Here is a 57671-nt window from a genome sequence, read left to right as displayed (position 1 = left end):
CGCGTCGGCAATCGCGCCGAAACCACCCACGCCAGAACCGATAATGGTTGCAGTTCGCTCCTGGGCATTGGCGTCCGCCGCTTGCCAACCGGCCTGCTCCAGCGCCTGACGCGCCGCTTCCATGGCGAACATAATGAAGCGGTCCATCTTCTTCTGCTCTTTAGGCGCCGTCGCCCGATCCGGGTCAAAACCCGCCTCGGGATCGTCCACCAGGGTCGGCACTGCACCGCCGACCTTGGCCGGCAAATCGGCAACCACCTCGTCCGGCAAATTGCGCAACCCGGAACGTCCGGCCAACAGACGCGACCAGACGGCTTCGACGCCAGAACCCAATGGAGACACCAGGCCCATGCCCGTTACAACCACTCGACGATCACTCATACCGCAAATACCTCAAGCCGATTCATGACGCCTCACGTGTAACGTGCGGCGGCCTTACTTTTGGAAAGATTCGGCGCCAAAACATGACGCGCCGCAACGAAGGCATCCCAGTCGGCCGCATCCGGCAACGAAGGAATGGTGATCAACTCACCCTGGTCCAGACCCGACAACGCCGCATCGACCATATCCCCGGCTTCCATAACCATATCCGCCGGAATCTGGGTAGCATCGATACCGGAGCGCTCCCAGATTTCGGTGCGTGTTACGCCTGGCAACACTGCCTGCACCTTGACCCCGGTGCCCTCCAGTTCGGCGTTCAACGACTGCGTCAGACTTAACACATAAGCCTTGCTGGCGCTGTAAGTTGCGTTGAAGCGTTCTGGAAACAACGCAACCACTGATCCGATGTTGATGATCGTCCCCCGGCCCGCCTTGGCAAAACTGGCGGCCGCTGCCGAGGCCAGCCGCGTGACAGTCGTAACGTTCAATTGAATCAAGCGTTCCAGCTGATCCATGTCTGAATTGGCCAACAACCCGTCAGCTGCAACGCCGGCGTTGTTCAGCAACAGGCTGATACTCGAATCGCTGCGAAGACGCTGCTCGAGCTTCAGCACCTCATCCTTTTGAGTCAGATCCGCCTTGAGCACCTCGACCTGAACGCCATGCGCGGCGCGCAACTGGGTTGCCGCCGCTTCCAGCCGCTCTTGATCACGGGCGACCAACAACAAATCAAAACCACGCGCCGCCAACCGCTCGGTGTAAATCGCACCGATACCGGAAGAAGCACCGGTGACGAGAGCCGTACCTTGGGACTGGACAGAATTCATGACTGTGCTCCTGGGAGATGCCTAAAGGAAGACAAGCGCCTGAGGCCGGAACGCTTTGGCGCAAACCTAATTTATTATAGGCATAATCTGAGCCGTATATGATAGACGTAATTTTTCCCTCATCGACGAAAGGCGCACCATCACAGCGTTCGTCAGATCGAGTAGGAGGCGGATTTACATCCGCCGTCCTCTCACACCACCGTACGTACGGATCCGTATACGGCGGTTCAAGTTATGCGGTTAAGCCGGTTTATCGTATCCAGTACCGAGACTAGCCCAAGTTGGTCCAACAGCTTCTTCGGCAACGCCTGATTCATATGAGATGCCCCCGAACTCCACCATGGGCCGCGACCATTGAAGGCTGATTTGTAGGCGCGTGGCTCACTTAGCCCCAAGCGCATCAAGTTGCGCGCCCTCGTTGAGGGCTGCTTCCATTGACGCCATACGGCGCAGCGCAGCTTTCGACGCCCCCAACCATCCAACTCCTCAAGGGGCCGCTTGCTCTGACTCAGCTTGAAGTAGCCTGCCCAGCCACGCAGTACAGGGTTTATTCGCTCAATGACGGTTGCCATCTTGCAACCCCGCGCTCCGCGCAGCAGGTCTCTGAGTCGGTCGCGCAAGCGACCCAGACTCATCATTGCCACTCTCAGTCTCGGCTGTTGATGCGAGCTCATCCCATAACCCAGATAATTACAGACCCAATGCCGCGCCACACGGCTCTTTTCCCGATTCAGCGTCAGTTTCAGACGCTGGTTCAGGAAGCGCTCAACGCTCCCCATCACTCGTTCGCCCGCACGGCGACTGCGCATATAGATGTTCGCATCGTCGGCATACCGCACGAAACGATGGCCCCGTCGCTCCTGCTCGCGGTCGAGTTCGTTGAGCAGAATGTTCGACAGCAACGGCGAGAGCGGGCCGCCTTGCGGCGTCCCCTCCTGCCGTCGGCTGGCGAGTCCCCCTGACATCGTTCCCGCTTCGAGATAACGACGGACCAGCGTGAGTACCCGCTTGCCTTCGATTTGACGCGCCACATGGGCCATCAACACATCGTGATTGACCCAATCAATGAACTTCTCCAGATCGAGTTCTACGCACCAGCGGTGACCCGCCGCCACATGGCTGCGAGCAGTTTCGATGGCTTGGTGAGCGTTTCTGCCCGGACGGAAGCCATAGCTGTAGTCCGAAAACAAAGGGTCGAAGATCGGCGTGAGCTGTTGCAGCAATGCCTGCTGAATCAGGCGATCCACGACGCAGGGAATGCCCAGCTGTCTTGTCCCGCCTTTGGGTTTGGGGATGTCGACGGCGCGCACACCTTGCGGGTGATATTCGCCGGCCAGCAACCGAGCCTTAAGGATCGGCCAATACTGTTTCACGTAGCCCGCCAATTGGTCGACCGTCATGCCATCGGCACCCGATGCGCACTTGTTGCGAACCACGCGTTGATACGCACGCTTGAGGTTGGCGGGTGCAAGCACCCGCTCCATCAGCGTGTCCGGCTCCGCGTTCGTCCACGTCACAGACGCCGCCGATACCTGTGCGCTGTCAGCCGTCATCCTCGGATTCTGTCCGGGACTCGGGGTAACAGTTTTCTCTGGGAGAAATTTCTGCATTTCGGTATTCAACGAGACTCTGACGCCTACTGGCGGCATAACATGTTCAGCCCTTGGTGACGGGGTTATTCGTCACTTACTACGGCCTCGGCTGACTTCTGCACGCTCATCCCGTCGCCTCTCGACGCTCGGTAGCACAATGGCAAACGTGCAGATCTCCCAGGGTAATTCGCGCAACCTTCCTGCTTATGCCTGTCGGATCTACGTCGCAGCGTCCCGTGCAAGTAGGGCTTTGAGGAAACATGCCCCCTTACCCCGCTACGCCGCCTCTATCCGCTTGCTGTTCGTTAGGCCAGCATTTTGCCTCGGGCTTCCTTCAGATTCGCAGTCACCCGCCACACCCTTGCCTCTGGCTAACACTTCCCCTTGCAGGGTGTGTAGAGGACTTTCACCTCCAAGTCACCAGCGTGGCCACCACAGCCAAACTGGTTGCGCTTCGCGCAACGCGCCATGCCTAGCGCACCAAAAAAGCCCGCCTCCGGCGTCCTGCCGAACGAACACAATCAACTATCGAAGTAGTGATCGCCGGGCCCGGCACTGGTATTCTCGCCACCACGTTCGTCGCCCACTAAGGGATGGAGGCGAAAATAAAGCCCCGAAGCCTCGAAGCCCCGAAGCCGCGAACCTTCGGGGCTTTGTTTCTTAACGCAGTCAGTGAAGTGGATTCGCCCGCCGAGTACGCAGAATTGGCTAATGGCTCCAAGCAGCAGATTTCGGCTAAGATTGAATGGCACTTTAATATCAAGGACTGGGTCATGAGCAACCGAGACATTCTCATCGCGAAAATCAAAAAGCATAAGGAGGCAAAGGAAAAAGAGCGCCGCGAGAAAGACGAGCAAAAGTCTCGACTCGAGACACTTGCACCACAGCTTTTTTCCAAGATCGAGTCTCTCCTGGCTGACATCCAAGAAATCACGACGTCGAGGAGCACGCCGATTCTTCCCGAATTCTCCGCCAACGTTGAATCGTTCTCTATAAAAGTGATTGAAAAGACGGTGAAATTCGAGCCATCTGAAAATCAGGGGCACCAAGGTTTAAGCGTTACCAACCTATTCGACCGGCGCATGTTTTTCCGCCCCCTTTCAAGTGGTGACTGGGAGGCTGATGATGATAGGAGCGGCAGAGCGATATATTTAACAGATACAATCCTGTTCGACCGGCTGGCCGCGCTTGTTCCTTCGCTAATGCAGTAAAATCAGTGAAGCGGCGTACTTGCCCCCCCAACACCCGGTGCTGGTACTGCTGAACCGCAGCCATGAGCGACTCAGCCTCAATGCGCAGTCGCTCAACCTGCTCGGCCAACAGGATGCCCTTCGCCTCCTCGTACTCGCTCCACGCCTGCAGGGCTTGCTGCATCAGTGGTTCGCCTGCAGCTATCTCCTCGGCCAAATCCTTCACTCACCAGCTCCTCCCACTATTTGACCAAGGCAGTATAAGCCGACTCGAAGACCAGGCCGGCTATCCAGGCTCGGTCTACGCTTTCGCCAGTTCCCCCGATCGAGCATCAGCCCGTGCGAGCAGGTCGGATAGCGCCATTGTGGAGCGGGCAGCTGCCTTGCTTGTGGCGGCAGTGCAGGTATTGTTGTTGGCTTCACTGGCTGCGAGGCGACGGGCAAAGCCGTCGGCGCCCCCGCGCAGGCCACCAGCGCCAGCGCGGCTATGTAAGGAAGGATGCGCAGCCAAAGTGGTTTCATGGCACATCCTTGAAGAAGATGTGGCGGCCGAGCACCAGAGTTTGCTTTGCTCCCTTAACCCAAACTGGTGGTTTCGGCATGGTGGTCGCGTAATAGTGGGTAGCCCGCCGGTGGGATACGACACCTTACCGGCCACCACCTGGTCAGCGGCGATCTGCGCTTGGGCGAACTCGCGGAATGGGATCGGCTTTGCACCACTCAGGTAGGCATAGTTCGGGTCGTTCTTGTTCCAGCAGCTGAACTGGTACGGCTTTTGGCAGACGCCGGCATAACCCTCCCCCCACCACGACTTCAGCTTGCCGTCGTTCACGCGGTTGCGGATGGTCCAGGCTACGGCGATCTAGCCGGCCAAGGTTTCGCCGCGGGCCTCGCCCCACAACGTGCGTGTGAGGATGTCGCGGTCGTTATCGTTTGCAGTCATCACTTTTCTCCAGGCAAAAAAATACCCGCAATAGGCGGGAATCAATGGTTAAGCTATGCACTCCACGCATGGAGGCACTTATGAAATACATAACGATTATTTTGATTGCCGCTTTGCTCGGCGGCTGTGCCTCATACAGTGAGCGCGGCACCGGTGAAGGCGGAAGGGAATTCAACAATAAGGGCTATACCGTCCGCTGTGATGCGACCCCGGCCAATCAGCCAGGCTGCTACACTCCGCCGCCGTCGTGGTCTTGGTGGCCTTCAAACAACATCAAATTGAAATTGGGTGCGAACTGAAATCAGCTTCATGTCCCGCTCGCTGTGGCACAGCGGGACCTGAAAATCAAGTTTGTTGCCACCAAGAAGACCCGCATATCCAGCGCCTTGCAGATTTGAGGCATGCCCTCGCCACCAATCAGCACGATGTTACGAGCCACCTGCGAAAAACTGTACCTCCGTCAGACTAGGCATCACAGTTCGAACCAAGGAAAATTCATGAAGTTCATGGTTGCAGCTAATGAACACATACACCTAAAGCAGGCAGACTACTTCGGCATAATTTACTTAACGCTGCCGCTTATTTTGTTTTTCATGTTATACACAATCCCCTCCATAGCTATCCCCTCAACATTTTTTCTTATTTACTGCATCACCCGATTAAGAATATCAGACACCGCACACAAAACAGATTGGAAAATCAAAACATACAATGCATGCATTGCAGCCGCAGTTATTATTTTGAGCGGATCTACAGGCCCGCTATTTGCAAACAGCGACTGGTACAAGCATTTCGCTCTATTCAATGAAATCGCAAATCATAGTGCGCTAGGAGAGCCAGAATTCACTTTGCGCTACTACATTGGTGCATACATAGTTCCTGGGATTATCGAGAAATTTGTTTCGCTTTCAAACGGGATCACCATTAGCTTATGGTTGTGGCTAGGGCTCGTTATCTTCTTCAATCAGATTACAACACTGATCCATTCAACAGCGCTCCGATATGCTGCACCACTTATATTCATGTTATCTAGTGGCGCCGATATATTAGGCAGCCAGATCACAGGATTTAAGCGTGGAGACATATTCCATTTTGAGTGGTGGGCAGGCTGGATAGAGTACAGCTCTTCAATGACGTCTATGTTTTGGGCTCCGCAAAGCACCATTCCAGCATGGATCTCCATAGCTTTTCTGGTTCAACGCCCGACCATCGAGCAAAAGCTCTTCGTATCCCCACTGCTTTTCTCAGCATGTCTATTGTGGTCTCCATTTGCAGCGATCGGCATCGCCCCTTTTCTCCTATTAACGTTGGCTCACCAAGATTTCCGCCTCTCCAAAATCAACTTCGGTCACTTGTTCGCACTCGGACTGATAGTTCTACTTCTTTGTTACTACCTCACCTTTGATACAGGTAACATCCCGAAAAATTTAGCGTGGAACAGTCCATGTTTGATCTCAAACTCCGGAGAGCCTTGCTTCACATGGTCCAATTACGCCAAATTCATCCTCATTGAATTTTTCTTATTAGCACTGATCGCGCTGTCATTTAGGCCAACTCGAAACGCAATTACTTATATAGCAATTGGAATACTGCTCATCCTGCCAATGATGCGACTTGGGCTTTACAATGAGCTTGCTATGAATTCATCAAAACCAGCGCTCGGCGCCTTAATCATTGCAATGATTCTATCATTGCAGGACTCAAGTGTCTGGAGAAGATCTTTCGCAGCCTTGCTACTCGCAGCGGGAATAGCTACTCCAGCAGGGGAAATAGCACGCGCATTCAAACTACCAAAATCATTAAGCCCAGATTATGACATTACAACTTTTGTCTCGCAGAACCCAATATTTGCCCAGCAATATGTAACAAATAAAAACATCTGGTTTATAAGATCTGAACAGTAAGCAGCATTAATAGCGCTGGTTGTTGAGGCCAACAATATTGCACCCACATCCAGGATTGGCTGCTCGGTTCTCGATCAGGCTCTTTCAGCACTTGCACACCCGTTTCGTCGCAGTGGATGACGCGACTTTCCAGCAGTCGATCCCGCATCAAGTTGAGCAAGGGTTGCAGGTGGTCGCCGCACTGCATAACCCAGCGCGCCAAGGTTTGCCGTGGAATATCGACGCCGTGGCGACCGAGTACTTTTTCGAAGCGATGCAGTGGCAGGCCATCGACGTATTTGGTCGTCAGCAACATCGCCAAAACGCTGGGGCTGGCCATGCTCTTTTCGATCAGCTGCGCCGGCTTGTCGGCCGTGACCAGCGCGGTTTCACAGCCACGGCAGGCGTAGACCTTGCGCACATGTTTGATCACGCGGATTTGCATCGGCACGATCTCCAGCTGCTCGCTGATTTCCTAGCCAATGTTGTGTTTATGGCAACCGCAGGTGCAGGTCAGCTCGTGATCGGGCAGTTCGTGGATGACTTCGATGCGCGGAAGATCGGCGGGCATAGGCTTGCGTTTGCCCCGTCGCTTGGTCGGCGCTACGACCTCTTCTTCAACCATTTCGTCGACAGACTCGGCCATGCTTTCGGCTTCGTTAAACAAGGCCATTTGTGGGGTCGTGGGATCGGCGGTCTGCTCTGACCTTCGCCCGAAAAGGTGCTGACGCAACAGCTTGATGCGGACGGTTGCGCCACAAATCAAACCGTCCAATAACCAGTTGAGCTCTTGAACCGTCAGCACGATGGCTTCATCCGAACAATCCGTCGATGTTTTGAAGCGCTCGGACTTCAGCCGCTTCAGCCAAAGGCAGAAGCCGTTGCGCTCCCAGTACAAAATCTTCACTCGGTTTCGAGGCTTGTTGAGGAACACGAAAAGCACCGGGTCAAACACCGCGACCTTGATGTCCAGTTCGACCAGGGCGGCGAGGCCGTCGATGGATTTTCGGAAGTCGACGGGTTTGGGGTAGAGATAGACTTTTTCGACTTTTGCGTCGGGACGCATCATGAGGGGCTGGCTCCAGAAAGGAATCGGGAGCACAGCATCGGGGATCAGGTGGTGACGTTGAATGTGGGGTTTATGGAGCGCTTACCCAGCATGGCCACCACAGCCAAGCTGGTTGCGCTTGCGCGCAACGCGCCATGCCTGGCGCACATAGCAAAAAGGCCGGTCAATGACCGGCCCCTGGCGCTGACGTATAAGCTTAGTTCACCTCAAGCTTCTCGCGATTTTTATCCAGAATGGCTTTACCGATTCCCTTCACTTCGAGCAGCTCGTCCACGGACGCAAACGGCCCATTACTCTCACGATAAGCAACAATCGCCTTGGCCTTGGCTTCCCCCACACCGGCCAACTCGCGCTGAAGCGTTGGCGCATCGGCCTGATTCAGATCGACCTTGCCGGTCTGTGCCGCGGGAGAAACTTCGAGCACCAAAGGTGCATTGCCAGCCTCGGGCTTGGCCGTCGGTGCAGCAATGGCCGCGATAGAAGCGCTGGTGAGCAGGGCAAAAACCAGAGAGTAGAAATAGCCAGTACGCATAAATGACGCTCCATGACATCGATTGAGAAAGCAGCTTTTCCGAAGCTGCCTCCCAAACTTAGGCGATGGCTGGAGCTTGTCAAAAATGTGTCCGTTACAGGATGTGAAACAATCAGGGTTCGAGGCGACGTTGCTGGTAGATCCAGTCGACGATATCGCCGTCGGGGGTGTAGCCGCTGACGGTTTCGCGCAGGAGCTGACGAACGCGACTGTAATCGTCATGATCGACAGCAACCAGCAACTCCCTCAAACGACCCTTGAGTACATCCCAAGGCAAATGATCTTCGTTGGCGCTCATGATCATCGGATGTTGCGTCGCTGCCACGTTGTCGCCGATCAGCAACTCCTCGTAAAGCTTCTCGCCGGGACGCAGACCAGTGAATTCGATGGAGATGTCACCTTGCAGATTCTTGTCCGAACGAACACTCAAGCCCGACAGGTGAATCATCTTCTCGGCCAGCTCGACAATCTTCACCGGCTCGCCCATGTCCAGAACAAACACATCACCGCCCTGCCCCATGGAACCCGCCTGGATCACCAGTTGCGCGGCTTCGGGGATGGTCATGAAATAGCGAGTGATTTTCGGGTGGGTGACCGTCAACGGGCCACCGGATTTGATCTGGCTGTGAAACAGCGGGATCACTGAGCCGGAAGACCCCAGCACATTGCCAAAGCGCACCATGGTGAAACGGGTCTTGTTGACCCGGGATACATTGGCCTTGTCGCCGAACAGCACTGGAGCAATCTCACGACTCAACGCTTGAAGCGTCATTTCGGCGAGACGCTTGGTACTCCCCATCACATTCGTGGGGCGAACAGCCTTGTCGGTGGAGATCAACACAAAGTTGGACACACCTGATTGCAACGCAGCCTGAGCCGTGTTGAGCGTGCCAATGACGTTGTTAAGCACGCCTTCGGCAATGTTGTGCTCGACCATTGGGACGTGCTTATAAGCGGCAGCGTGGTAGACGGTGTCCACACCCCAGGTCTTCATTACATCCAGAAGTTTGTCCTGGTGCCGGATCGAGCCGAGGATAGGAAGCAGACGGACAGGAACCGACTCCCGGCAGGCGCGCTGCTCCAATTCCGACAGAATGCTGTAGAGGTTGAATTCACTGTGCTCGAACAACAGAAGCGTCGTCGGCCCAAGCGAGAAAATCTGCCGGCACAGCTCCGCACCGATCGATCCACCGGCGCCAGTGACCATCACTGTCTTGCCTTTGATACAGCGTTCGAGCAGGTCTGGTTGCGCTGGTACCGAGTCGCGACCCAAAAGGTCCGCGATATCCACTTCCTGGATATCTTCGACCTTTACCCGGCCGCTGGCCAGATCGGTGAAGTTGGGTACGCTTCGGATATGAAGCGGGTAACGCTCCAGGATAGTGAGAATTTCCCGACGTCGTGCGCGGGTAGACGACGGCAGAGCCAGGAGGATTTCCTGCGCGCCGGTTACGTCGATCATCTGTTGGATGTGTTTGGGTTTGTAGACCTGTAGTCCTGCAATCGAACGATCCGCAATGCTTGGATCATCATCGATAAACGCCACGGGACGCATGACTCGGCCCATGCGAAGTGCCGCTACAAGCTGGTTGCCGGCCACACCTGCACCGTAGATGGCGACTTTGGTGAGGCGATCGTCGCGACTGGTGAACGGTACGTGCTGGGCGGCCGTGAACCAGTCGCCCATGAAGTATTGACGCATGCACAGGCGCAGACCACCAATGATGACCAGACTGAGCCACCAGTAGTTGAAGACAATAGAACGCGGCACCACCGTTTCGTGGTTGCTGTACCAATAGACCACGACTGCCAGAATCAACGCAGACAAACTGACGGCCTTGATAATTGCAATCAACGCGTCGTTGCCGAAATAGCGCATCACTGCCCGATACATGCCGAAGCGGATAAACAGGGGAATGGCGACGACCGGGGCACTGACAAACAGCCAGAAATGAACCCTGAAAGGGTTGTACATATCATCGATACCCAGACGGACGATAAATGCCAACCACAAGGCAACCCAGACCAGAAAAATGTCTGTGGCAACCTGTATCAATCGCTTCTGACGCCTGGGAAGCCCTACAAGACTCGCCCGGACCCGATCCATGAACTCTTCAAGCACTTCAGCCTTCTCCCTTCAACTGCCGCATCACAGTGGTGAAACTTTACAGGCGCATCTCATGCACTTTAATCCTAAATGACAGAACTGTTACTTAGTTCTTCACCGATGGCCCTTCAAGCTCTCCAGCGTGAAACTTGATCGCCAGCACGACCAGTGGAGCATAGGCCAAAATCACACCCAGACTGGAGTTCAGGCCAAATTGCGTAACGCCTAGTGCGATAGGCAACAACCAAAGCAAATTGATCGCGCCCACCGCTATAGTAACCGGCAAATGGTCGCCAAACCGACGGGAGGCAAACTGATAGGCATGGCTGCGGTGTGCTTCGTAAATCTTGTCGCCCCTGAGTAAACGGCGAAACAGAGTGAAAGTTGCATCGACAATAAATACGCCGAGCAGAATCAGCCAACCCCATAGCAAGTCAGCAGAGACCCAGGCCGCTTGAAGTGAGAGCCCTCCAAGGACAATACCCAGGAATCCGCTCCCGGCATCCCCCATGAAAATTCTGGCAGGGGGGAAATTCCAAAAGAGAAAACCCGCCACGGACACGGCCAACAATAAGGGTGCCCAGACCAAGTCCGTCGCACCACTCACCCAATACAGGAGACAAGCCCCAAGGCAAACGCAAATCGCCTCGACGCTGGCAATGCCGTCGATACCGTCCATGAAGTTGTAAAGGTTAAGTAGCCATACCAGATAAAACGCTGCTAACACATGGCCAAACCACCCGAGGTCGAAAGTCCCCCCGCCGATTTCAACTACAGGTAACCCACCGATCCAGAACAGCAACCACGTCGATGCAGCGAAATGCCCCAACAAGCGCCAACGGGCGGCGATGTGTCCGTGGTCATCCATAAATCCGATAACGGCGATCAGAGCACCTGCTCCGGCGATCGCCAAAAACGCCGAAGAAGGCATTAACCCGGCAAACAAGAGCATCCCCAGTGCCAATGTAAATGCCAGGACAATTGCCACACCGCCCCCTCTAGGAGTGGGAACCGAATGAGAACTTCGGGCATTGGGAATATCCATCAGGCTTCGAGACAGAGCGTAACGACGTAAAGCCCAGGTGAGGGAAAAAGACACAGCAACGATGACAGGGATAAACCAGCCATAACTCATGATTTACGCAAATCCAGAAAATGTTGTGCGGTCAGGCTCAACGCTTTATCGAGGGTGACCGGAGGAGTCCAGCCCAATAGCTGTCGGTTTTTGCTGATATCAACCTGCAAGGACCCGAGAATACGATCCGACAGCGCTCGTCGGCCCAGTAACGCTGCCGCACCGCTCATGAGCCAGGCAGGTATTGGCAACAATATGGCAGGTTTGCCCAGAGCGCCCGCCAACTTGCGTAGTAATTGCGTGATCGACACGTCCTCGCCGTCACTGACCAGGAACACTTGATTGGCGGCCGCTGGGTGCTCGGAACAGGTCACGATAAAATCCACCAGATTGTCTATGGCAACGAGACTGCGGTGATTGTGGACAGCGCCAAAAGGCAAGGGAACGCCACGGTACAACCAGCGCATCATGCTGAGGAAGTTGGCCTTGACGCCAGGCCCGTAGACCAGCACAGGGCGGATGATGACCACTTCCATGCCCGTGTCTGCGGCAAGCACCTTCAAGCCTTGCTCTGCCTCAAGCTTCGAGATCCCATAAGGGTCAATGGGAGCAGGCACATCATCTGCGCTGTACGCAGTGCCAGGCGGAGTCCCCTCCCCGTTTACCTTGATCGAGCTGATGTAGATAAAACGTTTCACTCCGGACGCCGCGGCCGCGCGAGCGAGGTTCAATGTAGCCTCGACATTGACCTCACGAAACGCCGCCAGCGGATCGGAAGAGACTTCTTTCATGACGTGAACGCGAGCAGCCGCATGGACAACAACTTCGACGTCGGTGAGGGCTTCACTCCAATCGTTTGTACCATTGAGACTCGTCAGAGGTAGTTGGCGCACACCCGCCGGGAGCACAGCCGACGTGGCCCGGACCGGCGCCACAACAGAACAGTCAGGCAACTGCACCAATCGTTTAATCAGTGCGCGCCCTACAAAACCACTGCCACCGGTAACCAGGAATGTTTTAGATCTCATCGGTGACCCTTGGGAATACATAGAACATCCATGTTCTGCCAGTCCGCAGAGACGTTTCGAACATAGATGATTTGATGCAAATACTGAAGTCAGGTCAGGAGCAAATACTTCAAAGCAGGGACCGATAAATCTCTGCGTAAGATTTAGCCATCGAATCAGCTGAAAACACCTCTTCGAAACGCCGTGCAGCCGCCTCCCCCATCGAAGCAGCAACCGCGGGTTGATTCCAGAGGTGGTTCATTGCCTCCGCCAGCGCGATAGCATCGCGAGGAGGTACAACCAACCCGGTTTCTCCTGCGATGTTGATGTAAGTCGTGCCGGAGCCAATCTCACAAGAAATCATCGGCTTTCCGTACATCGCACCTTCAAGCAACGAAATACCGAAAGACTCGGATCTCAGGTGCGACGGAAAAACGAACGCGTAGCACAGCGTTAAAAGAGCCGCTTTGTCTTCATCAGGTAAGCCACCGAGAAAATGTACATTCGACAGCCCCAATTGATTTGCCTGAGCCTTGAGCTCCATCTCAAGGTGTCCGCCCCCCAGAATGACGACGGGAAGTTGAGTGGCTTTTGCAGCGTCAAGCAGATAATCCAATCCTTTGTAGTAGCGCAGAGCACCCACAAACAGGAAAAAACGCTCCCCTAGACGCGCTCGCCAGAAATCCAGTTTTTCAGCAGAAGGCGTCGGGTAGGTTTGCCGGTCCAGCCCATAGGGAACAACGCGGACTTTGTCTTTGAAGCGCGTTAATACCGGACTGCTTTCAGCGTAGTTGGGTGATGAGGCAACGATACAGTCGACGCTAGACAGGAAGCGGTTCATCAATGGCTGATAAAGCTTGAGGAGTGTCTTTTGCTTGACGATATCAGAGTGATAACTGACGACGGCAGGCTTGCGAATTCGACTGGCGAAATGCACAAGATCCATGTATGGCCACGGAAAGTGATAGTGAATAATGTCTGCCTTCTGCGCCAGCTCGGCAAAATCCTTGAACGCCGATAGCGAGAAACCGGTGGACGCTACGTGCAGGTCGAGTTTGGAGCGATGAGTCAGGTGGTGTCCCACCTGTTCATTACGTGCTGCGCCTCGCTTGCTGAGATAAAGCACTTCGGATTCAAAGCCGTGCTTTGCGCCACCTTCAGCAATCTGAAAAATGACCTGCTCAATACCGCCCATCGTCTCTGGGTAGTAGGTCTTGAAGAAGTGCAGAACCTTGATCATTGTCCTTTGAGCACCTTCTGATAAACCTGAAGCGTTTCCGTTGCGCAGCGCTCCCACGAAAATCTCGCGGCATGTAGCAAGCCTTGCTCAACGGCGCTGGAGCGCCACATCTCGTCCTCCAGACCTCGCTGGATGAGTCCAGTCAATGTCTCGGTGTCCTTGGCTTCGCACATCAGGGCCGCATCTCCAGCAACCTCTGGGAGTGATGAGCTGTTTGAACAAACGACCGGGACACCAGAACTCATGGCCTCCAGAACCGGCAAACCAAACCCTTCATACAGTGAAGGGAAGGTAAAAAGACGAGCCCCGGCAAACAGCAGGGGTAGGTCTTCACTGGGTACAAAGCCTAGATAAAAGGCCCAGCCCTCACGCCGGGCACTTTCGAGCCGTTGGTGAATGCTTTCGTTGCGCCAGCCGTGATAGCCAGTCAACACCAAAGGCCAGCGCTTGCGTACTTCGATAGGCAGTCGGGAATAGGCATCAAGCAACGTCTCGATATTCTTGCGAGGCTCGATCGTCCCGACAAACAGGCTGTAACCACCAACCGTAAGACCGTGGAGTGAAAGGGTGTTTCTCAGTTCATCCGCGCTACGAGGATGAAACTCGGCAGAACTGGCCAGCGGCACCGTATAGATACGCTCAATGGGCCAGGAAAAGTACTCTGCCAACTCTTTGCGCGTGTACTCAGAGTCCGTAATCAGCGCATCTGCTCTTACCAGTGTGATTTTAAGCTCTTTCTGCAAATAGCGCACAAGTTGGGGCGCATGGCAGTGAGACCAGGTGAACGGAGACAGGTCGTGGAAGGTGGCAACGCTGCGGCCAGCAAAGGGCGGCAGATAATAATTCGGGCTGTGGTAAAGAAAATCACCATGGCCTTTTAATGCGCGCCTCCTGAGCAGCGGCATAAGCAGTCGATACGCTTCAACCGCCAGGAAATTTTTCTGTACTGCTCGTTTCAAGCCATAGCCGTTGCCCGACTCGTCGGCAGCCGTTGGCAGCGCAGGCAAAAACCGCCGACCGGCAAAAAATTGCAGATCGGTGATTTCCGGGTTCTGCTGCAGTCGTAGCGCCAATTCGTAGGTGTAGCGACCAATACCGGTCAGCGGGAAGCGGACCGGTTCAACAGAAAGAATTAACTTCATCTATTCAGCCGTCAGCATCCAGCTAAGGGTTTCGCCCAGAGACGGTGTTGTCCAGCCGGGTACCAGCGCCCGCAACCTCGAGTTGTCCCCGCACAAAGTTTTCACCTCATTGGCTCGCACAAAGGCCGGATTCACTTCGACCTCGATATCATGCCCGGTGAACCCTTTGCACATTTCGATGACTTCACGAAGCGAATGAGTATTGCCAGAGCTGACATTAATAGTCTGCCCGAGTGGCTTCGCCTCGATAAGCCCTCGATAAGCCTTCACCAATGCGCGAACATCGCTGAAATCACGCCAAACATCGAGATTGCCCAATTCGATCTTTGGCGCCTTTCGACGAAAATGTGAAACAATTTTCGGCAAAAGGAAGTTCTCGGCCTGACCGACACCTGTGTAGTTGAAAGGACGAGTAATGACGATAGGCAGACGCTCGTGCCAAAGATTGGCCATGTACTCCATGGCCAACTTGCTAACGGCATAATCGTTGGCCGGCGCCGGAGATGTGGTCTCCGACAATAGGCCACCCGAAGCATTGCCATAGACATTGGCGCTACTGGCGATCAGTACACAATCCAGGGATTTTCCACTGGCCGCGACGGCTTCCAGCAGATTACGAGTGCCTATCAAGTTCACTTGATAGAACGCGTCCGCTGCACCATGCCCGACAAACGCCAATGCTGCGAGATGCACAACAACATCCGGCTGAATATTTGCCAGCAACGCACGCAACCCCGGGCCATCCGCCAGGTCCACCTGATGATAATTGCGCTCATTGGAAGGCTGACTGCCCAACCCAATCACCTCGTAGCCATGAGCCCGAAGTTCATCCGCCATGTAACGACCGGTGAAACCTTGAATACCTGTAATCAGCGCACGTTTGCCGGCAATGGTCATCAGAACGAAAATCCTTGTTCATTACGACGCAAGTCTGCTTCGACCATCATGCGGCACAACTCTTCCAACGACGTTTTAGGCTCCCAACCCAGAACTTCCTTGGCTTTGGCCGGGTCCCCGATCAGCAACTCAACCTCGGTTGGGCGGTAGAATTTCGGATTGATGGTGATCAGCACTTTACCGGTGGCAGCATCAGTACCCTGCTCGGCCTCGGCAGTACCCGCCCAGGAAATAGTGATACCAACAGCCTTGAACGCCATGGAGACGAAATCGCGAACGGTCTCGGTGCGGTTAGTCGCCAACACGAAAGTGTCCGGCTCATCGGCCTGCAGCATGCGCCACATCCCTTCGACGTATTCCTTGGCAAAACCCCAGTCGCGCTTGGCGTCGAGGTTGCCCAGTTCCATCTTGTCCAACAGACCCAGCTTGATCTTGGCAACGGAGTCGGTGATTTTGCGGGTCACAAACTCACGGCCACGCAGTGGGGATTCGTGGTTGAACAAGATACCGCTGGTGGCAAAAATGCCGTACGACTCACGGTAGTTGATAGTCATCCAGTGAGCGTAGAGCTTCGCGACACCGTATGGGCTGCGCGGATAGAAAGGCGTGCTTTCGATCTGCGGGATAGCCTGCACCTTGCCAAACATCTCAGAGGTAGATGCCTGATAGAAACGAACCTTCGGATTAACGATCCGAATCGCTTCAAGCAGGTTAACCGCGCCGAGGCCGGTGATCTCTGCGGTAGTGATCGGCTGCTCGAACGAAACACCCACGAAGCTCTGCGCAGCAAGGTTGTAGACCTCGGTGGCTTCGGTGGACTGCAGCAAACGAATGCTGGCAGACAGATCGGTGAGATCGTATTCGACCAAATGCAGGTTAGGGTTGGACTGGATGCCCAGCTCCTCGATACGCCAGAAATTGACAGAACTGGTACGACGGTAGGTACCGTATACGGTGTACCCCTTCTCCAGCAGCAGTTCCGCCAGGTAGGCGCCGTCTTGACCAGTGATGCCGGTAACGATTGCTTTCATGCGAATCCTCGAAACTCCATTTTGCGCCATGGTTGGCTTGCTCACAAAAATAAGATGCACGGCTAGAGCCGCAGCGACCATTCTGGTTCGCAATGATACCCAAATTGCCTGCCCTGAAGGAACTTTAAAAAGGGAAAGAACCCCTAACCTCCTGTCGCCTCGAGCACCCTAGCCCACCCATAAAAAACAGCTTCCTTATAGTTGTGTAAAAAACCATGAGCCCCATAAAAAAAACCTCGACACAAAAGTGGCGAGGCTTTTGACTCAGCAAAGGTCAGGCTTCGCGACTTTCAATAGCCAAGTCGTTTTGCCACTAATCAAGCGAAAATCAGCACCGTGTCACGCTTGCGTCGAAGTTACCCAGCGCCCTCTTTTCGCACCAGGCCCAGCCTGATCCTGGCCAGAGAGTCAGTGATTTTACAGGTTACGAACTCACGACCACGCAAAGGAGACTCGTGGAAGAAGAGGATGACACTGGCAGCGAATATCTCTACGACGCTCGATAGTTGATAGTAGCGAATTGTTTAGGCCTGCCGCACCAAGGTAGTGTGGCAGGCCGCTCGCGCGCAACCAACGCACGCCCCCCCCCTGCAACAATTGATGCACACAACTCGCACCTAGGTTATCATCCAACCCTTTGAAGGCATGAGGCTCAACCCTCTGGCGGCGCTACTTCATAACCCGACATGGATGTGAGCTTTCAGCATGATGATGGATTTCATGAGAATAATTTGGTGACTGTTGATGTGGCGGCAGTATTGAACCTCCCTGTTACAAGGGCTTGCCAACACCAGCCCTGCGCACAGAACCGCAGTGGTCACGACCATCGCCAGAAGCACTTTCTGAAGCACCGTTGATTTTTCCGTGCCCGCTGTCTGTTCACGCGCTGCCTTTCACCTTCATTCAACGCCCGTCAACTTAAAATCTCCATTTGTTCATAGCCGTCGAATCTTCGATTCTGGAGCAAGCTGACGGCAGCATTGCAGTCCGTACAGAATTTTCAAATCCGGTAACCAATATGGCTTCAGTAAAACTTCATAACGGGAAAACATTCAGCTCCGAGACAGGCACATCAATGCTTGACAGTGCCAGGGCTGAAGGCATCACTCTCGAATACAGTTGCAGGACTGGACGGTGTGGTGTTTGCAAAACCAAAGTTCTCTCCGGTGAAACTGAAGCGTTCAAGGGCGAGACGTCTCTGACACCCGATGAGAGCGCTGCAGGTTTGATCTTGACGTGCTGCCGCCACGCCCTCACCGATGTGGAGATCGATGCCGAAGACCTTGGAGCACTCGGAAACATTGTCGTGAAGACACTCCCCTGCAGAATCGACACGATTAGCAAGCTCGCCGACAATGTCGTGGAAGTCATCCTTAGAGTTCCGCCCAATAGCAAACTCACTTATTTGCCAGGACAGTACCTCGACATCATCGGCGAAGCTGGCCTGCGCCGCAGCTATTCCATTGCCAATGCACAGCGCGCTGACGGAAAACTCGAATTACAGATCCGTGAGGTCGAGCAAGGCATGATGTCGGAGTACTGGTTCGCCCGTGCAAAGACCAACGATCTCTTACGACTGGAAGGCCCGTTAGGCACCTTCTGCCTGCGTGAAAAGGACGCTAGAAACATAGTTTTCCTGGCCACCGGAACTGGCATTGCTCCCGTCAAGGCCATGCTTGAACAATTGCTTGACAACCCCTCGATGACTGCCGGGAAGAAGATCTTCATCTATTGGGGAGGCCGCACGCTCAGCGACATCTATTGGAACCCGCAACTTCAGAGACTGGACGCCACCTTCATACCGGTACTGTCGCGAGCGGACGCTCAGTGGACAGGACGTACTGGCTATGTACAATCGGCGCTAATCAAGGATGCCATCGATCTCACACAATCGGTCGTCTATGCCTGCGGCTCGGAAGACATGATTCATTCCGCACGGGATGCACTGACGACTTCGGGACTGCCCGTCAAACACTTTTATTCAGATGCATTTGTAAGCTCAAACTGATAAGGAGCAATCATGAAAGCGGTCATTTTGGCAGGCGGCTTGGGTACACGCCTGAGCGAAGAAACCAGTATACGTCCAAAGCCTATGGTCGAAGTTGGTGGAAAACCAATCCTCTGGCACATCATGAAGATGTATTCCGCGCACGGCATCAATGATTTCATTATCTGCTGTGGGTACAAAGGCTATCTGATCAAAGAGTACTTCGCCAATTACTTCCTGCATTCGTCGGATGTAACTTTCAACATGCGTGAAAACACCATGGAAGTACACGACAAACGCGCCGAGGACTGGAATGTCACATTGGTCGACACCGGTGATTCTTCGATGACCGGCGGTCGCTTGCGCCGCGTGGCAGATTACGTTCGACATGAAGAAGCTTTCTGCTTCACCTACGGCGATGGCGTCGGTGATGTAGACATCAGCGCCACCATTGCCTTCCACAAACAGCATGGCAAGGCAGCGACACTCACCGCCACCTATCCCCCAGGTCGCTTTGGCGCGCTGGACATCAAGCAACACCAGGTTCTCAACTTCAAGGAAAAGCCCAAAGGCGACGGCGCCATGATCAATGGCGGTTTTTTTGTATTGTCCCCCCGAGTCCTCGAATACTTGATCGACGACAGCACTGTCTGGGAGCAAGAGCCTTTGATGGGGCTGGCAGCGGACGGCCAGTTGATGGCACACGAGCACCAGGGCTTCTGGCAGCCAATGGATACCCTGCACGATAAAAACCTGCTGGAAAAACTTTGGCAAAATGGCAAGGCACCTTGGAAATCCTGGGAATAATATGAAAGCTACCGTCACTGCTGCCTTCTGGAAGGGAAAGAAGGTATTCCTCACAGGGCATACCGGATTCAAGGGCAGCTGGCTGTCCCTGTGGCTACAAGACATGGGTGCGCACGTCAAAGGTTTCGCGCTGGCACCGCCTACAATTCCGTCGCTTTTTGAACAGGCGCGCGTTGAGCAAGGCATGATGGCATCGCAGATTGGCGATATTCGCGACCTGCAAGCCATTACTGAAAGCATGACGGCTTTTGATCCAGATATTCTGATCCACATGGCCGCTCAACCCTTGGTCAGGCTGTCCTACCGAGAACCGGTCGAGACCTATGCCACCAATGTCATGGGCACTATTCATGTGCTGGAGGCAGCACGCAAATGCCCAAGCCTTCGCGCAATCGTCAATGTCACGACTGACAAGTGCTACGAAAACCAGGAGTGGGAGTGGGGCTATCGTGAAAACGAACCAATGGGCGGCCACGACCCTTACAGCAACAGCAAAGGCTGTGTAGAGCTGGTCACCTCCGCCTACCGCAATTCATTCTTTAAAGCTGATGACGCGCCCGCCCTAGCCTCGGCACGTGCCGGCAACGTGATCGGTGGCGGTGACTGGGCAGAAGATCGCCTCATTCCCGACATTCTGCATGCCGTCGAAAAAGGCCTGCCGGTGATCGTTCGCAACCCGAAAGCGACGCGCCCGTGGCAACATGCCCTAGAACCGCTTAGTGGTTACCTTGTCCTAGCCCAACACCTGTGGGAGCATGGACATGCATTCGCGCAAGGCTGGAATTTCGGCCCCCGGGATGAAGATGCTCGTCCCGTCGAATGGATACTCGATCACATGGTGGGAGCGTGGGGCGCCGGTGCAAGCTGGCAACTTGATAGCGAATCTCAGCCCCATGAGGCGCGCTACTTGAAGTTGGATATTTCCAAAGCCAAAACCCACTTGAAGTGGGAGCCTACCTGGAGCCTGGAAGCCACACTAACCCACATCGTCACTTGGCATCGAGCCTGGTTGCGAGGCGAGGATATGCATGCCCATTGCATGAAAGAAATCAACAGTTACATGGCAGCCATGGCCGCTGGCGCCTAACCAACTAAAAGCTTTAAGTAGGAAATACTATGACCCCCGATATGCTCCGTCAGGAAATCAGCCAGCTCGTTGAACGTTACGCCGAGATTGCATTGGCTGCCAAACCTTTTGTTGGGGGCGAGACCGTCATCCCGCCTTCCGGCAAGGTGATTGGCGCGCGCGAACTGCAACTGATGGTCGAAGCATCCCTAGATGGCTGGTTGACTACCGGTCGCTTCAATGCTGAATTCGAAAAAAAACTGGCCGAATTTCTCGGTGTCAATTATCTCATTACCGTCAACTCGGGCTCGTCGGCCAACCTTGTTGCTTTCAGCACATTGACCTCACCCAAGCTAGGTGACCGTGCCATCAAGAAAGGTGACGAAGTCATTGGCGTGGCTGCAGGCTTCCCCACCACCGTCAACCCCATCGTACAGTTCGGGGCGATACCGGTCTTCGTCGATGTCGACATGGCGACCCACAACATTGACCCCGAGCTGATCGAAGCGGCCATCACCCCCAAGACCAAGGCGATCATGCTCGCCCACACCCTTGGTAACCCCTTCAACCTGGACAAAGTCAAAGCCCTGTGCGAAAAGTACAATCTCTGGCTCGTCGAAGATTGCTGCGATGCACTCGGTGCGACCTATGACGGCAAGATGGTTGGCACCTTTGGCGACATCGCCACCCTGAGTTTCTACCCGGCCCACCACATCACCATGGGGGAAGGTGGCGCGGTGTTCACCAATAACGCTCAGCTCAAATTAATTGCCGAATCGTTCCGTGATTGGGGACGCGACTGCTATTGCGCGCCCGGTTGCGATGATACCTGTGGCAACCGTTTCGGCCAGCAATTCGGCAGCCTGCCACAAGGTTATGATCACAAGTACGTGTATGCCCACCTAGGCTACAACCTGAAGATCACCGACATGCAAGCGGCCTGCGGACTGGCACAGCTCGACCGCGCACCCGAGTTCATCGAAACTCGCAAGCGCAATTTCAAGCTGCTCAAGGAACGCCTGGCGAGCTTGAGCGATTTCCTTGAAATCGCCGAACCAACCCCCAATAGCGACCCGTCCTGGTTTGGCTTCCCAGTCACCCTGAAGGAAAGCGCCGGGATCAAGCGTGTCGACCTGCTCAAGTTCCTGGATCAGAACAAGATTGGTACCCGCCTGCTGTTTGCCGGTAACCTGACCCGCCAGCCGTACTTCCATAACATCGAGTACCGCGTCGTGGGCGAACTGACCAACACTGATCGAACCATGAACCAGACCTTCTGGCTGGGCGTTCAGCCCTCCCTGGGCCAAGAGCATTTCGATTACGTCGGTGAAAAACTGGAAGAGTTCTTCGGGATCGGTTTCTAACATATGAAAGCTTCAGATGCAGTAGCAAAAGTACTTGCAGACACTAACGTCCTGTATGGTTTTGAGCTCATCGGTGGAATGATTACCCATCTGGTGGACAGCATTAATTTGCTCGGAAAGACCAAGTTGGTATCAATGCACCATGAGCAAGGCGCTGCCTTTGCTGCATCTGCTGTCGCACGTGCGACCCATCACAAGATCATGGGCGTGGCACTGGGTACAAGTGGACCCGGTGCCACCAACCTGATCACCGGTATTGCAGACTGCTGGCTGGACAGTCACCCTTGCCTGTTCCTGACCGGTCAGGTCAACACGCATGAGCTGAAGGGCGACCGCCCCATTCGCCAGCAGGGTTTCCAGGAGCTCGACAGCGTTGCTCTGGTGAGCAGCATCACCAAGTATGCTCGCCAGGTCACCCATGTCGATGAACTGATCCCCTGCCTTCTCAAAGCGATCCGCATCGCTCGGGAAGGCCGTCCGGGGCCTGTCCTGCTGGACATTCCCATGGACATCCAGCGCGCCGAGATCGATGAGGCGGTGCTGGACCAATTATTGAACGCCTGGACCAATGAAACGACGCCTGCTGCCGAGCAGCACGCCTCGTTCAGCGAAGTCTGGGCTGCACTGGCCAAGGCTCAAAAACCGGTATTCCTGATCGGCGGTGGCGCAGTAAACAGCCCTGCGTTCAGCCAATGGCTTAGCCTGGTCGGCAAATTGGGCATCCCCCATGTCGCCAGCCTGAAAGGCGCTGAAAAAATCACGGCAAGCGAACACTACCTCGGCATGCTCGGTGCCTATGGCACCCGCGCAGCCAACCATGCCGTCCAGCACTGCGATCTGCTGGTGGTGTTCGGTAGCCGCATGGACGTGCGCCAGACCGGGGCCAAAACCGAAACGTTCGCTGCGAATGCGCACATCATCCAGTTCGATCTGGATGCGGCCCAGCTGGACAACAGGGTCAAGGCCCAAGAGTCGATCCATGCCGACCTGGACGCGGTGTTTGTCGACTTCATCGCGCATGCAGCCAAGCTGCAACCCGCTCCGGCGGCCTGGCGCGCTCACCTGGTGCAGGTCTTCAAGCAATCGTTCGTCGATGAGTACACGGCGTGGAACATCAGCCCGTTCGAGCTGCTGAACAACCTCAACAACCTGACCGCCGACCGTGCACTGGACTATGTTGCCGACGTTGGTAACAACCAGATGTGGGCCGCGCATACCTTGCGCCTGAGCCCCGGCCAAGCCATGCACCACTCCGGCGGCCTGGGCACCATGGGCTTTGCCATTCCTGCCGCCGTGGGCGCCAGCATTGCAGGTGACAAACCGGTTGTTGTCATCACCGGCGACGGCGGCGCGCAGCTCAATATCCAGGAGCTCGACATCATTGCCCGCGACCAGTTGCCGATCCTGACTATCGTACTGAACAATCACTCGCTGGGAATGGTCCGCGGCTTCCAGGAAATGTACTTCGAGGGTCGTAACTCTTCGACTTACTGGGACGGCTATACCTCGCAGTTCCAGGCCCTTGGCGCTGCGTATGGCATACATTCGCTAAGCGTTGTCAATCTGGCGGCATTCAAGGCCGCTGTAGCCGAATTTCTTGCCAACGGCAAACCCATGCTCATCGAAGTCATGATGCCAGATGCGCGGGAATGCCGGCCGCGCCTGGAGTTTGGCCGCCCGATCGATGAGCAGTCGCCACCGCTGGATCTGGGTAAATGAAGCTTGCCATCCTTGGGGCGAGCAGTCATATCGCCAAAGACCTGATAGCCAGCATCGCTGAACATACTGCTTATGAATGCAGCCTGTTCGTGCGCGCACCGGGCTCGCTCGATGCCGAACTGCGGGCCATTGCCGAGCGCAAGGAATTTGCCGTGCTCGACTACTCCGGCTTCGATGTCAGTTGCCAGTTCGATGCGATCATCAACTTTGTTGGCGTTGGTGATCCCGCCCGGGCCGTACAGATGGGCAAGGACATCTTCACCGTCACCGAGCTGTATGACAACCTTGCCTTGGAGTACCTGCAAAACCATCCTCAGTGCAGATACATCTACCTGAGCAGCGGTGCTGCATACGGTACCAACTTCGAAACACCTGTAACCGAGGCCTCGAAGGCGATCTTCGCGATCAATGGGCTAAAGCCGCAGGACTGGTACGGCGCGGCCAAATTCCAGGCCGAGTGCCGCCATCGAGCGCTGCCTGAGGCCGCTATTGTCGATGTGAGGGTGTTCAGTTACTTCAGCCATCGCCAGGCTGTAGAGGCTCGCTTTTTCCTCAGCGACATTCTGCGTGCACTGCAAGCGAGCACAGTACTGGAGGTGGCACCCGATGACATGCTCCGGGACTACCTCACCCCCGCCGATTTCCTGCAACTGATTGACCGGATCCTGCAGTCGCCAGCGTGCAACGACGTGGTCGACTGCTACAGCCAGGCCCCCATCGGCAAGTTCGAACTGCTGACGGCCTTGAGCGAGCAGTTCGGCCTGCAATTCACAATTGTGGGTGACCAGGCAAGGGTCAATGCCACAGGCCCCAAGGCCCATTACTATTCGCACAATCGCAAGGCCGGGCAACTGTTTGGCTATGTGCCCAGCGACTCTTCGCTAAGTGGTGTCATGCGTGAAATCAGGCAGCATCTGAATGCAAGAGACTAAAAAGGCACCCCCCATGTTGCGCAGGCTTCTACAAGTAAAACTGTTCAGATTCCTGTTGGTGGGGGTGATGAATGCGGCGTTCGGCTACGGCTGTTTTGCCGGCTTTCTCTACCTCGGGTTGCACTACAGTGCGGCATTGCTGCTCGCCACGATATTAGGCATAGCCTTCAATTTCAAAAGCACCGGTGCCCTTGTATTCGGCTCGAAGAACAACAAGCTGATTTTCAGGTTCATTGCCGGCTATGGCGTCGTCTATGGCGCCAATGTGGCAGGCATTGCGGCGCTCAAATTACTGGGTATCGACCCGTACTTGGCTGGCATGGCCTTGATCGTGCCAATGGCCTTACTTTCATTCGTCATTAATAACAGGTTCGTTTTCAATTATGCGTAAGCTTATCAGCATAGTGACACCCTGCTACAACGAAGAAGCCAACATTGATGAGCTGTACCAGCGCATCGTCGAGGTGATGTCACGCCTTGACTATGACTACGAACACATTTTCATCGACAACTGCTCCACCGATAACAGCCACGCCAAACTGCGCGCCCTGTCTGCGCAAGACAAGCGGGTCAAGGTGATTTTCAATGCCCGCAACTTTGGTCACATCCGCTCGCCATACCATGCCCTACTGCAGGCCCGTGGCGACGCCGCCGTGCTGATCGCCTCCGACCTGCAAGACCCGCCTGAGATGATCGAAGAGTTCGTCAAGAAGTGGGAAGAAGGCTTCAAGACGGTGATGGCGGTCAAGCCGGAGAGCGAGGAATCGCGCCTGATGTTCCTGATGCGTCGCGCTTATTATCGCTTCGTTACGCGTATTTCCGAAGTGCCGCTGGTGCAGAATGCCACCGGTGCCGGCCTATTTGACCGGGTTGTGCTGGATATCCTGAGGAAGATCGACGACCCCTATCCGTATTTCCGCGGCCTGCTGTGTGAAATCGGCTTCCCCATCGCCACGGTGCCGTTCAAGCAACCACGGCGTCAGCGCGGCATCACCAAGAACAACTTCTACACGCTTTATGACATCGCGATGCTGGGCATCACCAACCACTCCAAGGTGCCATTGCGCCTCATGGTCATGGGGGGTGGGCTGCTGGCGGGACTCAGTCTGTTGATCGCATTCGGGTTTCTTGTGGCCAAACTGCTGTTCTGGAACTCGTTCCAAGTGGGCATCGCCCCCATGCTAATTTCTCTGTTCTTCTTCAGTTCGGTACAGATATTGTTTTTGGGCATGCTGGGGGAATACCTGGGTTCGGTTCATACCCAGATGCGCAACATGCCGTTGGTGGTTGAGTCTGAACGTGTAAATTTTGATTGACTTTATGGATGACTGACAATCGTGACATCAAATAGTGCACCACTTGAAAAAGCCATATTAAATTCGGAATTGCCACTAAAATCGTTGCAAGCAGTACTCATGGAAAACTGGAAGCTAGCACTTTCAGGCGCTGTCATATCCTTCTTTCTCGCAAGTATTTTGCTTACTGGCTGGCCGGGGGGGCTATGGCCCGACGTTTCTTACCCGTACTCATATCAAGGTGATAGTCTTTTCCATGCCTGGATGGCCAAAAGCGTTTCAGAAGGATGGCTCTTTAATAACGCCAGAAGTGGATACCCTTTTGGTTCAAACTTTATTGATTTTCCAGGCTCCGACTTCGGTAGCCATTTAATCATCAAAGCATTTTCTCTACTGTCCGGCAGCAGCTTTACTGCAATAAACCTATTTCTCTTGTTTAGCTTCCCAACTGCCTTCATATCCTCTTTCTGCGTAGTCAGGTCCTTTGGCGTCTCGCGAGCGCTTTCATTTGTGGGCGCTTTACTTTTCACATTCATGCCGTTCCACTTTCAGCGTATTTCACACCTCTTCTATACATGGTATTTCGTCGCTCCGATATTTTTCTATCTGGCATTTTCTGTTTTTCGCTCCTCAAGCAATCAAACTTTAAATACCCCAAAAAGAAAACCCTGGGTTAAGTACGCACTTTTTACTCTCGCACTGCTTGTAATTTCTTCTTTTGGTGTGTACTACACGCTATTTGGCGTGATTCTAATTTTTTTGGCAGGCGCCCTCAACCTTATCAAAACTGGAAAGCTCCTTGGATTCAAGCGCGCGCTACTTATAACAGCCATCCTCGCTAGTGGCGTATTACTCAATATAACCCCAAATCTAATTGGAAAGCATGAACAAGGCGAAAACTCGGAAGTAGCAATACGCTCACCCGTAGAATCAGAAATTTACGCCCTCAAATTAATGCAACTCATACTCCCCAGAGCTGATCATCGAGTATCCTACTTTGGGCAATTTACTCAATCTTATAACGCCGGATCTCCGCTGATAAACGAAAACACTACGTCAACCTTGGGCATTATTGCGTCTTTTGGGTTACTGACGTGCTTTTTGTATATCCTGGCTTCTCTTTCCGGAACTAGAGCAGATCACAGATTAGCCTTTTTGGCTGCCTCTACACTTGTATTGTTTTTGTTTGCTACTACTGGTGGTCTGGGTGCACTCTTCTCTTATTCCATCTCACCCTCAATAAGAGGATGGAACAGGGCTAGCATCTTCATTGCTTTTGGCTGTGTTCTTGCCTTCTTTTTGGCGCTCCAATTATTTTTAGAGAAATTTTCTTCGAAGATTCACACCCATTCATTACTCGCAGCGGCAATTATACTTATCGTGGGCATGTATGACCAAACGGCGTCTCCATGCAAAGAATGTAGCACGCCGCAAAAGTTGGCATATGACAACGACAAGAACTTTGTAAGCGATATTGAGCGCTCATTACCTGAAGGCGCTGCCATTTACCAATTACCTTATATGCCATTTCCGGAAACCCCACCCTTAAATCGGCTAGCTGATTATCAATTGGCCACCGGCTTTGTTCATTCAAAAAACCTTCATTGGAGCTTTGGTGGAATGAAGGGCCGGGATGGCGACATGTATTATCGCTCGCTTGCAAATGAATCTATAGAAAAGCAATTGGAGGTCATAAAGCGTTTGGGCTTCAATGGCATCTACATTGATCGTCGTGGTTACTCGGATAATGCGAATGCGCTGATCACAAGCTTAACTACGCTGCTTGGCTCTCCTCCACTTTTAAACAGTTCGAATGGTGAGCTCGCGTTCTTTAAAGTAAACTCGAATGAAGGTACCAACTTGGTAGGCCTGAGCGCTAAGCAAATAATGGAGAAATCGGGTTACTATGCAGACCATTTGGGTCTGCGGTACTCTGCCAGCTTACAAGAAGGGATAGTTTTTACTCGCCCAGGTTGGCCAGCGTTTATTCAAAATGTTTCTGGCTTCTCATCACTAGAGCCATGGGGGCGCTGGTCGGAAGGGAATGCCCGCTTGATTTTTACCTCTCCACTACCCCAAACGTTCACGCTGATTATGACCGCACAAGCCTTCGGACCTAACGCTGACAAGCCTGCAAAAGTATTAATTGGCAGTCGAGAGTACGAGATAAAACTTGGGGGTGCAGCATCAGAGGTTCGCATACAAGTGGATCTAATGGGGCAGACGACTGATACAATTTCATTCTTACCATCAAAGCCAATCTCCCCTAGGGCACTTGGCATCAATAGCGACAAGCGTAAACTTGGAATTGGTTTCGTTTCGCTTCGACTTGAGCTATAACAACTCACCACATGCTCAAACCAAGAGAATCATCTCAATCGACTGGATAGTTGAGACTCGTTATAAAAATAAATGCCCTGACCAAAAACCAGGGCATTTCTATTTAAAACCCGTACCGAGATACTCAGAGGCGAACGAGTGAAGTTCGAATATACTGAGCTCAGTTCTTTATAACAAACCGAACCCAGCCGTCGTTTATAACCCTTCACCGCTCTCCTGCACTTTTTCTTAGCTTGATTGTAACCGCTCCACGAACCCCACATTCAAAGCCGGGATTTGATGCCTGATGCTGTGCTCCCGATCTCTTTCAGAAGCCAGCGGCCATGATGCGTCTCGATGCCATAGTTGAAAAGGTGTACCTCTACCCTAAACCCGTAGACTTTCGAAAATCCATCGACGGCCTAGCCGCACTGGTGGAGCTGGATATCAAAGTGGCGCTGTTCGATCCGGTGCTTTTCGTCTTTCTCAACAAACCCAGCAATCGGGTGAAGATTTTGTATTGGGAACGCAACGCCTTTTGCCTTTGCTCAAACGCCTTGAATCCGAATGCTTCAAAACATCGCCCGATCAACACCGACGAAGCCATCGTGCTGACGGTCCAGGAGCTGAACTGGCTGCTCGATGGTTTTGATCTGTGGCGCAACCGTCCACATCAGGTTTCGATACCTCGATTTGTCGCCTGATTCGCTATAATCCACGGCATGATTTCCATGCACGGCAACCTTCCCGATGACCTGACTGCGCTCAAGCAATTACTTGCTCAGATGCAGTCCAAGGTTGTTCATCTCGAAGAAGAAAATGCGCTGCTCCGTCAGCGTCTCTTCGGGCGTAAATCCGAACAAACCGTCGATCCAGCATCCCCGCAATTGGCTCTTTTTAATGAAGCCGAAAGTGTCGCTGAACCTGCCGCCGAAGAGGTGGAGGAAGAAGTCGTCACGCCGACCAAACGCCGTGGCAAACGCAAGCCTCTGCCCGCCGACTTGCCCCGTATCGAAGCCATCCACGAACTGCCCGAGCGCACGAGCTGACTTGTGCTTGCGGCTGCCGCAAGCACGCCATCGGCGAAGAAACCAGCGAGCAGCTGGAAATCGTGCCGATGCAGATCCGCGTGATCAAACACATCCACAAGGTCTACGCCTGCCGTGGCTGTGAAACCGCGCCGGTCACCGCTGACCAGCCAGCGCAATTGATCGAAAAGAGCATGGCCAGTCCCAGTGTGTTGGCGATGTTGCTGACCACCAAATACGTCGACGGTCTGCCGCTGCATCGCTTCGAAAAAGTACTCGGTCGCCACGGCGTCGATATTCCACGACAAACCTTGGCACGCTGGGTCATCCAGTGCGGCGAACACCTGCAACCGCTGCTCAACTTGATGCGTGACCGGCTGCAGGAAAGTCACGCAATCCACTGCGACGAAACGCGTGTCCAGGTGATGAAAGAGCCTGATCGAGAGCCGACTAGCCAATCCTGGATGTGGGTATAAACCGGCGGACCGCCGAATCAGCCAGTGATCCGTCTTGATTACTCGACCAGCCGAGCGCAAGACGTGCCGTCGCGCCTGCTCGAAGGTTATCGCGGCTATCTGATGACCGACGATTACGTCGCTTATAACTCCTTGGGCGCGCAGGCTGGTGTCGAACGTTTAGGCTGCTGGGCACATGCGCGACGCAAGTTTGTCAAGGCGCAAAAAGTGCAACCCAAGGGCAAAACCGGGCATGCCGATATAGCCCTGAATCTGATCAACAAGCTGTACGGTATCGAGCGATATTTAAAAGTAGTCGGCGATGAACATCGCCATGAAGGTCGACAGCAAAACAGCCTGCCAGTCCTGGCGCAGTTACACACCTGGCTGGAGAAAACGCAGTCTCAGGTGACGGCGCAAAACGCGCTGGGCAAAGCCATCAGTTATCTGGCCAGCAACTGGGACAAGTTAGTGCGCTACACCGAAGCCGGCTATTTGCCGATCGGCAACAACGCGGCAAAGCGCGCGATCAGGTCCTTCGTGATCGGGCGCAAGAACTGGCACTTGAACGGTTGCCGCAAGCCGCCGCAGTAGAAGACTTCGAAGCCTTGCTTCCGTGGAACTGCACGCCGCAAATACCAAGATAGCTATATGCCCCACCTTTAAAATGTGGGATTCATGGATCACATACCGTTGCTCTGGCGTTAATGGTCGGTTTTTCTCGGGCATAGACCCCATCCTCGGCGAACCAATGTATGAGCCGGGGCTCCAATCTTGCCGACCATGCTTGCGTAACCACGTCAGTACGGTCGTCTTGCCTTGAATCCCGTAACGCTCCTGAGCCTCTTTATAACTCAACTCGCCTTTTTCGATCTGGTCGACGACCGACAATTTAAAAGTCAGCGTGTAGTCTCGCTGACTACGCCTTTTTCCTGCTTCCATTACGCCCTCCTGAAAACAGATCAGAAGGTGCTCGGCCAAGCGAGCGAACGCACTAGCCCTCTAGGTATCGAATGATTGTTTTTGCGTTGTCTTCCACAGAAAGCCTAGAGTTGTCGACAATTAAAGCCGGTGCCAACGGTGGCTCATAAGGCGAGGATATCCCTGTGAAATTTTCTAACGAGTCACAGCGCGCTTTCCGATAAAGTCCTTTGGAGTCTCTTTCTTCACAAACACTGAGAGGAGTACTTACAAAAACCTCATGAAAGCAAACGGAGCCAATTATCTCGGCCGCTAAAGTGCGGTCCTCAATCATCGGAGAAATTATCGCTACGATGACTATCAGACCAGCGTCATTCATGAGCTTTGCAACCTCAGCTATTCTTCTTATATTCTCCGACCTTTCGGACAAACTAAATCCTAAGTCTTTATTAAGACCGTGCCTAACGTTATCACCATCAAGAACAAAACAACTTTTACCTTGGGCTGCTAATTTTTTTTCTAATGCACAAGCTAAGGATGATTTTCCAGACCCACTAAGCCCCGTGAGCCAAAGGGTAATGGCTAACTGCCCCAACTGGAGCTCCCGATCTTCACGGGTCAAGGTTCCGTAATGCCAAGTGAGGTCATCCCCGCTTGTTTTCATTTTACAAGAACCTCACTATCAGAAAAAATCGCACTCTGCGGTTCATCAAACCATGCCACGCCTTCCTGAACAAAAGTAATTCGCAGGATTGATAATCCCGACAGTTCAGGAGCGATGACTTCTACATTAAGTTTCAGGATTTCCCCTGGAAGCAAAGTCGGCTCGATCTTGGTCCTAACCCCATCAAAGATAATGAGCTCATCTGTGACCGGATTTATCCAGTGGTAGCAAATATTGACTGGATAGCGACCATTACTCTGAATACGGTATTTCGAGTTGTTGGTTACCTCGACTTGAGCCTCAAAGGTAGCGCCCTGCTCAATAGCATCCGGCAAGGATATTGTATTGATTTGCAGAGTTCTCCTTTCCTCCGAAGGTAGTTGAATATTACAAGCCTTGTCCGCGTGCTTCGGGCTAGAGATATAATTATTTATGAGTAGTGAATTCACCAATTCGTCATACCTTGACTCAAACGTCTTCACCGCCCAATCGTAAAGCTCCTGATCCAATGAGGTGATTTCTCTTATGGCATGAATTGTATCACTTGATATCTCATCATCCATCGGTCGATTTTCTGACACATTCAATTTTTGACGGGAAAATTGAGGGTAAACGTCTAAAACATGTGACAACAAATGCAATGAGTGATTCATTCGCTCCGTGATACCAAAGAACATGAACCTTTCAAGCCGAGATTTAGCTAAGTCCAGCAACTCTCGATCTTTGTTGCGCGCAGCATAACTCTTGATAACAGCCCTGCCATAACCGACAGGATCTTTAGAAAGCTTCTCAAAATCTAAATCTGCGGCAAGAAATATAGTTTGAGCGTTCACCATATCCCACTGAGTTTCTTTATCCGCAACAAAGTCAAATAATGACCAATTTTCTTTCACAACGCGATCATGGCGATAAGCATTTACGTCACGTTTGACATGTGAATACCATGAAATCGTACGCTGTACAGGATCTCGCAACATCGTTATATAGTTTAAATCCCTCCCCACATAACTATTCAAGCCGAACCATAGATGCCCCCGAAAAAAATCATATTTCGAAATAGAATCACTATCCAACTTAAAAAGTTCGGGAAGCAATTGGGCAAGACATATCTGAGAAGGGTCATATTGCGCATCTAAAAATGAAGTCAGTGATGTGCCGGCAGTCTTTGGAATATGAAGATAATAAAGTGGCTTGTTCATTGTTAACCAAATCTAAAAATCGAATTAAAATTAAGTGATCGACCAATCAAAATCTCGATAGAAAATTAAAAATTTAGCACGTATCACAGATACTGCCAAACCCTCGTAAATTTCCAACTTCATGCTATTTTCCCTTAAATATTGTATTAGTCCTCCTCGGCGTACTGCCGACTACCCCCCCATCCCTTCATTACCTGGCAGCCTTGATTTGGTGGAATCTCGCACCTGAATTGTTGTACATAGAGATCGTTTGATCGAGGTTTCTCAATGGCTTCCTACGAAATCGAAAGACCAGCGCTCGGCTTGGCTGCCCGACACCGCTCGAAGCCTATCGGCATCAGCTCCGAATACTTGAGAACGAAGTAGAGGAATTGACCCTGCAACTGCGCCTGGCTCGGCAAAACATCTTCAAGCTGGTGGAGATGCACGCTGAGGTCACCCAGGAATGCGGGACACTGCGGACTGCATTGCAGAAGACGAAGGCCGATCTGGTAGAGTTCAACCGCCGCGCCACTGATATAGAGATGAAAAGCAACTGGGAGCTGATGGTCAGCAAGCATATCAGCGAGCTTCCCAGGAGGCTCATAGATGCTACGGGTAAAGACCCGCGCACCGGGTTACCTACCAAACTATCGAGGTAGTGATCCCGGGGGCGGCACTGGTATTCTCGCCGCCACGTTCGCCAGACATTAAGAATGGAGGCGAAAATAGTAACCCCGAACCCCCGAACCTTCGAGGCTTTGTTTCTTAACGCAATCAGTGAAGTGGATGCGTCCGCCGAGTACGCAGAATTGGCTAATGGCTCCAAGCCGCAGATTTCGGCTAAGATTGAATGGCACTTTAATATCAAGGACTGGGTCATGAGCAACCGAGACATCCTCATCGCGAAAATCAAAAAGCATACGGAGGCAAAGGAAAAAGAGCGCCGCAGAAAGACGAGCAAAAGTCTCGATTCCAGACACTTACACCACAACTTTTTTCCAAGATCGAGTCTCTCCTGACTGACATCCAAGAAATCCCGACGTCGAGGAGCACGCCGATTCTTCCCGAATTCTCCGCCAACGCTGAATCGTTCTCTATAGAAGTGATTGAAAAGACGGTGAAATTCGAGCCATCTGAAAAATCAGGGGCACCAAGGTTTAAGCGTTACCAACCTATTCTTAGCGACTCAACCTCAATGCGCAGTCGCTCAACCTGTTCGACCAACAGGAGCCCTTCGCCTCCTCGTACTCGCTCCACGCCTGCAGGGCTTGCTGCATCGGTGGTTCGCCTGCAGCTATCCTCTCGGCCAAATCCTTCACTCACCAGCTCCTCCCACTATTTGAGCAAGGCAGTATAGGCCGACTCGAAGACCAGATCGGCTATCCAGGCTCGGTCTACGCTTTCGTCAGTTCCCCCGATCGAGCATCAGCCCGTGCGAGCAGGTCGGATAGCACCATGGCGGCACGGCACCTCAATGGGAACCTCGTCGCGCACATGCGACCCTTCGACGAAATTCCGATTGCTAGGCTCAGCTAGTTTGAAGTGCCTGGCTAGTCTAGTATGTCTCAACCGCCCCATATCAGAGCGCCACATAAGCAATGCGTATAACACATGGTAATTTAAAAAAAATCACTTTCGGATCAATCTTTGCTGTTCTGATAGTCATCATTCTTTTACCGTATTCAAAAAACGGTTTCTGGGCTGACGACGCCTTGAACAGTCAGACATGGGGATTGATCAATCGTTTCGATTCCAGCGTCATTGAATTCTCAAGCAGTGTTATTCGATCGTGGCTTGTTGAATACGGTAGAATTCTTTTACCTTGGCCTGTCATCTACAGTTTTTTCTATATACTTAAGAGCGAGCTTGCTGTCAGACTGGCAGACATGACAATGTTCATTGCACATGTAAGCCTCACAATTCTACTACTACGTAGAATTGGTATATCTTGGCGGACAAGTGGCTTATTTGTTTTGTCTTTATTGGCTTTACTGCAAATACGCGACTCGGGGGATCCATTGGCAGCATTCGCCGGCTTTAGCCAAGGCGTTGGAGTCCTCCTTATGTCATCCCTCTTAATGCTTCACAAGTGGCACAAAACTAAATCCGCAGCATGGCTATCCACGTCTTCGTTAATAGCCGCTCTATCAATGACTTTCTACGAGATCAATTCCGTCTACGTCCCGATTGCAATCGTGACAATACTTGCCTCTGACCACTCAAGAAAAATTCGCGACACCGCCATAGTCGTCGTGCCATTTCTCATATTCATGACTGCAAATCTCTATGTGAAACAAATTGCGCTGACCCCTTATACAGGCTCTGAAGTTGGAAGCTTAAGCGCTGTACCCGAGACATTCCTCAAACAGCTATTCGCGACGCTTCCAGGGAGTTTTTACTTATCCGCAGGAAAAAACGAATACCTTCCACACGAGCTTTTCAGTGCAGCCTCCACAAGTCAGCTCGCGTGGGGAGTTATGCTCCTGTGGTCAGCTATAGCAATCATAGTACTTAGGCGTGAACACACAAAACAGCCTGGGATGCTCATGCCTATTTTCGCAGCAGGTATGCTTCTACTTGTGCCACCAGTGCTGATCTCTATCTCAGCCAAGTATCAATCAGGCTTGACATGGGGCTACGCACACATTCCCGTCTATTACCAATGCTTCGGACTTGCGTTTCTTCTTGCAGCCGCTGTTGATCAGCTCGCACGGGGGGCAATGGCAAAATTGGCGATGGCCTGCGTTCCATTGGCTGGGCTTGGAATTGCACTGAACTGGACGATGAACATGCACCAGTCAGCAGTGTGGGACTCCGTGTTTAGGGAGCCACGTGATTCCTTGGTTTCCGCCATGCAGAACGGTATCTTCGATGGGGTCCGCGACGGCGATGTAGTACTGGTAGATGGTCAACCAATGCATATAAACGGCAATCTGATATACCAAACAATCGAAAAGAATTTTTCTATTCCCAACGAGGCTGCAATTTCAGGTTGGTTTGAGTCCCCGCCCAGGGCCGATGCTAAGGTTTATCGCTTAGTACGGGACCCAGCAGCCAACAATCAGTGGAAAGTCGTGGCACAATAGTGCCGGGGCGTTTGAATACCGCTCAGCCCGCCCTGCGCGGGCTTCTACTTCCGAAATACGAAAACAGCCCCATTCATTATTCAGCCTCGCTCAATTCCGACAAGCAGAGCCGAGTTGTATATTGCTGCAGTGCTTTCAAGACTGCTTGGTCGGCGATGATCCATAATCGCTCCACGAACCCCACATTCAAAGCCGCGATTTGATGCCTGGTGCTGTGCTCCCGATCTCTTTCAGAAGCCAGCGGCCATGATGCGTCTCGATGCCATAGTTGAAAAGGTGTACCTCTACCCTAAACCCGTAGACTTTCGAAAATCCATCGACGGCCTAGCCGCACTGGTGGAGCTGGATATCAAAGTGGCGCTGTTCGATCCGGTGCTTTTCGTCTTTCTCAACAAACCCAGCAATCGGGTGAAGATTTTGTATTGGGAACGCAACGCCTTTTGCCTTTGCTCAAACGCCTTGAATCCGAATGCTTCAAAACATCGCCCGATCAACACCGACGAAGCCATCGTGCTGACGGTCCAGGAGCTGAACTGGCTGCTCGATGGTTTTGATCTGTGGCGCAACCGTCCACATCAGGTTTCGATACCTCGATTTGTCGCCTGATTCGCTATAATCCACGGCATGATTTCCATGCACGGCAACCTTCCCGATGACCTGACTGCGCTCAAGCAATTACTTGCTCAGATGCAGTCCAAGGTTGTTCATCTCGAAGAAGAAAATGCGCTGCTCCGTCAGCGTCTCTTCGGGCGTAAATCCGAACAAACCGTCGATCCAGCATCCCCGCAATTGGCTCTTTTTAATGAAGCCGAAAGTGTCGCTGAACCTGCCGCCGAAGAGGTGGAGGAAGAAGTCGTCACGCCGACCAAACGCCGTGGCAAACGCAAGCCTCTGCCCGCCGACTTGCCCCGTATCGAAGCCATCCACGAACTGCCCGAGCGCACGAGCTGACTTGTGCTTGCGGCTGCCGCAAGCACACCATCGGCGAAGAAACCAGCGAGCAGCTGGAAATCGTGCCGATGCAGATCCGCGTGATCAAACACATCCACAAGGTCTACGCCTGCCGTGGCTGTGAAACCGCGCCGGTCACCGCTGACCAGCCAGCGCAATTGATCGAAAAGAGCATGGCCAGTCCCAGTGTGTTGGCGATGTTGCTGACCACCAAATACGTCGACGGTCTGCCGCTGCATCGCTTCGAAAAAGTACTCGGTCGCCACGGCGTCGATATTCCACGACAAACCTTGGCACGCTGGGTCATCCAGTGCGGCGAACACCTGCAACCGCTGCTCAACTTGATGCGTGACCGGCTGCAGGAAAGGAGAAAACGCGTATGCGTCCGGCCAAGTCATCTACCCAACCCCGCAACGCCAGGACATGGTGTGCACTTAAATTTAAGTGGGCACCAGTTCTAGCCTTTTAAGCGGGTATTTCATGCAGCCAACACGCCGTTCCTATTCCAAATCCTTCAAGGCCCAGGTCATTCAAGAGTGTGCCCAGCCCGGCGCTTCGATTGCCAGCATCGCCCTCAGCCATCGCCTCAACGCAAACCTCGTCCACAAATGGATTCGAGTGCAAGCGCAGAAAAGCACGACGCTTCAACCTGCATTCATCCCATTGCCTATGCAAACAACGGCGCACGTATCTTCATCGAATATCAGCGTTGAGATTCTGCACCCACGCGGCACCGTCAAAGTGAACTGGCCAACCGATAGTGCTGCTGCCTGCGCCGCTTTCCTTCGAGACCTGTTGCGATGATTCGCATCGACGCCATCTGGCTCGCCACCGAGCCCATGGACATGCGTGCCGGCACTGAAACTGCGCTGGCCAGGGTGATTGCGGTCTTCGGTGCGGCGAAGCCGCACTGTGCTTATCTGTTTGCCAATCGCCGCGCGACTCGGATGAAAGTGCTGGTACACGATGGGATTGGCGTTTGGCTGGCTGCACGTCGCTTGAACCAAGGCAAGTTTCACTGGCCAGGCATTCGACAAGGCAGCGAAATGCAGTTGGATACCGAACAACTTCAGGCCTTGGTGCTCGGCCTACCTTGGCAACGTGTTGGCGCTGGCGGTGCAATCACGCTGCTTTAAAAACCGTAATTAGTGCCTCGGCTTGCTGTCGCAAGTGGCCTGCTTTGGTAAAATCCACGGCATGACTTCCTCGCCCAATCTCGATCAAATGACTCCCGACCAACTGCGTGCATTCGCTGCGCAGTTGCTGTCGCAGGTCGAGACCATGGGTAAGACGGTCGAAACAATGGGTAAGAAGATCAACCGCGATCAAACGGTAATCGAGAAGCTGACCCACGAGATTGCGCAGCTCAAGCGTTTGAAGTTTGCCAAGCGCAGCGAGCAGATGAATCCTGAGCAGGCGAGCCTGCTTGATGACCTGATCGATACCGATATCGCGGCGATTGAGGCCGAGCTTCAGGCCTTGCAAATAGCCCCAGTGGCGACCGAGAAAAAGCAAAAGCCCAAGCGCACGGCCTTGCCGGCAGAGTTTCCACGCACCTTGATCCATCACGAGCCGGACAACACCCACTGCCCATGCGGCTGCGCGCTCAAGCGTATCGGTGAAGATATCAGCGAAAAACTGGACTACACACCGGGCGTGTTTACCGTTGAACGCCATGTTCGTGGCAAGTGGGTTTGCGATAACTGCGAAACGCTGATCCAGGCACCGGTGCCGGCGCAGGTTATCGACAAAGGCATCCCAACCGCCGGGTTGTTGGCCCATGTCATGATCGCGAAGTTCGCTGACCATCTTCCGCTTTACCGTCAGGAATCGATTTTTGGTCGTGCCGGCTTGGCGATTCCACGTTCAACTTTGGCTCAATGGGTTGGCGTTACGGGCGTGCAGTTGCAGCCACTGGTCGATGCCCTGCGTGACGTAGTGATCGGGCAGCAGGTTGTGCACGCGGATGAAACGCCCGTGCAGATGCTCGCTCCGGGCTCGAAAAAAACCCACCGTTCTTATGTTTGGGCTTACGCCACCAGCCAGTTCTGCGAAACAGCCGCTGTCGTCTACGACTTCAGCCCCAGCCGCGCCGGTGAGCATGCTCGCAACTTCCTGCAAGGCTGGAAAGGTAAGTTGGTCTGCGACGACTTTGGCGGTTACAAGGCCAGCTTCGAACTCGGCGTGACCGAGATCGGCTGCATGGCCCATGCCCGGCGCAAGTTCTTCGAACTGCACGCTACCAACAAGAGCCAGCTCGCCGAGCAGGCCCTGCGTTACATCCAGTTGCTGTACGAGATCGAGAGCGAAGTGCGTGACCTGGAGCCGGATTTACGGTGCCGAATACGGCAAGAAAAAGCCGTGCCGATGATGGATATCCTGCATGCCTGGATGATCGCCCAGCGTGATCTTGTGCCCGAAGGGTCGGCCATCAGCAGAGCACTCGATTACAGCCTTAAACGCTGGGCAGCGCTGTCGCGCTACCTCAATGACGGGGCCGTACCCATTGATAATAATTGGGCGGAGAACCAGATCCGGCCATGGGCTCTTGGGCGCAAGAACTGGCTCTTCGCCGGGTCGCTACGCAGCGGAAAACGGGCGGCGGCGATCATGAGCTTGATCCAGTCTGCGCGGCTGAATGGTCATGATCCGTATGCCTATCTAAAGGATGTTCTCACGCGCCTGCCGACGCAGCGGGCGAGTGAAATCGAGCAGTTGCTTCCGCATAAGTGGCAGCCGGTTTAATCACGCAAGATGTGATGCCCGGACGCATACGAAAACGCAGTCTCAGGTGACGGCGCAAAACGCGCTGGGCAAAGGCATCAGTTATCTGGCCAGCAACTGGGACAAGTTAGTGCGATACACCGAAGCCGGTTATTTGCCGATCGACAACAGCGCGGCAGAGCGTGCGATCAGGTCCTTCGTGATCGGGCGCAAGAACTGGCTGTTCAGCGACACCCCCAAAGGCGCGCCGGCCAGCGCTCAACTTTACAGTTTGGTCGAGACGGCTAAAGCTAACGGCCAAGAGCCCTATGCGTGGCTGCGCCACGCACATGAACGGTTGCCGCAAGCCGCCGCAGTAGAAGACTTCAAAGCCTTGCTGCCGTGGAACTGCACGCCGCAAATACCACGATAGCTATACGCCCCACCTTTAAAATGTGGGATTCATGGATCGCATACGCTTGATTAGCTCGTCGAGCTCAAAAAATTTTCACGCGCACTGCGAGGCCGCCTTGTTTATTATTGGCTGGGAGCATTGGGGGGCGAGTAAAGCACGTTTGAGTTGCTCGGCACTCTGTTTCCAGGTTAGCCACGGCATGTTAACTGAATCAATGGTTGAGCCGTCACGATAGTCCTGTAACCACTGAGTAATTGCGTCGGCCAAGCTCTGTGCACTGTCGCCCTCGAAGAACGCAGCATACTCGCCGGCAACCTCTCGAAACACCGGCAGGGAACGCGCGAGGATCGGCAGCTTATGCTGCGCAGCTTCAATCAGCGGTAATCCGAAGCCTTCACCTTGCGAAGCGGCCAGCAAGCAGGACGCCGCCGCATAGACTTTTTCCAGGTACTCATCGCTGATACCTTCAAGCCAAAACAGGCGCTTGTTTAATTGCGGGTGGTTGCGCAAGCGCGTGCACAACGCATCAACCATCCAGCCTTGTTTGCCCACAATAACCAAGTTGACCTGCTCACCTTGGGCCCATAGCAGATCGAAGGCTACAAGAGTTTGGGCATGCCCTTTGCGCGGCTCAATGGTGCCCACCGACAAGAAACTCGGTACGCTACGCAGGCATTCAAGCACCTCATTGGCTCCTTGCGCCAAACCGTTGGACGGCATCGAAGCGGCCAAATCAGCACCTAGGTGGAACCAACTCGTCTGCAAGGGAGTCGGAGACAAACGTGGTGCGCCATGGGCGGCAACCCAGCGCTGCAGGTCAGCAGCCACCGAGGCAGAGATACATAGCGCTGCATCGGCCTTGGAAATCTCGTATAGCCAATTGGCATGACCTTCTTTAGTGCCTGCAGGAAAGTGCTCCTCGAACTGGATCGGGATCAGGTCATAGACTACGAAAGAAGTCTTCACCCCACGCTCACGCAAACGGGAGAATACCCCGCACTTGCCCGCCTCGATAATAAACGAACCGGAGAAGTCCAAGCCCAGGAATTGCTCGCCAGGTTGCATATCCACAGGCTCATCGAGTAACCATCCGGTCGGGCAGCTCATCAACGAGAGCATGTAATTGCGCGCATAGCGCCAATGCCATTCGCCCCCGCTATCGCTCAGAAAAACCGGCTCAAACAGATAACCAGTGGGCGGCGATTCAATCAGCGCCAGCAGCAACGCCCTGACCACACGCTGAATACCGGTGCGCAAATCAACCCGGATCATGGCAGAGACGTCAACATATATGCGACGTAAGCCAACGGCCGGCGGCTGGTTGAGTGCAATGGCTTTGGACATCGCAACGATATCCACGCTCTCGCTAAAATCAGTGACCACATGCCCCACCGCCGAAGTGAACGTCTGATAACGGCTGTGATCGAGATAATGGGCTTCAATACTTTCGAAATAGCGCTGGGCACAAAATGCGGGCGCATGGGCGCTTCGCACGTATGTGGCGGCTAGATCGCCCAGGCTAGCGCGAGCCACAGGCTCGCTGCGGAGCCATTCCAAGGCTTGGGTCAGTTGCGCGTCGCTGAAATCGTCTTCCAGCTTGATCAACACATCATCCGGCAGATCAGCCATGGCACCATTGGCATTGATGACCGTGGCCAGACCGTAATTGAGACAATCAAGCACTGCCGCTGAAGTCTCGCCGCGCGACAGTTCACGCAACTGCACACCAACGTCTGCAGCGGCCAGGTACAGCTCATAGGTCAGTGCGTCGGTCCAACCAACAATGCTGACGCTAGAAGCCTGTTGACGTTTCTTGAGGTGCCGCTCGATGTCTTGGCCATAGTCTGACGCCTCGTTCTGGCCAACGAAGAACAACTTGCAGTTGCAGTCCTGGCGGAGCAACGTGGAGCCTTCCCACGCGGCCAACAATCGATGATTAAGCTTGGTCTTGCCCATAAAGCCAAAGCTACACACCACGAAGTCGTCGCTGCTCAAGCCCAAGGCTGCACGGGCGCGCTCGCGGTCCAGGTTCATTGCAGGCACACGCAGAAGTGGGATCATCGAACAGCGCGCCCTCTCCCCATACCATTGACGCGCCAACGACTCGGAGTAATTCGAATGCACGATCACTCCTAGTGCCTGATTAATCACCCCCAGGCTGCCCGGGTACTTGGACAACGTGCTATGCACCCCGTCCTGATGAAAATCAGCCACCGCCTTGTAACCATGTCCCTGATACAGCTCTTTAATCCAGACATCGGGTTTTATCCCATGGACCTGGCAATACCACTGAACATCGCTCAGATAGAAGTCGTGCAAGACGACGACCCCAGCAATCTCGTCGAGTAACTCAAACATAAAGGCATGCATCGGATTATTACCGAAGTGGTAAATAACCCGCTGGTAGCGCAAGGCGTTCTGGCGGAACCACTCCACCGAGCGCACCTGACAGTTAGCCAGGATCCAAGGATCATTGACCTGGGGATGATCGGTCACCACATCGATGTCGTAATAGCGGCTTAACTCGGGCAACAACTCTGCGCTGTACCCGGCGATGCCGCTTTTTTGGGGTGGCAGTGGCGACACATAAGCCAACTTCTGTCGCAAACCACTGGTGCTGACATGCCCCTGTTGCAAGGCCCCTCGCGCCAACAACGCTAAGACAGCCCCAGCGTCCTCCCGCAATGACGCGTCTTCGAAACCGGTCGCAGGGTTCGCCGATAGAGCATTGACCTGAGCGGCAGGCAACCCCAGCGCCTGGCTGACATATTGAGGATCCAGCGGCGGTATGACCATCACCAACTCTGCACGACGGATCTGCTGGATCTGCTGCGCCCAATACAAGCCCCGTGGCGCCACCTCGCCAGCATAGGACTTACCCAAAGACTCCAACACGACGACGCTGCGCATGGACTGCGCCAATACGCCAATAGTCAAAATCAACTCATTGTCAGCGCCATCAAATACATTGGATAGCAACACCAAATCGGGCTTGAGATTGGCCAGAAACGCCTCACGGATCAACTCAGCGGCTTTCGCCCGACCTTCGTTATCCGGATCAAGCCGATTCACCGGGCCAGGTGCCGACCACACATGAATATTTTTGGACGGCAGAACCCCATGAAACTGCGCGCGAATCGCTTCGATGGTCCCATCAAACAGCCCACTGAGGGCCAGGATGACCTCATGTTCGCCTGACTGAAGGGCTAACGCGCATGCCAATTTGGTGATGTAGCACGACGAATCGAGCCGGGTGAGGCGGGCTTGAGCGCCCTGCATATCAATAACAATACGCATCAGCGCTGATCCTTCTGTTCGGTAGTCTTTTTGAGGTCGTTATACACTTGGCGAGCACCCGCCGAGAGGCCCTCCAGGTGCTGCGGTACTTCACTGTTCGCCGTTTCGTGGTGAGAGACAGATGCGCTGACCATTAGCCCACGGTTAAAGGCGAAGCGCTTGAGGGCTTCATACAAACGGGGGTAACGCTTAAGGCTGGCATTGAGCCACCGACGCAAAGCCGGGCGCCCGAGGGTATGGCGCAGCCCCGCGACCACGATTCGACGGGCCCCGCTTTTGAGCAAACGGGCAAAGCTACTGCCCAGCCAGCGCACGGATCTTGCGCACCAGCGCAAAGGCGTAGTAAGGCGCCAGGAAGTGCTGCTCATCAACGCTTGCACGCGGCTGTTATCGGCGCAACTTTGTAGCCAAATTTCGTGAGCCTGGGCCAACGCTTCATCACGCTGCTGACGGGCTTGCTGCAACTCGTCTTCCAGCTCGACACGCTGGCGCTGCAACTCGGCATCGTGTTCGACACACCGGCGCTGCAACTCGGCTTCCAGTTCGACACACTGGCGCTGCAACTTTGCTGCCACGTTGGCTCCCTGGTGTTGCAACTCAGCTCCCAGCTCGGCCCCCTGATACTGCATCTCCTGTAGGCGGTGGTCTTCGAGCATTGCCCGGAAGCGTCGCTCCATGTGTTGCTCATAACGCTCCGCCAAGGTTTCCAGACTCAAACCGTAAGTACGGCCAAAGCAAGGATCGAAAACCGCCAACTGCTCGGCCCCTGCCGTCTTCTGCGCAATGATCGCGTAATCCGGGCTGACCCCGCTCAACACTTCCATTAAGGTGAGTTGCGGCACGTCATGCAGCGCAGCTGGCTCCTGCAGACGGACCAACTTGGAGCGCGCAAACCCCGTGTACTCGGTCAAAAAGCTGAGTAACAAATGTGGTATGGGCTTTTCGTGGGTCGGGTCGAGGTAGAAAGAATTAGTGCCAACCAACAGGTTTTCCGGGTTCGGCGTTTCCATAATCAACAGCCCCGCCGGCTTGAGCACCCGCAGCGCCTCACTGACCAACTCCTGCAAACTGGCGAACGGTATGTGCTCAATCAAATGGAACGCCGACACCACCGCTTGACTCTCATCGCCCAGTGCGGCCAGCGCCGCCAGCGCGTCGCCGTGCTCGGCAGGCAAGTCGAGCGCCTGACATGCTTGCAGCATGCCCTCGTCGACGTCAACACCACGGGCCAGAAAGCCTTGCGACTGGATCAACTCCAGCCACTCGCCACGGCCACAACCCAAATCAAGCACCGGGCACTGCGGGTACAATGCTTTGAGCGGGTTGATAAAAGGCAGGTAGACCTCTTGACGCTTCCTGATCAAGTCGCGGCTACCGCGATGGAGATCTTCAAACGCCCGGTAAAAATTCGCATTCATCTGCTGTTTTCCACTGTTGGCGGTAACCAGGCAAGCCCGACAAATTCCGTTTTGGAGACATTGACCACATTGAACACCAGTGCCAGGTCCTGCCACTCGAAGTTACAGGCAATATGGTTCTCGGTGGTGTGCAGCGCAACCGCCACCGAATACGAACCCACTCCCAAGTTAGCCTCAAAGTCGAAGCGGTACTGCATTGTTTGCCCCGCCGCCAGACTCTCCAGTTTGCAGCCCAAGTGGTGCGTGTTGGTGCCGAAGACCGTCTGACCCAAACGGTCCTTGAGCATGTAACCGGTAACCAACTCGGGGATGTCGCTGTTGACCTGCACATCAATTTTCAAGCTGACACTTTCGCCAACTTGTACGTACTCGATCGGCTCTCCCACGCTATTGTGCAGGCTAACCGAACGTATGCTTGCCTCGCCCGAGCCGGAGCGGGTTTGCACGCTGCCATCTTCGCGCTGGATGACTGTAACCGTGGCGTTTTCCTTGGCCGCGATAATAGCGTTGTAGTAATCCATCACCTCTTCCGGCGCGCCATCCTTGATCACCGTACCGTGGTCGAGCAGGATCGCCCGGCTGCATAACGACTGGATCGAACCTCGGTCGTGGGACACGATCAACAACGTCGTGCCCAGACGCTGAAACTCGCGAATACGCTCAAAGCTCTTGTGCTGGAAATAACTGTCACCCACCGCCAAGGCTTCATCGACGATCAGGATGTCTGGACGAAACGCTGTCGCCACGGCAAACGCCACGCGCATCTGCATACCGCTCGAATAAGTGCGCACGGCTTGGTCGAAGTATTCGCCAATCTCGGCAAAAGCCTCGATCTCTGGCATGGCCTGGCGGATCTGCTCAGTGCCAAAGCCCATCAAACCGGCGGCGTGATACACATTCTGGCGACCGGTCAAATCAGGGGTAAAACCCATGCCCAACTCGAGAATGGCAGCGATGCGGCCGTTAACCTGAACGCTGCCCTCCGTGGGTTGCAAGGTTCCGGTAATCATCTTCAGCAGCGTAGATTTTCCCGCACCGTTTTGGCCAACGATACCGATGGCTTCTCCCGGCTTGATGGAAAAACTGATGTGCTTGAGCACCCAATGCTCCTCACTGGGTTTGGTGCGCAGCCCAAACCAACGGCCAATGCGCTGAAGTTCAGAGGCATAGACGCGATAAGCCTTGCCCAGGTTATTTACAGTCAGCAGGCTCATAACACGTCCACCATTTCCGGCGCGGCGCGGCGGAACATAAAAAGCCCCAACAGCATCAAGCCCAAGGCAATAACAGTGGTCACTGCAATTTGCTGGATATCGGGGGTTTTGGCGTATACCAAAATGTCATGGTAAGCGCTTACGATCGGGAACATGGGGTTCATGTCCATGTAGCTTCTGAAATTTTCAGGAATAATATTGACCGGGTAAACGACCGGGGTGAACCAGAACCAGACTTGCAGCAGGATGGGTACCACTTGGCCTACGTCCCGAATGAAGACGTTCAGTACCCCAAGAATCAAACCTATGCCAATAGCCAGAGCAGTGACTGCGACCGTCAACGGGATGAGCCATAGCATTTGCAGGTGTGGCCATTGACCCAACAGAGCAAAAACCGCCAACAGCGCGACAAACAGCAACACATAATTAAGCAGGCTCGATCCCACGACAATTACCGGCAAGGTAATACGCGGAAAGCGCATTTTTTTCATGAGGTTGCCTTGGTCGATGAACAAGGTTAAACAGCGGCCGATGATCTCCGAAAAAAGGCTCCATGCCAGCATGCCCGCCATCAAGTAGAGGGCGTACGCGTACTTGTTGTCGATCCCGGGCAGCTTTGCTGCCAGCACGTTGGAGAGCACCAGAGCATAAATGGCGACTTGGGCCAGAGGATTGATGATCATCCACAGACCGCCTAAACGGCTACGAGCAAAACGGGCAGAAAATTCATTGTGGATAGATGAAAAAACGAATCCCCGGTAATCCCAAAGGCTTTTGAACAACTCCAACATTCCTGACTCCTGGTAAAAGTGAAGCCAAGTTGCTTCACTCTTGGCGATTCTGAATCGTGCGATTTACAGCTACGTCTCAAGGTCTCCGGTAAAGATACGGTTGCGCTCCCAGAGATGAGAATCCAGACCAAACCCTCGGTGGATTGCTTTGAGGTGCACTATATAGTTTCCGCTAAGGCAGGCGGACATTTCACCAAGGATAGAAGTCTCTTTCAGGGCTTCCATCGCTACAAACCCCTTTATCAAACTGAACGTACTTATCCCCGGATCAAACCGGCAATTTCCGCCACATAGCGCACAACAAGCTCTTCATTCGCACGACTCTCCACATTCAACCGTAGCAATGGTTCCGTATTGGATCCTCGCAGACTGAAGCGCCAATCGCCAAACTCAAGACTGATACCGTCTGTTTCATCGATAAGCGGGTCGCTTGGCAGAAAGTGTTCGAGCACCTTTTTTAACGTCTCACTCACATCCGTCACACGATAGTTAATCTCCCCACTACAAGGAAACGCTTCGATTCGCTTCGCGACCAGCTGAGCAAGCGTTTCTCCTGTTTCGGAAATCAACGCTGCCACCAACAACCACGGAATCATCCCGCTGTCGCAATACGCAAAATCGCGGAAGTAGTGGTGAGCGCTCATCTCCCCGCCATACACGGCATCTTCCTCGCGCATGCGTTCCTTGATGAACGCGTGTCCGGTTTTGCTCTGAACGGCGATACCGCCCGCCTGCTCGACCTGTTCGATGGTGTTCCAGGTCAGGCGCGGGTCGTGGATGATCTTGCTGCCGGGGTGTTGTTTGAGCAGCATTTCGGCCAGCAGGCCAACGAGGTAATAGCCCTCGATAAACCGACCATCGGCATCGAAGAAGAAACAGCGATCGAAGTCACCGTCCCAGGCCAGGCCCATGTCGCACTGGTTGGCCAGCAGCGCCTGACGAGTCAGCTCGCGGTTCTCTGGCAGCAGCGGATTGGGTACGCCGTTCGGAAAGTGGCCATCGGGCTCTTCGTTGATGAACACCCACTGCAGCGGCAGTCGTGCAGCCAGCGCCTGCAGCACGGGACCGGCAGCGCCATTGCCCGGGTCTGCGAGGATCTTGAGGGGTTTCAAGGCGCTGACGTCGACGTAGGTGAGCAAATGGTCGATGTAAGCGGTCTTGTCGAACGCTTGGCGAACCGCGCCTTTTTCTGCCGCGACGGTGCCCAGGTCACCCTGATCGACACGCTGGCGTATGGCGTCGAGGCCAGTGTCGCCGCTGATAGGGCGAGACTCGGCCTTGACGAGTTTCATGCCGTTGTAGCCTTTGGGGTTGTGGCTGGCAGTGATCATCACGCCGCCATCAACCTTGTAGTGACTGGTGGCGAAGTAGACTTCCTCGGTGCCGCACAGCCCAATGTCGATCACATCGGCACCCGCCTCGGTAATGCCGCGCATCAGCGCTGCCGCCAGAGGTGGGCTTTCGAGCCTCATGTCCTGGCCGACCACGAAGGTTTTCCCCTGCAACTCGGCCACGAGCGCGCGACCTATGCGGTAGGCGATGTCTTCATTGAGTTGAGCGGGGACCTGACCACGAATGTCGTAGGCTTTGAAGCATTGCGTCACGATAGGAGGATACATTCTGCTCACTAACTGAAATGTCCGATGCCGCCCTGAGGCGGCAACGGCAAAAATGGACCGCCAGGGCCTGATGCCGCTGGCGCGCTGACCCCGCAAGGCGCGGGGCTCGCTTCGGGTTCAGTGTTGCTACTTGTCGACGCGACCGTAATTATCTTCGAAACGAACGATATCGTCCTCGCCAAGATAGTCACCGCTCTGCACTTCAATCATCACCAGGTCTATGACTCCCGGGTTGCTCAAGCGGTGTTGATGGCCGGCACGAATAAAGGTGGACTCGTTGGTGTTCAACATCAGCTCTTGCTGGTCGTTGACCACCACTGCCATCCCGCTGACGACGATCCAGTGCTCGCTTCTGTGATGATGCATCTGCAGCGACAGAGAAGCCTTAGGCTTCACCACAATGCGCTTGATCTTGAAGCGTTCGCCATTTTCCAACGTGGTGTAGGTGCCCCAAGGGCGATGCACCGTACGGTGGAGCAAATGAACCGTGTGGCTGCAGGCCTTGAGCTGATTGACGATATGCTTTACGTCTTGGGCGTGGTCTTTGTGGGCAATCATCACCGCGTCCGGGGTGTCGATGACCAGCAAGTCCTCGACACCGACCAGCGCGGTAAGCCGACCCTCACTGTTGACGTAGTTATTGCGCGAGTTATGAGAGAGCACTTCGCCTTCAAAGCGGTTGCCGTTCTCGTCAGGCTCGGTCAGTTCACTGACAGCGTTCCAGGAGCCAATGTCACTCCAGCCGATGTCACAGGGAACAGTCGCGACTTTGGAGGAGCGTTCCATCAACGCGTAGTCGATGGAGATATCCGGAACCTCTGCGAACGCATCAGCATCAAGCGCCAGGCAACGGTACTTGGCGGATGAAGTAAGGCGGGAGTTTTCAATCGTTTTGCTGACCGCTTCCACTACGTCCGGAGCATGCTGACGAAGCTCTTCGAGGACAGTACCCACCCGGAAGCAGAACATCCCGGAGTTCCAGTAGTAGTTGCCTGCGCTGACATAGGCTTGAGCGGTGTCAAGATTGGGTTTTTCGACAAAGCGCGCTACTTTCAGGCCGCCCTTCAGCGGGGCATCTTTTTGCGCTTCGATGTAGCCAAACCCGGTTTCAGGGTACGTCGGCTGAATACCGAAGGTTACCAGCCAGCCGTCGGCGGCAAGCGTCATGGCGCTGGCTACGGCCGCAGCAAAGGCTTCTTCGTCTTTTATCAGATGGTCAGCGGCCAGTACCAGCATTTGGGCGTCGGAGCCATGTGTGGATTCCAGCTGCAGCGCGGCAGCTGCGACGGCCGCAGCGGTGTTACGACCGAAAGGCTCCAGGATGAAGCCTTGAGCGTGCTTGGCTGTATTGACTGCGCCGTACTCGTCTTCGGTCTTGAACAGGAGTTCCCGGTTGGTCACCGTTAGAACTTCCACAACACCGTCCAGGCGCGAAGCACGAAGGAAGGTTTTCTGGATCAGATTCTGGCCATCTGGCAGTTCCATAAACGGCTTTGGATGGGCTTCACGAGAAACAGGCCACAACCGGCTGCCCACTCCACCAGACAAAATTACGGGAATCAGTTCCATGCTCTAAATCCTTAATCCCCCTTCTGGCAGATACGTCCAGAAAGTGGGGCTCAGTTATGTTTCCGGTCATTCCTGCATCGTAATCGATGCAAATTCTTTGCTCAAAGCGATTGCAAGGGTGACAGCTCGACTTCGATCCAAACCCATCGGCTTTTATGCTGGCGCCTCCCGAATTGACGCCCTCTACCACTTATCGGATCTTCCTGCCTGCTGACGCTTTTTATGGGAGGAAATCTCGACAATGGCGCCCTTCCTTTGAAAGGAAAAGCGGGTCAATTGAGGTTGAGATGCAATGCTGAACGGGATCAGATAATTCTGCCGGCCATTCTACAGGTAGTACCGGGGAATTAATAACTCATGCGGAAGGCCGGATACAAAAAATCATTTGAAATCAAACGTGTGATTCGAGTGCGAGCCATCAAAATAACATCAACCACCAGCATCGATCAAATCTCAGCGGCCAGGTGTATCCAGAAGTTTTTTCAAGTATTGCCCATAACCCGTCTTTCCAAGTCGCTCTGCCTGAGCTTTCAGCTCAGCGGCAGATATCCACCCGCTGTTGTAAGCAATCTCTTCCAGGCAAGCCACTTTCAACCCCTGGCGCTTCTCGATGGTGTGCACGAAGTGACTGGCCTCAAGCAGCGAATCGTGAGTACCCGTGTCCAGCCATGCGAAACCGCGACCAAGGATTTCGACATTCAGATCATTCAGCTCAAGATAGGCACGGTTGACATCAGTAATTTCCAGCTCGCCGCGTGCGGACGGCCTGATGCTCTTGGCGATCTCGACGACCTTGTTGTCGTAGAAGTACAGGCCGGTCACCACGTAGTTGGATTTGGGCTTCTGCGGCTTCTCTTCGATGCTCAGCGCCCGACCGGCATCGTCGAATTCCACAACACCGAAACGCTCAGGATCCGATACGTGATAGCCGAATACAGTCGCGCCTTGCTCTTGATTGTTCGCGGAACGCAGGTTGTCCGAGAAGCGCTGCCCGTAGAAGATGTTGTCGCCCAAGATCAGACAGCAAGGGTCGCTGCCGATGAACTCCTCACCAATGATGAAGGCTTGCGCCAAACCATCCGGGCTAGGTTGTTCGGCGTAGGTAAGCTTGATGCCATACAGGCTGCCGTCACCCAGCAGCTTGCGGAAACACGGCAAGTCTTCTGGCGTGGAGATAATCAGGATTTCACGCATGCCCGCAAGCATCAGCACCGACAGCGGATAGAAGATCATCGGCTTGTCGTAGATCGGAAGCATCTGTTTGGACACGCCGAGGGTCAACGGATGCAGGCGCGTACCCGAGCCGCCGGCGAGGATGATGCCTTTACGATTGGTCGTGGTCATTTATTCAGAACTTCCCTAAGCATTCGGGTTACGCCACTTTGCCAATCCGGCAAGTGTAGAGAAAAATTGTCACGCAGCTTCTGAGTATTCAAACGCGAATTCAGAGGGCGGCGCGCAGGCGTTGGATAAGCCGTCGTTTCAATCGGATTGACCGCCGTGACGGCGAGCTGCTCGCCATTAGCTTGGGCGAAACCGACCACATGGCTAGCATAGCCGTGCCAGGACACTTCGCCACTGGCCGCCAAGTGATACAAGCCCGATAGCTCTGGACGTTGCAGAACTTGCTGAATGGCCAACGCGGTCACATCGGCAATCAGGTCTGCACCCGTCGGGGCGCCGATCTGGTCGGCGATGACGCTCAAGGTTTCGCGATCCTTGGCCAGACGCAGCATGGTCTTGGCGAAGTTGTTGCCGCGAGCGCCATAGACCCAGCTGGTACGGAAGATCAGGTGTTTGCAGCCCGACGCGGTAATCGCCTGTTCGCCGGCCAGTTTACTGGCGCCGTAGTGATTAACCGGGGCCACTGCATCTGACTCTTGCCAAGGAGCAGAACCCAGACCGCTGAAGACGTAGTCAGTCGAGTAGTGAATCAGCCAAGCACCCAGAGTAGTGGCCTCTTCGGCCATGACTTGGCTTGCCTGACCGTTCACCCGGTTGGCCAGCTCGGTTTCGGACTCGGCTTTATCGACAGCGGTGTAGGCCGCAGCGTTGACGATGACGTCGGGCATGACCTGGCGGATCGTTGCGCGCAAGGCATCGAGATCGGACAGATCTCCGCACAAGCCATCAACCGCATGACGGTCCAGGGCGACTAACTCACCCAGCGGCGCGAGGGAGCGCTGCAGCTCCCAGCCTACCTGGCCGTTTTTTCCCAGCAGGAGGATTTTCATGCCTTGGTCGAGCGGTCTGCGTAGTTCTGGTCGATCCACTGCTGGTAGCTACCGCTCTTTACGTGAGCGACCCATTCAGTGTTATTGAGGTACCACTCGACCGTTTTGCGGATGCCGGTTTCAAAGGTTTCTTCCGGCGTCCAACCCAGTTCACGCTGAATTTTGCTGGCATCGATTGCGTAACGCTGATCGTGACCCGGGCGATCCTGAACATAGGTGATCAGGCTGGCATGTGGGCGGTGAGCAGAATCGGGACGCAGTTCGTCGAGCAGCGCGCACAGGGTATGCACCACTTCGATGTTTTGCTTTTCGTTATGACCACCGATGTTATACGTCTCGCCGATCACGCCTTCGGTCACGACTTTGTACAGTGCGCGGGCGTGGTCTTCGACGTACAGCCAGTCACGGACCTGATTGCCTTTGCCGTAGACCGGCAGCGATTTGCCTTCCAGTGCATTAAGAATGATCAGCGGGATCAACTTCTCAGGGAAGTGGCACGGACCGTAGTTGTTCGAGCAGTTGGTGACCAAGGTCGGCAAGCCGTAAGTACGGCTCCAGGCGCGAACCAGGTGATCAGAACTGGCCTTGCTTGCCGAGTATGGCGAGCTTGGCTGATAAGGAGTGGTTTCGGTGAAGAGGTCTTCCGGACCTTCGAGGTCTCCGTAAACTTCGTCAGTCGAAATATGGTGGAAGCGGAAGTTGGCTTGATGCGCATCATCCAGCGCCGCCCAATAGTGGCGTGCAGCTTCCAGCAGGGTGTAAGTGCCGATGATATTGGTCTGGATGAATTCAGACGGACCAGAGATCGAGCGATCAACGTGAGACTCTGCGGCAAGGTGCATGATTGCATCCGGTTGGTGTTCCCGCAGGACACGGTCGATCTGATCGCGGTCGCAGATGTCGACGCGCTCGAACACGTAACGCGAGTTCTGGCTAACTTCGGCCAATGACTCAAGGTTACCGGCGTAAGTAAGCTTATCGACGTTAACGACCGAGTCGGTTGTGCTGGAGATGATATGTCGAATGACTGCCGAACCGATAAATCCTGCGCCGCCGGTTACTAAAATTTTCACGCGAAGCCATACCTTTGGAGTGACTGACAGGGAGTCAGTGTGAACCGAACCGGCAATACGCCACCACTGCAACAAGCGCAGCATATTACAGCTTCATAAAGATTCCACTAATGGATACGGACGAGCATAGGTGCAAAATCGACGTGCGCCACGCTTTATCGCAATCAGATTAGGCGCTTGCGTGAAGTTCTGGACGTGCGCCCCAGAAACCAGCCGAGAATCGGCCCGATCACCATACCAATCAGCAGTGCAACAACCATGATCAGCGAAACTGGCAGTTGCGGTCCCGCCCAACCCAGGAACAGGAGGGAAACCGATTGTTGATTCTCGAGAACGAAGGCCAGAACTGCCAAAATCAGCAACAGGATAACTACGCCAAGGAGTACACGCTTGAGGTTACGCATGCGCCGACCCTTTAGTTATGGAGGTCAAAACCTTCCTCCTCTTCCTCGTTCACCCGATCACGCAGTTCCTTGCCTGGCTTGAAATGCGGCACGAACTTGCCGTCGAGGCTGACGGACTGACCGGTTTTTGGATTGCGACCTACGCGCGGCGCGCGATAGTGCAAGGAGAAGCTGCCAAACCCACGGATCTCGATGCGATCACCGGTGGCCAGACATTGGGACATTTGTTCGAGCATGGTCTTGATGGCCAGCTCCACATCCTTGGATGAGAGCAGCCCTTGATGGGTGACAATTCGTTCGATCAACTCCGACTTCGTCATATTTTTCCCTTCTTTTTCAAGCAGCTAGATCAGCGCTTCAAAGGTTTTAGCACGCCCGGATGAATTTGAACAGCCCGAGTTTTTGACAGACTCCACCAGCAACGAAATGCCCTATTCCAGAGCAACGGAACACTGATCGTGACCGCAGCACTCATCTACAGATAACCAGCATGGTGCGCGTCAGATAGCCCGCAGGATTGAAGCCAAAGGGGTACTCATCCTCGTCTTTGGCATCATCGGACCGAGCTATAACTTTATAGCCCGCCGCCTTGCACTCCTTGTTCGCTCGCTTGCGACACTTCTCCCACCCCGACCCCAGTCCTGAACAATCGATCTCTATGCCACTGACCCCACGTACCGCGTGAGTCTTGGCACTAGTAGTACAACCCGCCAATGTCAGTACTGCTATTACGACAATGAGCTTGTTCATTCGCTTCCTTAGGTCGGACAACCTGCTCGACCTCGTTCGCTTCAGGCTAAAGACTAGCTGTAAATAAACGATTGATCCTATTAAAGAAAGAAACAACTTATCGGGCGGGTTGGTTTCACGGCAAACAATCGCAGCGCCGCGTGACCATCAGAATCACCAAATCGCAGACGCAAAAAAGGGCGACCGAAGTCGCCCTTTTTCTATGGTCTGACAGAACTTAGTTCTGTTTTTCCATTTGTGCACGCAACAGGTCGCCCAGAGTGGTAGGACCAGGAGCAGCGGTATCCGAAGCTGGCTTGTCGCGCAGGCTTTGGATGGCTTCTTTCTCTTCTTCAACGTCTTTCGACTTGATGGAGAGCTGGATTACACGGCTCTTGCGGTCAACGCTGATGATCTTGGCTTCTACTTCTTCGCCTTCTTTCAGAACGTTGCGCGCGTCTTCAACGCGGTCACGGCTGATTTCGGAGGCTTTCAGAGTCGCTTCGATATCGTCGGCCAGAGTGATGATGGCGCCTTTAGCGTCAACTTCTTTCACGATGCCTTTAACGATTGCGCCTTTGTCGTTCTCTTGAACGTACTCGGAGAACGGATCGCTTTCCAGTTGCTTGATACCCAGGGAGATGCGCTCGCGCTCTGGGTCAACCGACAGGATAACGGTGTCCAGCTCGTCGCCCTTCTTGAAGCGGCGAACGGCTTCTTCGCCCACTTCGTTCCAGGAGATGTCGGACAGGTGAACCAGACCGTCGATGCCGCCGTCCAGACCAATGAAGATACCGAAATCGGTGATCGACTTGATGGTGCCGGAGATTTTATCGCCCTTGTTGAACTGGCCAGAGAAATCTTCCCATGGGTTAGATTTGCACTGCTTGATGCCGAGGGAGATACGACGACGCTCTTCGTCGATGTCCAGAACCATAACTTCCACTTCGTCGCCGACTTGTACGACTTTCGAAGGGTGGATGTTCTTGTTGGTCCAGTCCATTTCGGAAACGTGTACCAGGCCTTCAACGCCTTCTTCCAGCTCAGCGAAGCAGCCGTAGTCGGTCAGGTTGGTGACACGAGCGGTAACGCGAGTGCTTTCTGGGTAACGGGCTTTGATAGCAACCCATGGATCTTCGCCCAGTTGCTTGAGGCCCAGGGAAACACGATTGCGTTCGCGATCGTACTTCAGAACCTTGACATCGATCTCGTCGCCAACGTTGACGATTTCGGAAGGATGCTTGATGCGCTTCCAAGCCATGTCGGTAATGTGCAGCAGGCCATCGACGCCACCCAGATCGACGAATGCGCCGTAATCGGTGAGGTTCTTGACGATACCTTTGACTTGTTGGCCTTCCTGCAGGGATTCCAGCAGAGCTTCACGCTCAGCGGAGTTCTCGGCTTCGAGGACGCTACGACGGGAAACGACAACGTTGTTGCGTTTCTGGTCAAGCTTGATGACCTTGAATTCCAGCTCTTTGCCTTCCAGGTGCGTGGTGTCGCGCACAGGACGGACGTCAACCAGAGAACCTGGCAGGAACGCACGGATGCCGTTAACGTCGACAGTGAAGCCGCCTTTAACCTTACCGTTGATAACGCCCTTGACCACTTCTTCGGCTGCGAAGGCTGCTTCCAGAACAATCCAGCATTCAGCGCGCTTGGCTTTTTCACGGGACAGCTTGGTTTCACCAAAGCCGTCTTCAACCGAGTCCAGAGCAACGTGAACTTCGTCACCGACGTTGATAGTCAGTTCGCCAGCATCGTTGTAGAACTGCTCAAGCGGGATGAGTGCTTCAGACTTCAGGCCAGCGTGAACGGTTACCCAGCGAGCTTGGTAATCGATATCAACGATAACACCGGTGATGATGGAGCCTGCCTGAAGGTTCAGGGTTTTTAGGCTTTCTTCAAAGAGTTCCGCAAAGCTTTCGCTCATTTTAATTCCTGTTGAATAAGGGCGAAGGATACGCCCATCTCCACATCCCAGACGACGTGGGTTATGTTCATTTGAAGAAACGGCGCAGGACTATGACTGGTCCCCTGGGTCGCTTCTTGGTCACCCGGCGATATCGCGAATGGCGATCTCGCTCATGATGCGTTCCAGCACCTGATCGATGGATAATTCCGTGGAATCCAGCTGTATGGCGTCAGCCGCCGGTTTGAGCGGGGCTACCGCTCGCTGGGTGTCACGCTCATCGCGGACACGTATCTCATCTAGCAGACTCGACAGACTAACACCATCGACTTTGCCCTTCAACTGCAAGTATCGACGGCGCGCACGCTCCTCGGCACTGGCAGTCAGGAATATCTTCAACGGCGCATCGGGAAAAACCACCGTGCCCATGTCGCGACCATCGGCTACCAGACCCGGCAGCTCCTGAAACGCCCGCTGACGCTGCAGCAACGCGTCGCGCACCGCCGGCAACGCGGCCACTTGCGATGCCCAGGCGCCGACTTGTTCGTTGCGCAGATCGTCAGTGACATCGTCACCTTCGAGAATGATTCGTTGCGGATGACCTTCGGTCGCGCCGACGAATTGCACGTCCAGATGAGCGGCCAGCAGCTTCAGCGACTCTTCATTGGTCAGATCGACACCATGGTTACGCGCGGCAAATGCCAGCAGACGGTACAGCGCACCGGAATCCAGCAGGCACCAGCCCAGACGCTTGGCCAGAATCCCGGCAATAGTGCCCTTGCCCGAACCGCTAGGCCCGTCGATGGTGATGACCGGTGGCTTGATAATCACGACTGAGCCTCTTGTGCAACACGGATACCGACCTGCGCGCACAGCGCGAGGAAGTTCGGGAACGACGTCGCGACGTTGGCGCAATCATGGATGCGGATCGGCGCAGTGGCGCGCAGCGAAGCCACGCTGAAGGCCATCGCAATCCGGTGATCGCCGTGGCCGTGCACTTCGCCGCCGCCGATCTGGCCGCCGTCGATAATGATGCCGTCCGGGGTCGGTTCGCATTTGACGCCAAGCGCAAGCAAGCCATCCGCCATGACCTGAATCCGGTCCGACTCCTTGACCCGCAACTCTTCAGCGCCACGCAGGATAGTGCGCCCTTCGGCACAGGCGGCAGCCACGAACAGCACCGGGAATTCGTCGATGGCCAGTGGAACCAGCGCTTCGGGAATCTCGATACCCTTGAGTTTAGCTGCACGTACGCGCAGATCCGCAACCGGTTCGCCGCCGACTTCACGCTGGTTTTCCAGGGTGATATCAGCGCCCATCAGACGCAGAATATCGATCACACCGGTACGGGTCGGGTTGATGCCGACGTGCTCGAGCACCAGCTCCGAACCTTCGGCGATCGATGCGGCCACCAGGAAGAACGCCGACGACGAGATGTCGCCCGGCACTTCAATGTGGGTCGCGGTCAGTTTGTGGCCGGACTCGACCGAAGCGGTCGCACCGTTGACGGTGACCGGGTAGCCAAAGCCACGCAGCATGCGCTCGGTGTGGTCGCGGGTTGGAGCCGGCTCGGTGACGGTGGTCTTGCCTTCGGCGTACAAA

At 54.2% G+C, this 57671-nt stretch carries 47 protein-coding genes and 8 pseudogenes (2 of these 55 only partly in view); 22 read left to right on the top strand and 33 right to left on the bottom strand.

Annotated elements, in window-relative coordinates; all coding sequences use genetic code 11:
* The 3 genes from fabF to ltrA all read right to left on the bottom strand — a co-directional run.
* Positions 1–381, bottom strand: partial view of a beta-ketoacyl-ACP synthase II gene (gene fabF / locus ACYZT5_RS33890; RefSeq protein WP_462049152.1) — the beginning only. The gene continues 894 nt to the left of window position 1, outside the view; only the first 381 of its 1275 coding nucleotides appear in the window; it begins with the start codon at positions 379–381; its stop codon lies off the left edge, out of view.
* Between the two features lie 32 nt (positions 382–413).
* Entirely contained in the window at positions 414–1208 is a 795-nt protein-coding gene (locus tag ACYZT5_RS33885; RefSeq protein ID WP_462049151.1) for an SDR family NAD(P)-dependent oxidoreductase, read from the bottom strand.
* A 227-nt stretch (positions 1209–1435) separates the two neighbouring features.
* On the bottom strand, positions 1436–2857 hold the full coding sequence (gene ltrA / locus ACYZT5_RS33880; RefSeq protein ID WP_462049150.1) for a group II intron reverse transcriptase/maturase: 1422 nt from the start codon (positions 2855–2857) through the stop codon (positions 1436–1438).
* A gap of 620 nt (positions 2858–3477) precedes the next feature.
* Between ltrA and ACYZT5_RS33875 the strand changes: the two genes are divergently transcribed.
* On the top strand, positions 3478–4011 hold the full coding sequence (locus ACYZT5_RS33875; RefSeq protein ID WP_462049149.1) for a hypothetical protein: 534 nt from the start codon (positions 3478–3480) through the stop codon (positions 4009–4011).
* A 497-nt stretch (positions 4012–4508) separates the two neighbouring features.
* Here ACYZT5_RS33875 and ACYZT5_RS33870 read toward each other — a convergent pair.
* Positions 4509–4933: pseudogene (locus ACYZT5_RS33870) on the bottom strand (cell wall hydrolase).
* 80 nt (positions 4934–5013) lie between these two features.
* Here ACYZT5_RS33870 and ACYZT5_RS33865 point away from each other — a divergent pair.
* Together ACYZT5_RS33865 and ACYZT5_RS33860 are read left to right on the top strand one after the other, a co-directional pair.
* Positions 5014–5232, top strand: coding sequence for a hypothetical protein (locus tag ACYZT5_RS33865; RefSeq protein WP_462049148.1), 219 nt, complete (start codon positions 5014–5016; stop codon positions 5230–5232).
* 198 nt (positions 5233–5430) lie between these two features.
* Positions 5431–6837: a hypothetical protein gene (locus tag ACYZT5_RS33860; protein WP_462049147.1), complete on the top strand. Its 1407-nt coding sequence runs from the start codon at positions 5431–5433 to the stop codon at positions 6835–6837.
* 25 nt (positions 6838–6862) lie between these two features.
* Here ACYZT5_RS33860 and tnpC (ACYZT5_RS33855) read toward each other — a convergent pair.
* The 10 genes and pseudogenes from tnpC (ACYZT5_RS33855) to ACYZT5_RS33810 form a co-directional block, all read right to left on the bottom strand.
* Positions 6863–7882 (bottom strand): annotated as a pseudogene (gene tnpC / locus ACYZT5_RS33855) (IS66 family transposase); the annotation flags it as partial.
* A 199-nt stretch (positions 7883–8081) separates the two neighbouring features.
* The gene (locus ACYZT5_RS33850; protein WP_462049146.1) at positions 8082–8417 is read right to left on the bottom strand and encodes a ComEA family DNA-binding protein; all 336 of its coding nucleotides are present in this window, start codon (positions 8415–8417) and stop codon (positions 8082–8084) included.
* Between the two features lie 112 nt (positions 8418–8529).
* Positions 8530–10524, bottom strand: a complete 1995-nt coding sequence (locus ACYZT5_RS33845) for a polysaccharide biosynthesis protein (RefSeq protein ID WP_462052351.1) — start codon at positions 10522–10524, stop codon at positions 8530–8532.
* Between the two features lie 106 nt (positions 10525–10630).
* Positions 10631–11659 (bottom strand): MraY family glycosyltransferase, encoded by a 1029-nt coding sequence (locus tag ACYZT5_RS33840; protein ID WP_462049145.1) that lies wholly within the window; start codon positions 11657–11659, stop codon positions 10631–10633.
* Positions 11656–12627 (bottom strand): UDP-glucose 4-epimerase family protein, encoded by a 972-nt coding sequence (locus tag ACYZT5_RS33835; RefSeq protein ID WP_462049144.1) that lies wholly within the window; start codon positions 12625–12627, stop codon positions 11656–11658. Before ACYZT5_RS33835 ends, ACYZT5_RS33840 begins: the two co-directional genes overlap by 4 nt.
* 109 nt (positions 12628–12736) lie before the next feature.
* Entirely contained in the window at positions 12737–13846 is a 1110-nt protein-coding gene (locus tag ACYZT5_RS33830) for a glycosyltransferase family 4 protein (protein WP_462049143.1), read from the bottom strand.
* A complete protein-coding gene (locus tag ACYZT5_RS33825) occupies positions 13843–14988 on the bottom strand; it encodes a glycosyltransferase family 4 protein (RefSeq protein WP_462049142.1) in 1146 nt (381 codons plus the stop codon). The genes ACYZT5_RS33830 and ACYZT5_RS33825 overlap by 4 nt, the downstream gene beginning before the upstream one ends.
* Entirely contained in the window at positions 14989–15885 is an 897-nt protein-coding gene (locus ACYZT5_RS33820) for a GDP-mannose 4,6-dehydratase (protein WP_462049141.1), read from the bottom strand.
* Positions 15885–16916 (bottom strand): GDP-mannose 4,6-dehydratase, encoded by a 1032-nt coding sequence (gene gmd, locus ACYZT5_RS33815; protein WP_462049140.1) that lies wholly within the window; start codon positions 16914–16916, stop codon positions 15885–15887. Before gmd ends, ACYZT5_RS33820 begins: the two co-directional genes overlap by 1 nt.
* 346 nt (positions 16917–17262) lie before the next feature.
* A pseudogene (locus tag ACYZT5_RS33810) lies at positions 17263–17430 on the bottom strand (GDP-mannose 4,6-dehydratase); the annotation flags it as partial.
* Between the two features lie 504 nt (positions 17431–17934).
* Between ACYZT5_RS33810 and ACYZT5_RS33805 the strand changes: the two are divergent.
* The 11 genes and pseudogenes from ACYZT5_RS33805 (at position 17935) to tnpC (ACYZT5_RS33755) (ending at position 30535) form a co-directional block, all read left to right on the top strand.
* Positions 17935–18924 carry an FAD-binding oxidoreductase gene (locus ACYZT5_RS33805; RefSeq protein WP_462049139.1) on the top strand — a complete coding sequence of 330 codons (990 nt, stop codon included), beginning with the start codon at positions 17935–17937 and terminating at the stop codon, positions 18922–18924.
* Positions 18925–18936: 12 nt separating this feature from the next.
* Positions 18937–19710, top strand: coding sequence for a glucose-1-phosphate cytidylyltransferase (gene rfbF, locus ACYZT5_RS33800; RefSeq protein ID WP_462049138.1), 774 nt, complete (start codon positions 18937–18939; stop codon positions 19708–19710).
* A 1-nt stretch (position 19711) separates the two neighbouring features.
* Complete coding sequence (gene rfbG, locus ACYZT5_RS33795) at positions 19712–20797, top strand: CDP-glucose 4,6-dehydratase (protein WP_462049137.1); 1086 nt, start codon at positions 19712–19714, stop codon at positions 20795–20797.
* A gap of 29 nt (positions 20798–20826) precedes the next feature.
* Positions 20827–22140: a lipopolysaccharide biosynthesis protein RfbH gene (gene rfbH / locus ACYZT5_RS33790; RefSeq protein ID WP_462049136.1), complete on the top strand. Its 1314-nt coding sequence runs from the start codon at positions 20827–20829 to the stop codon at positions 22138–22140.
* A gap of 3 nt (positions 22141–22143) precedes the next feature.
* A complete protein-coding gene (locus ACYZT5_RS33785; RefSeq protein ID WP_462049135.1) occupies positions 22144–23859 on the top strand; it encodes a thiamine pyrophosphate-binding protein in 1716 nt (571 codons plus the stop codon).
* Positions 23856–24791 (top strand): NAD-dependent epimerase/dehydratase family protein, encoded by a 936-nt coding sequence (locus ACYZT5_RS33780; protein WP_462049134.1) that lies wholly within the window; start codon positions 23856–23858, stop codon positions 24789–24791. The genes ACYZT5_RS33785 and ACYZT5_RS33780 overlap by 4 nt, the downstream gene beginning before the upstream one ends.
* A complete protein-coding gene (locus tag ACYZT5_RS33775; RefSeq protein WP_462049133.1) occupies positions 24778–25182 on the top strand; it encodes a GtrA family protein in 405 nt (134 codons plus the stop codon). The genes ACYZT5_RS33780 and ACYZT5_RS33775 overlap by 14 nt, the downstream gene beginning before the upstream one ends.
* Positions 25175–26107 carry a glycosyltransferase family 2 protein gene (locus ACYZT5_RS33770; RefSeq protein ID WP_462049132.1) on the top strand — a complete coding sequence of 311 codons (933 nt, stop codon included), beginning with the start codon at positions 25175–25177 and terminating at the stop codon, positions 26105–26107. Before ACYZT5_RS33775 ends, ACYZT5_RS33770 begins: the two co-directional genes overlap by 8 nt.
* Before the next feature lie 99 nt (positions 26108–26206).
* Positions 26207–28426, top strand: coding sequence for a DUF7024 domain-containing protein (locus ACYZT5_RS33765; protein WP_462049131.1), 2220 nt, complete (start codon positions 26207–26209; stop codon positions 28424–28426).
* 323 nt (positions 28427–28749) lie between these two features.
* Positions 28750–29109: an IS66 family insertion sequence element accessory protein TnpB gene (tnpB, locus tag ACYZT5_RS33760; protein WP_462049126.1), complete on the top strand. Its 360-nt coding sequence runs from the start codon at positions 28750–28752 to the stop codon at positions 29107–29109.
* A gap of 18 nt (positions 29110–29127) precedes the next feature.
* Positions 29128–30535: pseudogene (gene tnpC, locus ACYZT5_RS33755) on the top strand (IS66 family transposase).
* A 118-nt stretch (positions 30536–30653) separates the two neighbouring features.
* Here tnpC (ACYZT5_RS33755) and ACYZT5_RS33750 read toward each other — a convergent pair.
* From ACYZT5_RS33750 to ACYZT5_RS33740, 3 genes and pseudogenes are all read right to left on the bottom strand, one after another.
* Positions 30654–30830: pseudogene (locus tag ACYZT5_RS33750) on the bottom strand (IS3 family transposase); the annotation flags it as partial.
* Between the two features lie 52 nt (positions 30831–30882).
* A complete protein-coding gene (gene cysC / locus ACYZT5_RS33745) occupies positions 30883–31473 on the bottom strand; it encodes an adenylyl-sulfate kinase (protein WP_462049130.1) in 591 nt (196 codons plus the stop codon).
* A complete protein-coding gene (locus ACYZT5_RS33740) occupies positions 31470–32672 on the bottom strand; it encodes a sulfotransferase family 2 domain-containing protein (RefSeq protein ID WP_462049129.1) in 1203 nt (400 codons plus the stop codon). Before ACYZT5_RS33740 ends, cysC begins: the two co-directional genes overlap by 4 nt.
* Positions 32673–33043: 371 nt before the next feature.
* Here ACYZT5_RS33740 and ACYZT5_RS33735 point away from each other — a divergent pair, with 371 nt between their 5' ends.
* Positions 33044–33313 (top strand): hypothetical protein, encoded by a 270-nt coding sequence (locus ACYZT5_RS33735; protein ID WP_462049128.1) that lies wholly within the window; start codon positions 33044–33046, stop codon positions 33311–33313.
* 676 nt (positions 33314–33989) lie between these two features.
* On the opposite strand, the pseudogene ACYZT5_RS33730 reads toward ACYZT5_RS33735, so the two are convergent.
* Positions 33990–34120 (bottom strand): annotated as a pseudogene (locus ACYZT5_RS33730) (DUF2514 family protein); the annotation flags it as partial.
* A 597-nt stretch (positions 34121–34717) separates the two neighbouring features.
* Here ACYZT5_RS33730 and ACYZT5_RS33725 point away from each other — a divergent pair.
* The 7 genes and pseudogenes from ACYZT5_RS33725 to ACYZT5_RS33695 form a co-directional block, all read left to right on the top strand.
* Positions 34718–35740 carry a hypothetical protein gene (locus tag ACYZT5_RS33725; RefSeq protein ID WP_462049127.1) on the top strand — a complete coding sequence of 341 codons (1023 nt, stop codon included), beginning with the start codon at positions 34718–34720 and terminating at the stop codon, positions 35738–35740.
* 246 nt (positions 35741–35986) lie between these two features.
* Positions 35987–36346: an IS66 family insertion sequence element accessory protein TnpB gene (gene tnpB / locus ACYZT5_RS33720; protein ID WP_462049126.1), complete on the top strand. Its 360-nt coding sequence runs from the start codon at positions 35987–35989 to the stop codon at positions 36344–36346.
* A gap of 18 nt (positions 36347–36364) precedes the next feature.
* Positions 36365–37056, top strand: a pseudogene (locus ACYZT5_RS33715) (transposase); the annotation flags it as partial.
* 115 nt (positions 37057–37171) lie between these two features.
* Complete coding sequence (tnpA, locus tag ACYZT5_RS33710) at positions 37172–37495, top strand: IS66-like element accessory protein TnpA (RefSeq protein ID WP_462047422.1); 324 nt, start codon at positions 37172–37174, stop codon at positions 37493–37495.
* Positions 37492–37827, top strand: coding sequence for an IS66 family insertion sequence element accessory protein TnpB (gene tnpB / locus ACYZT5_RS33705; RefSeq protein ID WP_237142353.1), 336 nt, complete (start codon positions 37492–37494; stop codon positions 37825–37827). The genes tnpA and tnpB (ACYZT5_RS33705) overlap by 4 nt, the downstream gene beginning before the upstream one ends.
* A 61-nt stretch (positions 37828–37888) precedes the next feature.
* Entirely contained in the window at positions 37889–39436 is a 1548-nt protein-coding gene (tnpC, locus tag ACYZT5_RS33700; RefSeq protein ID WP_462049125.1) for an IS66 family transposase, read from the top strand.
* A 31-nt stretch (positions 39437–39467) separates the two neighbouring features.
* A pseudogene (locus tag ACYZT5_RS33695) lies at positions 39468–39827 on the top strand (IS66 family transposase); the annotation flags it as partial.
* A gap of 75 nt (positions 39828–39902) precedes the next feature.
* On the opposite strand, the gene ACYZT5_RS33690 reads toward ACYZT5_RS33695, so the two are convergent.
* The 15 genes from ACYZT5_RS33690 to ACYZT5_RS33620 form a co-directional block, all read right to left on the bottom strand.
* Positions 39903–43106 (bottom strand): glycosyltransferase, encoded by a 3204-nt coding sequence (locus ACYZT5_RS33690; protein ID WP_462049124.1) that lies wholly within the window; start codon positions 43104–43106, stop codon positions 39903–39905.
* Positions 43106–44524, bottom strand: a complete 1419-nt coding sequence (locus ACYZT5_RS33685; RefSeq protein ID WP_462049123.1) for a class I SAM-dependent methyltransferase — start codon at positions 44522–44524, stop codon at positions 43106–43108. Before ACYZT5_RS33685 ends, ACYZT5_RS33690 begins: the two co-directional genes overlap by 1 nt.
* Positions 44521–45738 (bottom strand): ABC transporter ATP-binding protein, encoded by a 1218-nt coding sequence (locus tag ACYZT5_RS33680; protein WP_462049122.1) that lies wholly within the window; start codon positions 45736–45738, stop codon positions 44521–44523. The genes ACYZT5_RS33685 and ACYZT5_RS33680 overlap by 4 nt, the downstream gene beginning before the upstream one ends.
* A complete protein-coding gene (locus tag ACYZT5_RS33675; protein ID WP_462034070.1) occupies positions 45735–46529 on the bottom strand; it encodes an ABC transporter permease in 795 nt (264 codons plus the stop codon). Before ACYZT5_RS33675 ends, ACYZT5_RS33680 begins: the two co-directional genes overlap by 4 nt.
* Before the next feature lie 257 nt (positions 46530–46786).
* On the bottom strand, positions 46787–48148 hold the full coding sequence (locus ACYZT5_RS33670; protein ID WP_462049121.1) for a phosphohexomutase domain-containing protein: 1362 nt from the start codon (positions 48146–48148) through the stop codon (positions 46787–46789).
* A 126-nt stretch (positions 48149–48274) separates the two neighbouring features.
* Entirely contained in the window at positions 48275–49717 is a 1443-nt protein-coding gene (locus ACYZT5_RS33665; RefSeq protein WP_462049120.1) for a mannose-1-phosphate guanylyltransferase/mannose-6-phosphate isomerase, read from the bottom strand.
* Between the two features lie 453 nt (positions 49718–50170).
* A complete protein-coding gene (gene rfbA / locus ACYZT5_RS33660) occupies positions 50171–51061 on the bottom strand; it encodes a glucose-1-phosphate thymidylyltransferase RfbA (protein WP_462049119.1) in 891 nt (296 codons plus the stop codon).
* Entirely contained in the window at positions 51058–51951 is an 894-nt protein-coding gene (gene rfbD / locus ACYZT5_RS33655) for a dTDP-4-dehydrorhamnose reductase (RefSeq protein ID WP_462049118.1), read from the bottom strand. Before rfbD ends, rfbA begins: the two co-directional genes overlap by 4 nt.
* On the bottom strand, positions 51948–53024 hold the full coding sequence (rfbB, locus tag ACYZT5_RS33650; protein ID WP_462049117.1) for a dTDP-glucose 4,6-dehydratase: 1077 nt from the start codon (positions 53022–53024) through the stop codon (positions 51948–51950). Before rfbB ends, rfbD begins: the two co-directional genes overlap by 4 nt.
* Before the next feature lie 164 nt (positions 53025–53188).
* Positions 53189–53428 (bottom strand): LapA family protein, encoded by a 240-nt coding sequence (locus ACYZT5_RS33645; RefSeq protein ID WP_462049116.1) that lies wholly within the window; start codon positions 53426–53428, stop codon positions 53189–53191.
* A gap of 11 nt (positions 53429–53439) precedes the next feature.
* Positions 53440–53748, bottom strand: coding sequence for an integration host factor subunit beta (ihfB, locus tag ACYZT5_RS33640; RefSeq protein ID WP_054051920.1), 309 nt, complete (start codon positions 53746–53748; stop codon positions 53440–53442).
* 151 nt (positions 53749–53899) lie between these two features.
* Entirely contained in the window at positions 53900–54178 is a 279-nt protein-coding gene (locus tag ACYZT5_RS33635; protein ID WP_462049115.1) for a hypothetical protein, read from the bottom strand.
* Between the two features lie 217 nt (positions 54179–54395).
* Positions 54396–56090, bottom strand: a complete 1695-nt coding sequence (gene rpsA / locus ACYZT5_RS33630) for a 30S ribosomal protein S1 (RefSeq protein ID WP_140681797.1) — start codon at positions 56088–56090, stop codon at positions 54396–54398.
* Positions 56091–56210: 120 nt separating this feature from the next.
* Entirely contained in the window at positions 56211–56900 is a 690-nt protein-coding gene (gene cmk / locus ACYZT5_RS33625) for a (d)CMP kinase (RefSeq protein WP_462049114.1), read from the bottom strand.
* Positions 56897–57671 carry the 3' portion of a bifunctional prephenate dehydrogenase/3-phosphoshikimate 1-carboxyvinyltransferase gene (locus ACYZT5_RS33620; RefSeq protein ID WP_462052350.1) on the bottom strand. It continues 1433 nt past the right edge of the window, so 775 of the gene's 2208 nt are visible here — the last part of the coding sequence; the start codon falls outside the window, past its right edge — the gene reads right to left on this strand; its stop codon occupies positions 56897–56899. The genes cmk and ACYZT5_RS33620 overlap by 4 nt, the downstream gene beginning before the upstream one ends.

The organism is Pseudomonas sp. LB3P14 (genome assembly GCF_054898045.1).
Note: the sequence above shows the minus strand (reverse complement) of the source record. Positions and strands in the feature narration are given on the sequence as shown.

Bases quoted from the DNA above. Each gene is read 5' to 3' on its own strand.
- ACYZT5_RS33665 (WP_462049120.1), bottom strand. From the start codon at position 49,717: ATGGAACTGATTCCCGTAATTTTGTCTGGTGGAGTGGGCAGCCGGTTG.
- rpsA (WP_140681797.1), bottom strand. From the start codon at position 56,090: ATGAGCGAAAGCTTTGCGGAACTCTTTGAAGAAAGCCTAAAAACCCTG.
- ACYZT5_RS33860 (WP_462049147.1), top strand. From the start codon at position 5,431: ATGAAGTTCATGGTTGCAGCTAATGAACACATACACCTAAAGCAGGCA.
- ACYZT5_RS33850 (WP_462049146.1), bottom strand. From the start codon at position 8,417: ATGCGTACTGGCTATTTCTACTCTCTGGTTTTTGCCCTGCTCACCAGC.
- rfbG (WP_462049137.1), top strand. From the start codon at position 19,712: ATGAAAGCTACCGTCACTGCTGCCTTCTGGAAGGGAAAGAAGGTATTC.
- tnpB (WP_237142353.1), top strand. From the start codon at position 37,492: ATGATTCGCATCGACGCCATCTGGCTCGCCACCGAGCCCATGGACATG.
- tnpB (WP_462049126.1), top strand. From the start codon at position 35,987: ATGATGCGTCTCGATGCCATAGTTGAAAAGGTGTACCTCTACCCTAAA.
- ACYZT5_RS33830 (WP_462049143.1), bottom strand. From the start codon at position 13,846: ATGATCAAGGTTCTGCACTTCTTCAAGACCTACTACCCAGAGACGATG.
- gmd (WP_462049140.1), bottom strand. From the start codon at position 16,916: ATGAAAGCAATCGTTACCGGCATCACTGGTCAAGACGGCGCCTACCTG.
- cysC (WP_462049130.1), bottom strand. From the start codon at position 31,473: ATGAAAACAAGCGGGGATGACCTCACTTGGCATTACGGAACCTTGACC.
- tnpC (WP_462049125.1), top strand. From the start codon at position 37,889: ATGACTTCCTCGCCCAATCTCGATCAAATGACTCCCGACCAACTGCGT.
- ACYZT5_RS33835 (WP_462049144.1), bottom strand. From the start codon at position 12,627: ATGAGATCTAAAACATTCCTGGTTACCGGTGGCAGTGGTTTTGTAGGG.
- ACYZT5_RS33885 (WP_462049151.1), bottom strand. From the start codon at position 1,208: ATGAATTCTGTCCAGTCCCAAGGTACGGCTCTCGTCACCGGTGCTTCT.
- ACYZT5_RS33775 (WP_462049133.1), top strand. From the start codon at position 24,778: ATGCAAGAGACTAAAAAGGCACCCCCCATGTTGCGCAGGCTTCTACAA.
- ACYZT5_RS33780 (WP_462049134.1), top strand. From the start codon at position 23,856: ATGAAGCTTGCCATCCTTGGGGCGAGCAGTCATATCGCCAAAGACCTG.
- ACYZT5_RS33785 (WP_462049135.1), top strand. From the start codon at position 22,144: ATGAAAGCTTCAGATGCAGTAGCAAAAGTACTTGCAGACACTAACGTC.
- ACYZT5_RS33675 (WP_462034070.1), bottom strand. From the start codon at position 46,529: ATGTTGGAGTTGTTCAAAAGCCTTTGGGATTACCGGGGATTCGTTTTT.
- ltrA (WP_462049150.1), bottom strand. From the start codon at position 2,857: ATGCCGCCAGTAGGCGTCAGAGTCTCGTTGAATACCGAAATGCAGAAA.
- ACYZT5_RS33845 (WP_462052351.1), bottom strand. From the start codon at position 10,524: ATGGATCGGGTCCGGGCGAGTCTTGTAGGGCTTCCCAGGCGTCAGAAG.
- ACYZT5_RS33765 (WP_462049131.1), top strand. From the start codon at position 26,207: ATGGAAAACTGGAAGCTAGCACTTTCAGGCGCTGTCATATCCTTCTTT.
- rfbD (WP_462049118.1), bottom strand. From the start codon at position 51,951: ATGAAAATCCTCCTGCTGGGAAAAAACGGCCAGGTAGGCTGGGAGCTG.
- ACYZT5_RS33740 (WP_462049129.1), bottom strand. From the start codon at position 32,672: ATGAACAAGCCACTTTATTATCTTCATATTCCAAAGACTGCCGGCACA.
- ihfB (WP_054051920.1), bottom strand. From the start codon at position 53,748: ATGACGAAGTCGGAGTTGATCGAACGAATTGTCACCCATCAAGGGCTG.
- ACYZT5_RS33840 (WP_462049145.1), bottom strand. From the start codon at position 11,659: ATGAGTTATGGCTGGTTTATCCCTGTCATCGTTGCTGTGTCTTTTTCC.
- ACYZT5_RS33820 (WP_462049141.1), bottom strand. From the start codon at position 15,885: ATGACCATTGCCGGCAAACGTGCGCTGATTACAGGTATTCAAGGTTTC.
- ACYZT5_RS33690 (WP_462049124.1), bottom strand. From the start codon at position 43,106: ATGCGTATTGTTATTGATATGCAGGGCGCTCAAGCCCGCCTCACCCGG.
- ACYZT5_RS33865 (WP_462049148.1), top strand. From the start codon at position 5,014: ATGAAATACATAACGATTATTTTGATTGCCGCTTTGCTCGGCGGCTGT.
- ACYZT5_RS33635 (WP_462049115.1), bottom strand. From the start codon at position 54,178: ATGAACAAGCTCATTGTCGTAATAGCAGTACTGACATTGGCGGGTTGT.
- ACYZT5_RS33725 (WP_462049127.1), top strand. From the start codon at position 34,718: ATGTCATCCCTCTTAATGCTTCACAAGTGGCACAAAACTAAATCCGCA.
- tnpB (WP_462049126.1), top strand. From the start codon at position 28,750: ATGATGCGTCTCGATGCCATAGTTGAAAAGGTGTACCTCTACCCTAAA.
- ACYZT5_RS33645 (WP_462049116.1), bottom strand. From the start codon at position 53,428: ATGCGTAACCTCAAGCGTGTACTCCTTGGCGTAGTTATCCTGTTGCTG.
- tnpA (WP_462047422.1), top strand. From the start codon at position 37,172: ATGCAGCCAACACGCCGTTCCTATTCCAAATCCTTCAAGGCCCAGGTC.
- ACYZT5_RS33680 (WP_462049122.1), bottom strand. From the start codon at position 45,738: ATGAGCCTGCTGACTGTAAATAACCTGGGCAAGGCTTATCGCGTCTAT.
- ACYZT5_RS33825 (WP_462049142.1), bottom strand. From the start codon at position 14,988: ATGAAGTTAATTCTTTCTGTTGAACCGGTCCGCTTCCCGCTGACCGGT.
- rfbF (WP_462049138.1), top strand. From the start codon at position 18,937: ATGAAAGCGGTCATTTTGGCAGGCGGCTTGGGTACACGCCTGAGCGAA.
- ACYZT5_RS33670 (WP_462049121.1), bottom strand. From the start codon at position 48,148: ATGTATCCTCCTATCGTGACGCAATGCTTCAAAGCCTACGACATTCGT.
- ACYZT5_RS33805 (WP_462049139.1), top strand. From the start codon at position 17,935: ATGGCTTCAGTAAAACTTCATAACGGGAAAACATTCAGCTCCGAGACA.
- ACYZT5_RS33770 (WP_462049132.1), top strand. From the start codon at position 25,175: ATGCGTAAGCTTATCAGCATAGTGACACCCTGCTACAACGAAGAAGCC.
- rfbH (WP_462049136.1), top strand. From the start codon at position 20,827: ATGACCCCCGATATGCTCCGTCAGGAAATCAGCCAGCTCGTTGAACGT.
- rfbA (WP_462049119.1), bottom strand. From the start codon at position 51,061: ATGACCACGACCAATCGTAAAGGCATCATCCTCGCCGGCGGCTCGGGT.
- ACYZT5_RS33685 (WP_462049123.1), bottom strand. From the start codon at position 44,524: ATGAATGCGAATTTTTACCGGGCGTTTGAAGATCTCCATCGCGGTAGC.